General features: G+C 61.1%; 53 protein-coding genes and 1 pseudogene (1 of these 54 only partly in view). 36 read left to right on the top strand and 18 right to left on the bottom strand.

What is annotated here, in order from left to right:
* The 3 genes in view from NKI85_RS26860 to NKI85_RS26850 are tightly spaced (at most 10 nt apart) and all read right to left on the bottom strand, a layout consistent with a single transcriptional unit that may run on beyond the window.
* Positions 1-1,408, bottom strand: the 5' portion of a protein-coding gene (locus tag NKI85_RS26860) for a class I adenylate-forming enzyme family protein (protein WP_352778870.1). Its footprint begins 125 nt before the window's first position; the window shows 1,408 of its 1,533 coding nt (coding positions 1-1,408); the start codon lies at positions 1,406-1,408; its stop codon lies beyond the left edge, outside the window.
* Positions 1,409-1,418: 10 nt separating this feature from the next.
* The gene (locus NKI85_RS26855; protein ID WP_352527221.1) at positions 1,419-1,925 is read right to left on the bottom strand and encodes a MaoC family dehydratase; all 507 of its coding nucleotides are present in this window, start codon (positions 1,923-1,925) and stop codon (positions 1,419-1,421) included.
* Entirely contained in the window at positions 1,925-2,452 is a 528-nt protein-coding gene (locus tag NKI85_RS26850) for an FAS1-like dehydratase domain-containing protein (RefSeq protein WP_352527222.1), read from the bottom strand. Before NKI85_RS26850 ends, NKI85_RS26855 begins: the two co-directional genes overlap by 1 nt.
* 550 nt (positions 2,453-3,002) lie before the next feature.
* Here NKI85_RS26850 and NKI85_RS26845 point away from each other — a divergent pair.
* The 16 genes and pseudogenes from NKI85_RS26845 to NKI85_RS26775 all read left to right on the top strand — a co-directional run.
* Positions 3,003-3,908: an ABC transporter permease gene (locus tag NKI85_RS26845; RefSeq protein ID WP_352778868.1), complete on the top strand. Its 906-nt coding sequence runs from the start codon at positions 3,003-3,005 to the stop codon at positions 3,906-3,908.
* An 8-nt stretch (positions 3,909-3,916) separates the two neighbouring features.
* The gene (locus tag NKI85_RS26840; protein WP_352527224.1) at positions 3,917-4,987 is read left to right on the top strand and encodes an ABC transporter ATP-binding protein; all 1,071 of its coding nucleotides are present in this window, start codon (positions 3,917-3,919) and stop codon (positions 4,985-4,987) included.
* Positions 4,988-5,057: 70 nt separating this feature from the next.
* Complete coding sequence (locus tag NKI85_RS26835; protein WP_352527225.1) at positions 5,058-6,113, top strand: extracellular solute-binding protein; 1,056 nt, start codon at positions 5,058-5,060, stop codon at positions 6,111-6,113.
* Between the two features lie 67 nt (positions 6,114-6,180).
* Positions 6,181-7,071: an ABC transporter permease gene (locus NKI85_RS26830; protein WP_352778865.1), complete on the top strand. Its 891-nt coding sequence runs from the start codon at positions 6,181-6,183 to the stop codon at positions 7,069-7,071.
* 56 nt (positions 7,072-7,127) lie between these two features.
* Positions 7,128-8,114 (top strand): hydroxymethylglutaryl-CoA lyase, encoded by a 987-nt coding sequence (locus NKI85_RS26825; RefSeq protein WP_352527227.1) that lies wholly within the window; start codon positions 7,128-7,130, stop codon positions 8,112-8,114.
* A gap of 108 nt (positions 8,115-8,222) precedes the next feature.
* On the top strand, positions 8,223-9,053 hold the full coding sequence (locus NKI85_RS26820; protein WP_352527228.1) for an IclR family transcriptional regulator: 831 nt from the start codon (positions 8,223-8,225) through the stop codon (positions 9,051-9,053).
* 337 nt (positions 9,054-9,390) lie between these two features.
* Positions 9,391-10,146: an SDR family oxidoreductase gene (locus tag NKI85_RS26815; RefSeq protein WP_352527302.1), complete on the top strand. Its 756-nt coding sequence runs from the start codon at positions 9,391-9,393 to the stop codon at positions 10,144-10,146.
* 334 nt (positions 10,147-10,480) lie between these two features.
* Complete coding sequence (locus tag NKI85_RS26810) at positions 10,481-12,550, top strand: hydantoinase/oxoprolinase family protein (RefSeq protein WP_352527229.1); 2,070 nt, start codon at positions 10,481-10,483, stop codon at positions 12,548-12,550.
* 29 nt (positions 12,551-12,579) lie between these two features.
* On the top strand, positions 12,580-14,376 hold the full coding sequence (locus NKI85_RS26805) for a hydantoinase B/oxoprolinase family protein (protein WP_352527230.1): 1,797 nt from the start codon (positions 12,580-12,582) through the stop codon (positions 14,374-14,376).
* Between the two features lie 199 nt (positions 14,377-14,575).
* A complete protein-coding gene (locus tag NKI85_RS26800) occupies positions 14,576-15,364 on the top strand; it encodes an HpcH/HpaI aldolase family protein (protein WP_352527231.1) in 789 nt (262 codons plus the stop codon).
* A gap of 53 nt (positions 15,365-15,417) precedes the next feature.
* Positions 15,418-16,959, top strand: coding sequence for an acetolactate synthase large subunit (locus NKI85_RS26795; protein WP_352527232.1), 1,542 nt, complete (start codon positions 15,418-15,420; stop codon positions 16,957-16,959).
* 67 nt (positions 16,960-17,026) lie between these two features.
* The gene (denD, locus tag NKI85_RS26790; protein WP_352527233.1) at positions 17,027-18,007 is read left to right on the top strand and encodes a D-erythronate dehydrogenase; all 981 of its coding nucleotides are present in this window, start codon (positions 17,027-17,029) and stop codon (positions 18,005-18,007) included.
* A 64-nt stretch (positions 18,008-18,071) separates the two neighbouring features.
* Positions 18,072-19,949: an IlvD/Edd family dehydratase gene (locus tag NKI85_RS26785; protein ID WP_352527234.1), complete on the top strand. Its 1,878-nt coding sequence runs from the start codon at positions 18,072-18,074 to the stop codon at positions 19,947-19,949.
* A gap of 14 nt (positions 19,950-19,963) precedes the next feature.
* Complete coding sequence (locus NKI85_RS26780) at positions 19,964-20,314, top strand: hypothetical protein (protein WP_352527235.1); 351 nt, start codon at positions 19,964-19,966, stop codon at positions 20,312-20,314.
* 547 nt (positions 20,315-20,861) lie between these two features.
* Positions 20,862-21,089 carry an antitoxin Xre/MbcA/ParS-like domain-containing protein gene (locus NKI85_RS37965; RefSeq protein WP_502896110.1) on the top strand — a complete coding sequence of 76 codons (228 nt, stop codon included), beginning with the start codon at positions 20,862-20,864 and terminating at the stop codon, positions 21,087-21,089.
* A 116-nt stretch (positions 21,090-21,205) separates the two neighbouring features.
* A pseudogene (locus NKI85_RS26775) lies at positions 21,206-21,421 on the top strand (porin); the annotation flags it as partial.
* A gap of 70 nt (positions 21,422-21,491) precedes the next feature.
* Here NKI85_RS26775 and NKI85_RS26770 read toward each other — a convergent pair.
* A complete protein-coding gene (locus NKI85_RS26770) occupies positions 21,492-21,908 on the bottom strand; it encodes a hypothetical protein (RefSeq protein WP_352527303.1) in 417 nt (138 codons plus the stop codon).
* Between the two features lie 161 nt (positions 21,909-22,069).
* On the opposite strand from NKI85_RS26770, the gene NKI85_RS26765 reads away from it, so the two are divergent.
* The 3 genes from NKI85_RS26765 to NKI85_RS26755 all read left to right on the top strand — a co-directional run bounded on the left by NKI85_RS26765 (position 22,070) and on the right by NKI85_RS26755 (position 24,192).
* On the top strand, positions 22,070-22,870 hold the full coding sequence (locus tag NKI85_RS26765; RefSeq protein WP_352778861.1) for an AraC family transcriptional regulator: 801 nt from the start codon (positions 22,070-22,072) through the stop codon (positions 22,868-22,870).
* 323 nt (positions 22,871-23,193) lie between these two features.
* Positions 23,194-23,985, top strand: coding sequence for an SDR family NAD(P)-dependent oxidoreductase (locus NKI85_RS26760; RefSeq protein WP_352778859.1), 792 nt, complete (start codon positions 23,194-23,196; stop codon positions 23,983-23,985).
* Positions 23,986-24,000: 15 nt separating this feature from the next.
* Positions 24,001-24,192 (top strand): transposase, encoded by a 192-nt coding sequence (locus tag NKI85_RS26755; RefSeq protein ID WP_502896108.1) that lies wholly within the window; start codon positions 24,001-24,003, stop codon positions 24,190-24,192.
* 75 nt (positions 24,193-24,267) lie between these two features.
* On the opposite strand, the gene NKI85_RS26750 is transcribed toward NKI85_RS26755, so the two are convergent.
* Positions 24,268-25,320: a LacI family DNA-binding transcriptional regulator gene (locus tag NKI85_RS26750; protein WP_352527238.1), complete on the bottom strand. Its 1,053-nt coding sequence runs from the start codon at positions 25,318-25,320 to the stop codon at positions 24,268-24,270.
* 86 nt (positions 25,321-25,406) lie between these two features.
* Positions 25,407-25,679 (bottom strand): hypothetical protein, encoded by a 273-nt coding sequence (locus NKI85_RS26745; protein WP_352527239.1) that lies wholly within the window; start codon positions 25,677-25,679, stop codon positions 25,407-25,409.
* Between NKI85_RS26745 and purU the strand changes: the two genes are divergently transcribed.
* From purU to NKI85_RS26705, 8 genes are all read left to right on the top strand, one after another.
* Entirely contained in the window at positions 25,669-26,523 is an 855-nt protein-coding gene (purU, locus tag NKI85_RS26740) for a formyltetrahydrofolate deformylase (protein ID WP_352527240.1), read from the top strand. The genes NKI85_RS26745 and purU overlap by 11 nt on opposite strands.
* Before the next feature lie 686 nt (positions 26,524-27,209).
* The gene (locus tag NKI85_RS26735; protein WP_352778882.1) at positions 27,210-28,217 is read left to right on the top strand and encodes a LacI family DNA-binding transcriptional regulator; all 1,008 of its coding nucleotides are present in this window, start codon (positions 27,210-27,212) and stop codon (positions 28,215-28,217) included.
* 155 nt (positions 28,218-28,372) lie between these two features.
* Positions 28,373-29,389 (top strand): sterol desaturase family protein, encoded by a 1,017-nt coding sequence (locus NKI85_RS26730; RefSeq protein ID WP_352778880.1) that lies wholly within the window; start codon positions 28,373-28,375, stop codon positions 29,387-29,389.
* A gap of 472 nt (positions 29,390-29,861) precedes the next feature.
* The gene (locus tag NKI85_RS26725; RefSeq protein ID WP_352527241.1) at positions 29,862-30,923 is read left to right on the top strand and encodes a substrate-binding domain-containing protein; all 1,062 of its coding nucleotides are present in this window, start codon (positions 29,862-29,864) and stop codon (positions 30,921-30,923) included.
* Positions 30,924-31,078: 155 nt separating this feature from the next.
* Positions 31,079-31,984, top strand: a complete 906-nt coding sequence (locus NKI85_RS26720; RefSeq protein WP_502896109.1) for an ABC transporter permease — start codon at positions 31,079-31,081, stop codon at positions 31,982-31,984.
* A complete protein-coding gene (locus NKI85_RS26715) occupies positions 31,984-32,769 on the top strand; it encodes an ATP-binding cassette domain-containing protein (protein ID WP_352527243.1) in 786 nt (261 codons plus the stop codon). Before NKI85_RS26720 ends, NKI85_RS26715 begins: the two co-directional genes overlap by 1 nt.
* A gap of 64 nt (positions 32,770-32,833) precedes the next feature.
* Complete coding sequence (locus tag NKI85_RS26710; protein ID WP_352527244.1) at positions 32,834-33,619, top strand: 3-methyl-2-oxobutanoate hydroxymethyltransferase; 786 nt, start codon at positions 32,834-32,836, stop codon at positions 33,617-33,619.
* Positions 33,620-35,000: 1,381 nt separating this feature from the next.
* Entirely contained in the window at positions 35,001-35,387 is a 387-nt protein-coding gene (locus NKI85_RS26705) for a hypothetical protein (RefSeq protein ID WP_352778855.1), read from the top strand.
* Between the two features lie 15 nt (positions 35,388-35,402).
* Here NKI85_RS26705 and NKI85_RS26700 read toward each other — a convergent pair whose 3' ends face one another.
* On the bottom strand, positions 35,403-36,389 hold the full coding sequence (locus tag NKI85_RS26700) for an aldo/keto reductase (protein ID WP_352778853.1): 987 nt from the start codon (positions 36,387-36,389) through the stop codon (positions 35,403-35,405).
* Positions 36,390-36,553: 164 nt separating this feature from the next.
* On the opposite strand from NKI85_RS26700, the gene NKI85_RS26695 reads away from it, so the two are divergent.
* The 5 genes from NKI85_RS26695 to NKI85_RS26675 all read left to right on the top strand — a co-directional run bounded on the left by NKI85_RS26695 (position 36,554) and on the right by NKI85_RS26675 (position 41,261).
* Positions 36,554-37,774 (top strand): ABC transporter substrate-binding protein, encoded by a 1,221-nt coding sequence (locus NKI85_RS26695; protein ID WP_352778851.1) that lies wholly within the window; start codon positions 36,554-36,556, stop codon positions 37,772-37,774.
* A gap of 103 nt (positions 37,775-37,877) precedes the next feature.
* Entirely contained in the window at positions 37,878-38,759 is an 882-nt protein-coding gene (locus tag NKI85_RS26690) for a branched-chain amino acid ABC transporter permease (protein ID WP_352778849.1), read from the top strand.
* Positions 38,756-39,811: a branched-chain amino acid ABC transporter permease gene (locus NKI85_RS26685; RefSeq protein WP_352778847.1), complete on the top strand. Its 1,056-nt coding sequence runs from the start codon at positions 38,756-38,758 to the stop codon at positions 39,809-39,811. Before NKI85_RS26690 ends, NKI85_RS26685 begins: the two co-directional genes overlap by 4 nt.
* Complete coding sequence (locus tag NKI85_RS26680; RefSeq protein WP_352778845.1) at positions 39,808-40,533, top strand: ABC transporter ATP-binding protein; 726 nt, start codon at positions 39,808-39,810, stop codon at positions 40,531-40,533. The genes NKI85_RS26685 and NKI85_RS26680 overlap by 4 nt, the downstream gene beginning before the upstream one ends.
* The gene (locus tag NKI85_RS26675; protein WP_352778843.1) at positions 40,530-41,261 is read left to right on the top strand and encodes an ABC transporter ATP-binding protein; all 732 of its coding nucleotides are present in this window, start codon (positions 40,530-40,532) and stop codon (positions 41,259-41,261) included. The genes NKI85_RS26680 and NKI85_RS26675 overlap by 4 nt, the downstream gene beginning before the upstream one ends.
* Positions 41,262-41,269: 8 nt before the next feature.
* On the opposite strand, the gene NKI85_RS26670 is transcribed toward NKI85_RS26675, so the two are convergent.
* Positions 41,270-42,019: a FadR/GntR family transcriptional regulator gene (locus NKI85_RS26670; RefSeq protein ID WP_352778841.1), complete on the bottom strand. Its 750-nt coding sequence runs from the start codon at positions 42,017-42,019 to the stop codon at positions 41,270-41,272.
* Between the two features lie 114 nt (positions 42,020-42,133).
* Here NKI85_RS26670 and NKI85_RS26665 point away from each other — a divergent pair, with 114 nt between their 5' ends.
* Positions 42,134-43,039 carry an NAD(P)-dependent oxidoreductase gene (locus tag NKI85_RS26665; protein WP_352778839.1) on the top strand — a complete coding sequence of 302 codons (906 nt, stop codon included), beginning with the start codon at positions 42,134-42,136 and terminating at the stop codon, positions 43,037-43,039.
* Positions 43,040-43,078: 39 nt separating this feature from the next.
* Here the strand turns inward: NKI85_RS26665 and NKI85_RS26660 are convergent, their stop codons facing one another.
* Together NKI85_RS26660 and NKI85_RS26655 are read right to left on the bottom strand one after the other, a co-directional pair.
* The gene (locus NKI85_RS26660; protein WP_352778837.1) at positions 43,079-43,864 is read right to left on the bottom strand and encodes a FadR/GntR family transcriptional regulator; all 786 of its coding nucleotides are present in this window, start codon (positions 43,862-43,864) and stop codon (positions 43,079-43,081) included.
* Positions 43,865-43,867: 3 nt separating this feature from the next.
* A complete protein-coding gene (locus tag NKI85_RS26655) occupies positions 43,868-45,310 on the bottom strand; it encodes an FAD-binding oxidoreductase (RefSeq protein ID WP_352778834.1) in 1,443 nt (480 codons plus the stop codon).
* A 160-nt stretch (positions 45,311-45,470) separates the two neighbouring features.
* Here NKI85_RS26655 and gloA point away from each other — a divergent pair, with 160 nt between their 5' ends.
* On the top strand, positions 45,471-45,887 hold the full coding sequence (gloA, locus tag NKI85_RS26650; RefSeq protein WP_352778833.1) for a lactoylglutathione lyase: 417 nt from the start codon (positions 45,471-45,473) through the stop codon (positions 45,885-45,887).
* 86 nt (positions 45,888-45,973) lie between these two features.
* Here gloA and NKI85_RS26645 read toward each other — a convergent pair whose 3' ends face one another.
* The 4 genes from NKI85_RS26645 to NKI85_RS26630 form a co-directional block, all read right to left on the bottom strand.
* The gene (locus NKI85_RS26645; RefSeq protein ID WP_352778831.1) at positions 45,974-46,942 is read right to left on the bottom strand and encodes an ABC transporter permease; all 969 of its coding nucleotides are present in this window, start codon (positions 46,940-46,942) and stop codon (positions 45,974-45,976) included.
* Positions 46,943-46,950: 8 nt separating this feature from the next.
* Positions 46,951-48,453, bottom strand: a complete 1,503-nt coding sequence (locus tag NKI85_RS26640; protein ID WP_352778878.1) for a sugar ABC transporter ATP-binding protein — start codon at positions 48,451-48,453, stop codon at positions 46,951-46,953.
* Positions 48,454-48,458: 5 nt separating this feature from the next.
* Positions 48,459-49,499 carry an ABC transporter permease gene (locus tag NKI85_RS26635; protein WP_352778829.1) on the bottom strand — a complete coding sequence of 347 codons (1,041 nt, stop codon included), beginning with the start codon at positions 49,497-49,499 and terminating at the stop codon, positions 48,459-48,461.
* 106 nt (positions 49,500-49,605) lie between these two features.
* Positions 49,606-50,688 (bottom strand): sugar ABC transporter substrate-binding protein, encoded by a 1,083-nt coding sequence (locus NKI85_RS26630; protein WP_352778827.1) that lies wholly within the window; start codon positions 50,686-50,688, stop codon positions 49,606-49,608.
* Between the two features lie 205 nt (positions 50,689-50,893).
* Here NKI85_RS26630 and NKI85_RS26625 point away from each other — a divergent pair, with 205 nt between their 5' ends.
* Positions 50,894-52,486, top strand: a complete 1,593-nt coding sequence (locus NKI85_RS26625; protein ID WP_352527259.1) for a GMC family oxidoreductase — start codon at positions 50,894-50,896, stop codon at positions 52,484-52,486.
* Positions 52,487-52,491: 5 nt separating this feature from the next.
* On the opposite strand, the gene NKI85_RS26620 is transcribed toward NKI85_RS26625, so the two are convergent.
* Complete coding sequence (locus NKI85_RS26620) at positions 52,492-53,361, bottom strand: NAD-dependent epimerase/dehydratase family protein (RefSeq protein WP_352778825.1); 870 nt, start codon at positions 53,359-53,361, stop codon at positions 52,492-52,494.
* 115 nt (positions 53,362-53,476) lie between these two features.
* On the opposite strand from NKI85_RS26620, the gene NKI85_RS26615 reads away from it, so the two are divergent.
* Positions 53,477-54,202: a FadR/GntR family transcriptional regulator gene (locus tag NKI85_RS26615; RefSeq protein WP_352778823.1), complete on the top strand. Its 726-nt coding sequence runs from the start codon at positions 53,477-53,479 to the stop codon at positions 54,200-54,202.
* Between the two features lie 36 nt (positions 54,203-54,238).
* Here NKI85_RS26615 and kdgD read toward each other — a convergent pair whose 3' ends face one another.
* From kdgD to NKI85_RS26600, 3 genes are all read right to left on the bottom strand, one after another.
* Entirely contained in the window at positions 54,239-55,171 is a 933-nt protein-coding gene (gene kdgD, locus NKI85_RS26610; protein ID WP_352778821.1) for a 5-dehydro-4-deoxyglucarate dehydratase, read from the bottom strand.
* A 69-nt stretch (positions 55,172-55,240) separates the two neighbouring features.
* On the bottom strand, positions 55,241-56,068 hold the full coding sequence (locus tag NKI85_RS26605; RefSeq protein WP_352778818.1) for an ATP-binding cassette domain-containing protein: 828 nt from the start codon (positions 56,066-56,068) through the stop codon (positions 55,241-55,243).
* Positions 56,065-57,138 (bottom strand): ABC transporter permease, encoded by a 1,074-nt coding sequence (locus NKI85_RS26600; protein WP_352527264.1) that lies wholly within the window; start codon positions 57,136-57,138, stop codon positions 56,065-56,067. Before NKI85_RS26600 ends, NKI85_RS26605 begins: the two co-directional genes overlap by 4 nt.
* Positions 57,139-57,303 lie beyond the last annotated feature (165 nt).

Here is a 57,303-nt window from a genome sequence, read left to right as displayed (position 1 = left end):
CCAGGCGCCTGCGCATACCGGCCAGTACCTCGTCCCAGACCACCGGGCCGTTGGCCACGACGACTGCAACCGGAATCTCCTGCAATCTCTCGTCGGGCAAGCCGAGCACGCAGAGATTTTTCTGGCCGGACTCGCCGCGCAGCACATCCTCCACTTCGGCGGGCGCAAAGTTCTCGCCGCCGACGCGAATGATTTCCTTCAGGCGCGCCACGTAGCGCAATTCACCGTCCGGTGAGATGGAGCCGAGGTCGCCGGTGCGGAACCATCCGTCCTGCGTGAATGCCTGACGGTTGGCCTCGGGCTGGGCGAAGTAGCCTGGTGTGATGGTTGGTCCGCGGAGCTGAAGTTCTCCCAAGCAGTCGTTGGCCAGCGGCACGCCGCTTTCGGCGTCGACGATCCGAATCTCGTTGCCTGGCTGCGGTCGGCCATTCGCGGACATTCGCTTGATCAGCGGATCGTCCGGGAACCACATAGTGAACATCCCCGACGTTTCGGTCATGCCGTACAGGTTGGAGATTCCAGAGATTCCGATCTCATCATGAAGCTGTCGCATCTGGGCTCCGGCGTGATCATAGCCCACCTTGACCGTTGCGAGTTTGGTGCGGACCTTCTCGACGCCAAGGGCGAGCACATCGCGGAAGAAAACGCCGTGGGACACGTCGGCCCGGTGCCGCTCGGCCAGATCGAGCAGGCGTTCGGGGTCCCAGCTTGACATCGAGTGCAGGGTGCACCCTGCAATCAGACACGTGGTGATCGCATGCATGCTGCCGCTGCAATGGAAGAAGGGGGCAGGGCTGATGAAATGACTGGACGGTGTCAGGCGCTGACAGAATGCAGCATACTGCGCTGTTCGCAGATAGCTCTCGGCTGTGATCATCACACCCTTGGGTTTCGAAGTCGTCCCTGATGTGTAGAGGATGCTGAAGACGCCATCGGGCAGTTCCGAGGAATTTTCGTTCGCAATCTGGTATCGGAGACGCGCCTTCCAATCTCCCGCCAAACCATCGCCGGGGCCTTCGACAATCACCGATGCAAGCTGCGCGTCGATGGATGCGGCTTCCTCGAGATAGTTGCGTCCACGGTATTTGGGAACAACGGCAATCACCTTGGCGCCACTATCGTCAAGCAGCCCACTAACTTCGGCCGCGGTAAGCCGCGTGCTAATGGGTACGGCGATTGCGTTCAACTCCTGGACTGCAAGGAAACTGGCGATCCAGGCGAAGGAATTCGGCATCCATATCGCAACCCGATCTCCAGCCGAGACATGCGGACCGAGACAATTCCGCGCTTCGGCGACCAGGCGTGCGAGAGCCAGGAAACTCAGTTCATGATCGTCCATCGTAACCGCACATTTCTGCGCGAAATGACGAACATTGTGGTGCAGCACATCCGGTAGTGTCATGCCCATCGTTGCGCCCTCATCGATAGTTCGGGAGATTGAGATCGGCGTAGGCGGGATCGACAACGAAGGGGTAGGGGACCTCACGGCCGCCGCGCAGGGGTAATACGCCGATAGCCCACCCGTTTGTGTTCACGGTATCGTTCTGATCCGTCAGGAAGAGCCGGCACGTCACAAAACCCAGCCCGCCAAGAACCTGCTTTTCGGCAATCTTGGCTTCTGCGTAGATCGTGTCGCCCGCGACATTCATCTTGTCGTAGCGGAACTTTATCTTCCACAGCCATCCATTTGGCCCAAGACCATCCTTCATCACCTGCGCCAGAATGTGCTGCTTCCACGAACCGTTCACGAGCACGTCGGGCAGCTTGTCGTGGTCGATGGCAAATCGCTGGTCGTAGTGGATGCGATGCCAGTTCTCGATTGCGGAAGACCAGCGCATGATGTGCGTCGTGGTCATCGGCCCCTTCTTGACCCGCAGCAAGGTCTGATCGACCTCGACGTCGTCGAAATAGAGAGAGCCGCCCATTACCGCCACACCATTGTATGCCTGCTGATCATCAGCAATTCGCCTGCCTCTGTTGTGAATCGTGTTTCGATCGTGACGAGCAGAAAATCTCCGCTCGCTCCTTTCTTGGGTGTCACGCTGGAGTAGCGCGGGGTGGCCACAGCCTTTTCTCCCTTCCGTAAGCAGCGATACGTTTCAACCTCGATGCCGCCGTTCAGGATGCGGTTGAACGGCACCTTGATATGTTCCAGGCCATAGTAGGCGTCAGCACCGTCACCCGCGCCATCGGCGTCAGGGCGCTCAATGATCACTTCCAATGGATCCGGCGTTCCCGAAGCCCGACGAAATGCATGCAGCGGATAGAACGGCGGAGCGACAATTTCGCCGTATTTCGAGGCCCTTGCCGCCTCTTCGTTGTAATATATCGGGTCGTCGTCCATGATCGCCTGGACGAACCGGCGCAGCGTGTCCTGTTCGAGGGGGAGCGCGGCCGTTGTCGGAGGCGCTGTTAGCCCAACATATCTCGAATAGTCATACTCCGAAGACATCACTCGCTGCCCTTTCGTTTCCTCTAATATTCCACACTCAAGCGTCCGCCCAAAAATCGGCCAGCCCGATGTTGCCAAGGATTGCGGGCTTGGGTCATCAAAAATATCCGACTAGAACTGGGTCCTCCACCAAGGACGTTAGAAGCCGGCCATCCGTCTGACCTCAGGCGTCCAATGGGCGCGTCTTGCAACGTTCCGGTCGGCGGTTCACGTTTTGCGGAAATTATTTCTGCATATTTTTTTGAGAAGCACAATAGGCTTGGCGCACGTCCTTCCAGGTGCTGCCATTTATTTGCGCAAAGGGGCTTGTGCTTTAATTCAAAATATGCGGAAATTATTTCCGTTGAGCGTTATGAGGAGAATCCCGGCAGCTCGACAGGGGACTTTTGGAAGCCGGTCGGCCCGATTGGGGTGCCGGGCAGGAGGAAGAACACAACACTATGATTTTCGGCGTTTCCAGATCTTGTCGGGAGCCTTCGAGGCTAGCGTTTGTTGCGATGATGTGTGGTCAATTTCGCGACAACGGGTTCGATCGTGCGAGAATCTTGCCATGAGCGGACTCTCTGCCGCCAGCGCAACTGACAAGGGCCAAGGGCTGAACGGGGCCGCAAGAGACTTGGGATCGACACAGGTCCGAGCTTTCGACCGGCGAAAGCTGGGGCGCTGGCTGCTGAAGGCAGCTGCGGGTCTATGCCTGCTCTTTATCCTGACGCCGCTTATCTTCGTGACGTGGTTCTCTTTTTACCGCCAGGAAATCCCCTCCTTCCCGCCAGACGGATATTCACTGCGCTGGTATGCCGAGATTGCCAACAACCAGCAGTTCCTAGACGGCTTCTGGTTCAGTTTGCAGGTCGGCGTCGTTGCCACGGCGATCGGAATGGTGGTGGGCATACCGGCAGCCTTGTGCATCTCGCGCTTTCGCTTCTTCGGGCGTGAGTTCCTCAACAGCCTGCTGCTGTTTCCGCTGATGGTCCCTGGCGTCGTGCTCGGTACGGCCTTCTATGTTTTCGAAGTCGAGATCGAGATCAAAACCAACGGCAACATGCCGGTCCTCGGGTCGCTGACGGGCCTTGTCGCCGGTCACACGCTTTTGGTGATCCCATGGGTGGTGCGCCTGATCGTTGCGACGCTTGCCAATTTCGACCTCCGGTTGGAGGAAGCGGCGCAGAATCTCGGGGCCAATCGCTGGACGACGTTCCGCCGCGTGACCTTGCCCTCGATGCTGCCGGGCATCGTCGCCTCGGCCATGTTCGGCTTCGTTGCATCGTTCAGCAACCTCGAAATGAGCCTGTTTCTGGTCGGGCCTGGTAGCACGACCTTGCCGATCACGATCCTGCAGTACCTTGAATGGAAGATCGACCCCACGATCGCCGCGGTCTCGGTGCTGCAGATCCTTCTGGTCGGCGTTGCAATGCTGATCACCGACCGCTTCGTCAAGATCAGCCGGGTAGTTTGAGGTTAACGATGGCACAGCTCGACTTGAACGGCCTTTCCAAACGCTATGGCGAGTTCCACGCGGCCCGCGACATCACCCTTTCGGTTGCCGAGGGCGAGTTCGTGGCTCTCCTCGGGCCTTCCGGCTGCGGCAAGACGACGACGCTGCGGATGATCGCCGGCTTCGTCGAGCCGACCTCGGGGGCAATCCGTCTCGGTGGGCGCGACATTACCGGGCTGCCGCCGTGGAAGCGCGATACCGGATTGGTGTTCCAGAGCTACGCGTTGTTCCCGCATCTGACGGTCGCCCAGAATGTCGCCTTCGGGCTTGAGATGCGCAAGGTGAGCCCGGCCGAGATCGCGCCCAGAGTCGAAGAGGCGCTGCGGCTGGTGCGCCTTGCCGGCTTCGGCGAGCGGCTGCCGCGCCAACTCTCAGGCGGGCAGCAACAGCGGGTGGCGTTGGCCCGGGCCCTCGTGTTTCGGCCCGACGTCCTCCTCCTCGACGAGCCGCTTTCTAATCTTGACGCGAAGCTGCGTCACGAGGTGCGGGTCGAGATCCGCGAACTGCAGCGTGCCCTGGGCATTACCACCGTCATGGTCACGCACGATCAGGAAGAGGCGCTGACGATGGCGGATCGCCTTGTGGTGATGAGCGAAGGACGGGTGCGCCAGGTCGGCACCCAGCGCGATCTTTACGAGCGGCCCGCCGATCGCTTCGTTGCCGGCTTCGTCGGTCGCAGCACTTTTCTGGAGGGGATGATCGAGGCGCCGGGGCGGTTCCGGACGTCCGGCGGTCTCGAGATCCGTTGCGCCAACGGGGCCTCGGGTGTCACCGGCCTGGCTGTGATCGCCCTGCGGCCGGAGCGCATCACCGTTGCGCCGAATGCACCTGTCAATGCGGAAAACTGCCTGCCCGGGACGACGGAGTTCGTCTCCTACCTGGGCGGCCTCCTCGACGTTCATGTTCGCCTCGCGTCAGAGGAGCGGGTGATCGTCCAGATTCCCAATCGTGCGGAAAACAATCTCCCGCAGATCGGCGACGAGGTCTTCGTCAGCTGGCCGGCGGCCTCTGCCAACGTCTTCACGGCAGGCGATGACTAGAGGCGTCGCGGGCGGCCCCGCTCAACACCTTGGATTATTGAAGCAACCAATAAACAAACGGAGTGGAACAGTGGAGAAGACATTTTTGAGCTTTAACCCGTCCCGTCGCCAGGTCTTGCAGGGAGTGGCCGCCGCGGGCATCGCCGCCGGCCTGCCTTTCGCGGCACGGGCCGATTCCAAGGGCCGGATTGTGGTGGGGACCTCGGGGGGCGACTACCAGCATCTCGTCGACCAGTTCATCGTGGACGGGGTTCTCAAGCCCGCGGGATGGGATGTGGTCGACGCCGTGGCAAACGACCTCGACCGCCGCAACAAGATGATCGCCGAAGCCCGGCTGCCGCGTGGCACCACCGACGTGCAGGGCCTGTCGGCGCTTGCCTGGTTCCAGATGGGCCAGGCCGGTGTCCTCGCAGAGATCGACTACAGCCGCCTGAAGAACGCGGCAAATCTTCTGCCGTCGATGAAATATCCCTATGGTGTCGGTTCCGGCTATACGGCCGCTGTCGGTCTTTACAACCCGAAACTTATCGAGGCGCCGAAGAGCTACAAGGAGATCCTCGATCCCAAGCACGGCGACAAGCTCGGTCTCATCGACATCCAGTACCAGTATGTGATGACGGCGGCATCGCTGGCGATGGGGGGCACGGTGCATGACGTCGAACCAGGCAAGGCACTGCTGCTCGAATTGCGCAAGGCGGGTGTGCGCATCTACCCGACCAACGAGGCCTTTGCGCAGGGGCTGAAGACCGAGGAGTGCTCGCTTGGCATCATGTGGAAAGCGCGCGCCGTGCAGTGGAAGGATGCCGGGATCAATGTGGCCGGGGCGGTGCCGAGCGAGGGTGCTCTCAAGTTTGTCCTGGGCTGGTCAGTGCCGAAAAACGCGCCCAACGCGGACGGTGCCTATGCCTTCCTCGACGCAATGCTCGAAAAGCCGGCGCAGGAGGGCTTTGCCACCAAGCTGGGCTATCCACCGACTGTGACCAACGCCGAAATTGCCCCTGAACTCAACGAGCGCATGGGCTTTTCGAAGGAGCAACTCGCAGCACTCGTCGATCTCGACTACGCCTATCTGAGCGAGAACGACATCGCCCTGCGTGACTGGTGGAACAAGAGCTTCAAGGGCTGATCCGAACCGGCCCCTCCCTTCCATCCGACGGGAGGGGCTCCGGCCAGACAGGAACAGGGGAAACGGCATGGCCGTAGCGACGACGATCACGGCAAGTGGGACGGACGAAGGGCGCAATGTCACGCGCCTGTCCGCGAGCGCCCTTATGGGGCCGGCGACGGCCATCGTCGCGCTCGGGCTTCTGATCCCGATCCTCATCCTGTTTCGCTACAGCCTAAACCAGTACTCGGCGCGCGGTCTGATGATCGACGCGGTCACCGCCGAGAACTACGTCAAATTCTTCGTCGACCCGTACTATCGGACCGTTCTCTACACTACCGTGCGGGTCGCGTTCATCTGTACGGTCGCCTGTCTGGTTCTCGGCTTCCCACTCGCCTATGTGCTGGCGCGCACCCGGTCGCGCTTCAAGAACCTTATGATCATGCTGATCGTACTGCCGATGTTCGTCAACAATGCAGTCAGGGCGGCTGGCTGGATGACGCCTTTTGGCAGCAAGGGCATGATCAACACCGGACTGATGTCATTTGGCATCATCACCCAGCCGATCGAGATGATGTATACCGAGACCGCAGTTATCATCGGCCTCGTCGCCATCAACCTGCCGGTCATGGTCCTGACCCTGCAAAGCGTGATCGAAGGGATCGACCACTCGTTGGAAGAGGCTGCCCTGAGCCTCGGCGCCGGCCCTTGGATCATGTTTCGGCGGGTGCTTTGGCCGATGGCGCTTCCCGGCATCCTTGCCGGCACGATCCTCACCTTCATCCTGGCCGTGAACGCCTATGCGACGCCGGTGTTGCTGGGTGGGCCGAAGTTCATGATGATGGCGCCCTTGGTTTACGAGCAGTTCCAGCTCAACAACTGGCCGTTCGGCGCGGCCGTCGCTTTCGTCCTGATGGCGACGACGCTGATCCTGACCGCCATTACCAATTTCTGGATGCAGCGTCGCTATCGACGCTGATAGCCCTGCGGTGACCGCCGTCCGCCGACCGGGCCGCAAAGAATGATGAGGACATCATGTATGACCTGCCGAAATCAGTGAACATCGTCGAAGTCGGCCCGCGGGACGGCCTGCAGATCGAACCGAAAATCCTTTCGGTCGACGAAAGGGTGACGATGATCGACGATCTTCTGGCTTGCGGGTTTCATGACATCGAGGTCGGATCCTTCGTCAATCCGAAAGCGGTTCCGCAGATGGCGAACACCGACAAAGTGTTGGAAAAGCTGGGCCGGCGCCTGGATGTTGCCTATCGTGTGGTCCTGCTCAATCCGCGCGGGCTCAAGGATGCGCTGGCCACGGGGCGGGCGGATGTTTACGGCCAGATCTCCATCACCGCCAGCGAGACCTTCGTCAAGCGCAATACCAACCGCAGCATCGACCAGACCTTCGAGGAATTTCCGCAATGGATCGAATTGTTCCGGGAGGCAGGCATTGACGCGACGATGATCGCCGTTATGGCCGCCTTCGGCTGCAACTTCGAGGGCTACGTGCCGCTGGAGAAGGTGATCGGCCTTATCGACCGGGCGAGCCGAATCCTCGATGACAATGGTACCAAGCTGAAGCATGTGACGCTGGCCGACACGATGGGCTGGGCCAATCCGCTGCAGGTCAAGCGGACGATCTCGGCGGTGCGGGAGCGCTGGCCGCATATCGCCATCAAGCTTCACTTGCACGACACGCGCGGCGCTGCGATGGCGAATGCGGTGGCGGCGATGGAACTTGGCGTGGCGGAATTCGATTCCTCCGTCGGCGGGTTGGGTGGCTGCCCCTTCGCCGGCCACAAGGGCGCCGCCGGCAATATTTGCACGGAAGACCTGGTCTATGTGTGTGAGGAGATGGGTATCTCGACGGGCATCGATCTGGACCGACTCCGCGAGGTGTCACTTCGCGTCGAACAGCTCGTCGGGCATCCCCTTCCTGGCAAGATCATACGGGGCGGTACGCTGGCAGCGTATAAGAGCAATCAGAGGAGCAGGGCCGATGTCCTGGCGCCGACTTTATGATCCATCGTGGCCAGCTTGCTTCGCAACGTTGGAAGGCTATGAGAGAATGGAGGCTGGTTATCACCGAAAGGTGGCCTCCAATCCCTGGCGCGATCTAAGAGGACCCGAATGAGAAAAAGAGCGCAGACATTGCCGATAGCCGATTTCGAAGAAGATTCGGGCGATAGGCAGTTTGTGACGGCGCTTTCGAGAGGACTCGCGCTGCTTCGCTTCCTGGGTAACGGGGAGGTGCTGGGTACAACAGATCTGGCTCGACTTTCAGGTCTTTCGAACGCCACGGTTTCGCGGCTTTGCTACACCTTGGGAAATCTGAACTACGTCGAATATTTGCCCGAGGTCGGCAAATATCGGCTGGGCGACGCCTGTCTTGCGTTGGGTTACCTTTACATGGCCAACGACCTGGTAAGCCACGTTGCACGTCCACTCATGAAAGAGCTTGCGGGATTTTCGCATGTTCCGGTGTGCATTGCGCGTCGCTACGAAGACAAGATGCTCTACACCGCGAGGGAGAGCGTGGAGGACCAGTTCTCATTGAAGTTTGAAGTTGGCTCGCGTGTTCCGATCGAGCGCACTGCGATGGGCCATGCCTATCTGGCCGGCCTCGATGATGCCGAACGGCAGGAGGTGTTGGACTTGCTGAAGTCCAAGATTCCCGACCTGGATAGTTTTCGCAGACAGATCGACGACAACGTTGCCTTGTTTCGCGAGAAGGGATTTTGCATCGCCGACAGGATGTGGCTGTCGCATATTCGAGCGGTCGCCGTGCCTCTGCGAATGCGCGATACTGGCAACGTCGTCGCTTTCAACTGCGGTGGAATTGCCGACTATCTCGATCCTGGCTTCCTGATGAATGAAGTTGGACCTCGGCTTGCGGACCTTGTTCGCAAGGTCGAGAGCATTCTGGAAGCGCAATCGCCATCACCCAAGACCGAGGAGTGATATCAAGATACATCAGCGCCGTTTCAGGGTTGGGATAAAACCCTGTGGCTGATGGATCGACGGTCCGATGAGACAGGCAGGGTCCAAGCTGTTGTTGGCTGGATCAGGCCAATCCACAAATCGATCAATTGTCCCGTCAATCCCTGGCATTGCTTGAGCTGAACGGCGCACCGGCGCTCATATCCCCGATCCAATACGCAGCTCGCGCCTGCTTGAGGGCGCGCGAAGATTTGCGGGCTTCCGAGCCTGAACGGCTGGCGCAACTGGCGCTGCCGGAAGAGATTATCTGCACAGAGGCACAAAAAACATGACGAACAATCAGCAGGAAAGACCCAACATGAATGAGGGAAGAGTGGCGTTGATCACCGGGGCATCATCCGGTATCGGCCGGGCGACCGCGATCGCCTTTCTCGAAGCCGGGTACAATGTCATCGTCACCGCGCGTCGCGCCGACCGGCTGGCCGAGACAATTGCTGCGGCCGGCGCAACCGGGGAGAGGGCACTGTCGCACCCGGCCGACGTGACGGACGCTGCGGCGGTGGAAGCTTTGTTCGACCACGCTGTCCAGCGGTTCGGTCGCGTCGACGTCGTCTTCAACAATGCCGGAATCTCGGCTCCTGCTGTCGACATCGACCAACTTCCGCTGGAGGCCTGGACAGCAATCGTCAACACCAACCTCACGGGGCCGTTCCTGTGTGCTCGCCAGGCTTTCCGAGTCATGAAACAACAATCTCCCAAGGGCGGGCGGATCATCAACAATGGCTCCATCTCGGCTCATACGCCGCGGCCTATGTCGGCACCTTATTCAGCCACCAAGCACGCGATCACCGGCCTTACCAAAGCATGCGCCCTCGACGGGCGCCCTCATAACATCGCTTGTGGCCAAATCGACATCGGCAATGCCGCAAGCGAGATGACATCCAGAATGACAACTGGCGCGCGACAGGCAGACGGTCGCCTCATCCCTGAACCTGTGATGGATGTAGCCAATGTTGTCGCCGCCGTGTTGCACATGGCCTCATTGCCATTGTCGGCAAACATCCTGACCATGACCGTGATGGCTACCAACATGCCATTCGTAGGGCGTGGCTGATCCTTGTTGTCGGATTTGCCGGTCGCCGGAGTATACCCAAACCGCGCCGTTTCCGGAACTGAGCGATTCGGAGCCTTGGTGGATCCTCGGAGGGGCATCAATTTCCCAACCGCGTTCGATGCCGCACCGCCACTCGCGGCGGCTGTGAACGGGCCGGCCAGGGCCCAAGCGCATGGGCCGTATCACCGAGCAAATCGCAGAAAACGTCGGACCAACGCATTCGCCCTAATTTTCGCGCGAAAGGGTCTTGCGCTTTGGTTCGAAATATGCGGAAATAATTTCCGCTAAGCCCAACGATTGATTGGCGGGCAATTTTGGTTTTGCTGAGGGTGAGATGAGCTATCGAATAGGCGTAGATGTTGGCGGCACGTTCACAGACTTCGCGCTGTTCAACGATCTGGATCACGGAATTGAGTTTCTGAAACTTTTGACAACGCCGGCAGATCCATCGCTGGCTGTTCTCGACGGCATTGAACAAATAACGGCGGTGATGGGGATTTCGGTCGCCGATGTTTCGGATGTGCGTCACGCGACAACAATTGCCACGAACACAATCATCCAGAGAAACGGACCAAAGACGGCTTTGATCACAACCCAAGGCTTTCGCGATGTTCAGATCATTGGACGTCAGCGGCGCGCCGAGATCTACGACACGAGCGTTGATCGGCCGGTTCCGGTGGTTCGGCGCAAATACACCTGGGAAGTGCCGGAACGGATGCTGTTTGATGGTACGGTGCACAAGGTGCTGGACGAGGATGCCGTCCGGCGCGTTGCTGCCGAAATGCTGAGCGCAGACATCGAGTCGGTGGGCATCTGCTTCCTCCACAGCTACGCCAATCCTGCCCATGAGCAGCGCGTTGCGGAGATCCTGGGTGAGGTCGCACCGTCGATCGCGGTTACGCTTTCATCCGAAATCTCGCCGGTTCTTCGCGAGTATGAGCGCGGCAGCACGACGACTCTGAATGCCTATGTGGTCCCGCCCGTTCAGCGTTACGTCAAGCGGTTGGTCGATGGTCTGCGAGAGCGCGGATACAAGGGCGAGCTGCTGATCATGCAATCGAACGGCGGCATCGCGACCCCCGAGATCGTCAAGAAATTCCCGATACGAATCGTTGAATCAGGCCCCGCAGCGGGTGTGCTGACCGCCGCGCGCTACACCAAGGCTGCGGGCAATGACATCATCTCCTTCGACATGGGCGGAACCACCGCCAAAGTGTGCATGATCGAGGATGGCAAGCCCTTCCTTGCCGGCCAGTTCGAGGTCGACATGGTCAACCTAAAGCCCAACAGCGGTCTGCCCATCGATATCCCGGCGATCGATCTGGTCGAGATCGGATCCGGAGGCGGCAGCATCGCTCGGATCGAGATGGGCTCGATCAAGGTCGGGCCTGAAAGTGCCAGCAGTGTTCCTGGGCCGATCTGCTATGGCCGCGGTGGGACGCGCCCAACAGTGACCGACGCGGACGTAATCCTGGGCTACATCAACCCGGACTACTTCCTCGGCGGCAAGATGTCGCTTGATCGCGACGCGGCAAGCAAGGGCATTCAGACGCACGTCGGCGACGTCCTCGGAATCGATACAGCTGCCGCGGCATGGGGGATTTTCGAGGTCGTTACTGCTCAGATGGCAGAGGCTGCACGCGTCGTCTCGGTCGGCCGCGGCAAGGATCCGCGGGACTTCTCCTTCATCCCGTTTGGCGGAGCCGGCCCTGTTCACGGCGGGCGCATCGCCCGCATGCTGGGCTGCACGCGCATCGTCTTTCCGAGTGGTGCGGGCGTGCAGTCGGCTGTCGGCCTTCTGATGGGCGATGTCCGCTTCGACCTTGCCCGAACGCTGATCGTCGAGACGAATGACGCCAACGTGGATCAGGTCACGGACACGTTCGAGCTTCTGGTGGAGGAAGCGCGCCGCCAGATTGCAGCCGGATCTTTCGACGGTCGTGACGTTCATTTCACCTTCAGCGCCGACATGCGCTTCGTCGGTCAGGGTTATGAAATCAACGTCGAGCTTCCCTCCGACGATGCGGCTGCATCCGAAGTTCGTGATGCCTTCTTCAAGGTTTACGGCAAGACCTATGGAGAGCGCACATTCTCGCGTGACGACAGCGTCGAGTTTGTCAAACTGCACCTGAGCGCGCGTGTGGAACTGCCCAAGTTAACGTTCCCGGAGACGCCCGCACTGGGGGGCAGTGCCGACAAGGCGTTGAAAAACCACCGCAGCGTCTACTTCCCGGAGACGAACGGCTTTGCCGAGTGCCCGGTGTACGACCGGTACCTGCTCAAGTCAGGGGAACGCTTCAAGGGCCCTGCACTCGTCGAGGAACATGAATCCACGATCGTCATCCTGCCGAACAGCCTCGCGCAGGTCGATGGATCCGGCAACATCATCGTTGACCTTCACTAAAAGCAGACGCGGAGTTTGAGGGAAATCAAATGGGCAAACCGGCAAAGATCGACCCGGAAACTTTCTCCTACGAGGGAAATCAAATGGGCACACCGGAAAGAATCGACCCGGTAACCTTCTCCGTCGTCTGGGGAGGACTGCTTACCATCGCTGCTGAGATGGGCGTCACGCTGAGCCGTACGGCCTACTCCGTTGCGGTTCGGGAGGGCACGGACTTCTCGACGGCTGTCTTCGATCCCGACGGCAACCTTATCGCACAGGGCGATTACAGCCCTGGCCACCTGGGCTCCATGGCCTTCGCGGTTCGCAGAATGCTTGCAAACTTTCCTCTTGAGTCGCTTCGCGAAGGTGACGCGATCATCTGCAACGATCCGGCGATCGGGTCTGGGCATCTGCCGGACATCTACATGGTTTCTCCCGCCTTCCTGGACAACCAGCTTCTGGGGTATGCCGTGAATATCGCGCACCAGATCGACATCGGTGGGGCGGCCAGCGGATCGCAAAGCGTTGCGGGGCTGTTCGACAACTACCAGGAAGGGTTGCGCATCATGCCGACCCGCCTTTACACGGCGGGCGAGCCAAATGCCGACATCTTCAGGATGATCGAAGCAAACGTCCGGGTCTCCGATGTGCTCGGCGACATCCGCGCGCAATACGCCTCGAACATGGGTGCGTCGCGGCGGTTGCGTGAACTCGGTCAACGCTACGGGGCGCCGACGCTGCGTGGTTGCATGTCCGAAATCCTGTCGCGCAGCAAGGAAGCGATGCGCAATGCATTGCGCGAACTCAAACCAGGGACCTACTCCTACGAAGATTGCATGGACGATGTCGGGCCGGGCACGGACCCGGTTGTTTTCAAGGTGACGGTAACGGTCTCCGGAGACAGCATCAACGTCGACTGGACCGGGAGCGGCCCACAGCGCGACGCCGGCATGAACAGCTATCTCACTTACACGACCGCTTACTCCATTGCGGCGGTCAAGAGCGTGACCCTGCCGAACCTGCCGCAAAATCAGGGGATCATCGGCGCTATTACGGTCACGGCTCCGGAAGGCTGTTTTCTCAATCCGCGCCGGCCGGCACCCTGCGGCGGCCGTGCCGTGAACTCGCCGCGCATCTATGAGGTGGTGATGGCAGCCCTTTCGCAGGCGGTTCCTGGCCGAAGCCTGGCGGCTGGCTCGCATATGTTCAACCCGATCCTTGGTGGTCTCGATCCGAAGACGGGCCAGCCTTTCGTCTGCTGGGAGCTGACCATGGGTGGTGTCGGTGCGCGGTCGAACAAGGATGGCCTCGAGGCCACCTCCTTTCCCGCGAACGCAAGCAACGTGCCCATCGAGGTGCAGGAGAGCCGCAGGCCGGTGTTGTTCGAACATTTCGGCCTGATCCCCGACTCGGCTGGCGCCGGCACGTTCCGTGGCGGCTTCGGTGTGCGGCGCGATTTGCAGCTGACAGTCGGCAATGTGAAGATGTTCAACCTCGGCGATCGCGTGAAATTCGCGCCCTTTGGCCTGTTCGGAGGCCATAGCGGAACGAAAGGCGTCACGCTGCTCAATGCCGGCCAAAGCGGCGAGCGCGAGCTCAATTCGAAAGGCACCTATACGCTGGACGAAGGGGACGTGCTCAGCTGGAGAACATCCGGTGCCGGCGGGTATGGCGATCCTCATGCCCGCGATCCCGAACGTGTCGTTTTCGACGTCGAGGAAGGTCTGGTGAGTGCCGCTGCCGCTCGTAACATTTACGGCGTTGTCGTTGATCCCGTTACCTTCGAGCATGATCCTGTGGCAACCGCAGCTCTCCGGAAGACTGGCAAGGGGAGCGGCGCGTGAGCGCAGCATCCCAACCAGTCTGCTTGGCCTAGTGCAATAGCGCGAGACCAGCTGATGCTGACCGGGGTACCCGATGGGTGCGTCAGGTCGCAGCTGTTTTGGCCACGATAAGAGACAAGCAGCCCCCGAAACCGAAGCACCCTGCCTCGTGAAGAGGGTGATGAAAGTTGCCGGCGGCTACCCAGGAAGGAGTCTCAAGATGCGCGAGAATACCGTGAGATCGAAGTTGTCCGGTGGCGGCATGGTCGTCAATGGCTGGCTGCAGATACCTTCGAGCTTCTCTGCAGAGATCATGGCGCATCAGGGCTTCGATTCTCTGGTCATCGACATGCAGCATGGCCTCATCGACTACCAGATCGCTGTCACGATGCTTCAAGCAATCTCGACGACGACCACAATTCCGCTGGTCCGCGTACCTTGGAACGAGCCGGCATCGATCATGAAAATGCTGGATGCCGGGGCCTATGGGATCATCTGTCCAATGATCAATTCGCGCCAGGAAGCAGAGCAACTCGTGCGCGCTTGCAAGTATGCCCCGAAAGGCAATCGCAGCTTCGGTCCGATAAGGGCCTCCCTGTATGCCGGTTCAGACTACGCCCAGCACGCCAACGATACGGTCATCGTGATGCCGATGATCGAAACGAAGGAGGCGCTGGAGAATATTGACGAAATCCTGAGCACGCCCGGCGTTGATGGAGCCTACGTTGGCCCGGCGGATCTGTCGCTTACATTGGGATGCACCCCCCAGGTCGATCAGACCGAGGAGCCGGTCGTCAAGGCGCTCGAAACCATCCTGGCGGCGTGCAAGCGGCACAAGGTGATCCCAGGTCTTCATAACGCGAGCAGCAGTTACGCACTGAAGATGGCGGCCAAGGGCTGGCAATTCGTGACCCTCGCGAGCGACAGCAGATACCTTGCTGCGCGCGCCTCGGAAGAACTAAGCGCGATGGAAAGCGAAAATAGACCCCTTCCTTTGAAGAGCTATTAGAAATGCTGGACAGCCCTAAAATTAAGAATCGAAGTTCAGAAGGATCCCATTCAATGAATGGGGCCGAGAGCTTGGTGCATACTCTGCTGGATGGCGGAGTGGATGTATGCTTTACGAATCCTGGTACCTCCGAGATGCATTTCGTTTCGGCGCTTGATCGCATCGACGGGATGCGCTGCGTCCTGGGGCTGTTTGAGGGCGTCGTAACAGGAGCAGCTGACGGCTACGCCCGCATGACCGGAAAACCGGCTGCGACATTGCTGCATCTCGGGCCGGGGCTCGCGAATGGGAATGCAAACCTGCACAATGCCGGGCGTGCGCGGACACCTGTCGTCAATATCGTCGGGGATCATACGAGCTACCATCGCCAGCACGACGCACCTCTCACTTCCGACGTCGAGGGAACCGCTCGGCCATTCTCCAAATGGGTGCGCACGTCGCGCGATGCGAATGCAGTGTCGCGAGATGGCGCCGATGCCATCGTTGCCGCCCGAAGCCCGACGGCTGGTGTGGCGACGCTGATCCTTCCCGCAGATACTGCCTGGGGCGAGGCTGTCGGACCGACTGAAGTGCCGCCGCCGCCCGCGCGTGCGATCGTCGATGACAAGGTAATCACGCTCGCAGCCGAAGCGCTGCGCGGTCCTGGACCGAAGCTGCTGTTTCTGGGTAACGCCGCACTGCTTGGGGACGGGCTGAAATATGCGGCCCGTATCGCTGAGGCAACTGGTGCGCACCTTCTCGCGGAAACCTTCAATCCGAGATTCGAGCGCGGGGCGGGACGGCTGGCTGTCGAACGTCTCCAGTATTCAATTAGTCACGCTCTCGACACACTGGGGGAACTGAGCACCATCGTGCTGGCGGGTGCGAAAGTGCCGGTAGCGTTTTTCGCCCATCCTGGAAAGCCGAGTGTGTTGCTGCCGCAAAGCTGCGAAGTTGCGACGCTTGCGACTCCGGACGAAGACATCGTTCAGGCGCTGGCGGCCCTCGCGGATCTCATCGGCGCCCGCACCGATAGAAAAGTCGAAGCCCTTGAACCCCCGGCTTTACCCCACGGAGCAATCACACTACCCGGCTTGGCGGCTGTAATCGGTGCGCTTATTCCAGACCAGGGCATCGTCGTCGATGAATCGGTGACCTCCGGCCGCGGGCTGTTCCCGGCAACAAGAAATTCCCGACCGCATGACTGGCTTCAGAACGTCGGCGGCTCTATCGGCTTTGGCATGCCAGCGGCCACCGGGGCGGCAATTGCGTGTCCTGATCGCAAGGTGCTTTGTCTCGAGGCGGATGGTTGCGGGATGTTCACCCTTCAGTCGCTCTGGTCGCAAGCGCGCGAGGGCCTCGACATTACCACCGTGATTTTCGCCAATCGCGAATACGCGATCCTCAAGCAGGAACTTGCGAATGTCGGTGTGCCAAGTCCGGGACCGAAAGCCCTGGACTTGCTCAACATCGGGCGTCCGGACCTCGATTGGGTTGGCCTTGCTCGTTCCATGGGCGTGGAGGCAGGTCGGGCGACGACACTTGAAGAGTTGGCCGACCAACTCGGTCGCGGACTGGCAACGCCTGGGCCTTACCTCGTGGAATTGGTCATGTGAGCGCCAACGGTCGGTTCAGCGATCGGGACAATTTGGGCGACGAAATCAGCGTGAGGTAGAGCACCAAATGCATATTCTCATAATCGGCGCGGCCGGCATGATCGGTCGCAAACTCACCGAGCGGCTCCTGAATGACGGCGGGCTGAACGGCAAGCCGATCGGCAAGATGACCCTCATCGATATCGTGGCTCCTCCGGCACCTGTCGGATTTGGCGGCAGCGTCGAAGCCGTCGCAGCGGACATTTCGGCGCCGGGCGAGAGCGACAGGGCCATCCGCGAGCGTCCCGATATTATCTTCCATCTCGCAGCCGTCGTGTCCGGCGAGGCCGAAGCCGATTTCGAAAAGGGCTATCGGATCAATCTCGGCGGCACACACAATCTGCTGGAATCGATACGCAAGGCTGATCGCGACTATCATCCAAAGCTGATCTTCGCTTCGTCCGGCGCGGTCTTCGGCGCTCCATTCGGCGCTACCATTGCGGATGATTTCCACCTGACGCCGCGGACATCCTACGGGACGCAGAAGGCGATCTGCGAACTGCTGCTCGCGGACTATACACGCAGGGGCTTTGTCGACGCTGTCGGCATCCGGCTGCCGACCATCTGCGTGCGGCCAGGCAAGCCAAATGCCGCAGCCTCCGGCTTTTTTTCCGGCATCATTCGTGAGCCTCTGGCCGGGCAGGAAGCGATCCTGCCCGTGCCCGAGACCGTCACGCACACTCATGCATCGCCGCGCTCGGCAGTGGGCTTCCTGATTCATGCCGCCAGCCTTAACCGCGAGCAACTCGGCTCGAACGTCAGTCTTACCGTGCCCGGCATCAACTGCACCGTCGGCGAGCAGATCGCGGCGCTCAAGCGGATTGCCGGCGCGAGGGTCGCTGCACGCATCCGGTACGAACCCGACGAACGCATCCAACGCATCGTCGGCGTCAAGCCGCGCGTCGAGGCCAAGCGAGCGCGGGAACTGGGCTTCACCGTGGAGAACAACTTCGACGAGATCATCCTCGCCCACATCGAGGACGAACTCGGCGGAAAATTCGAAGGTTGAATGGTTTCCTCGTCCCTCTGAACGGGGATCGGGAAACAAAACGGACTGACACAGGAATCCGGAAATGGCCGACAACAACAAGAGCAGACCTCATGCCAACGGTGCCACGGCGAGGCCAGGCGAAAGCGTTGCATCCGCAGTGCAGAGTGCCGAACGAAAGAAGGCCAACCTGCGTTCCAAGCTCTGGTTCGACAATCCCGACAACCCCGGCATGACGGCGCTCTATCTGGAGCGCTATTTGAACTTCGGCCTCACGCGGGAGGAATTGCAGTCGGGCAAGCCGATCATCGGCATCGCGCAGACCGGATCCGATCTGTCGCCGTGCAATCGTCATCATCTCGAACTCGCCAAGCGTGTCCGCGACGGCATTACGGCCGCGGGTGGGCTGTGCCTCGAATTTCCGGTTCACCCGATCCAGGAAACGGGCAAGCGCCCGACAGCGTCGCTGGACCGAAACCTCGCCTATCTCGGCCTCGTCGAAGTGCTCTACGGCTATCCGCTGGATGGCGTTGTGCTGACCACGGGATGCGACAAGACCACTCCGGCCTGCATCATGGCGGCAGCCACCGTGAATATTCCCGCCATCGTCCTTTCCGGCGGACCGATGCTGAACGGCTGGTGGAAAGGCGAGCGCACCGGCTCCGGCACCATCATCTGGAAAAGCCGCGAGCGGTTCGCTGCAGGCGAGATCGGCTATGACGAGTTCATGGATATCGTTGCCTCATCCGCTCCCTCGGTGGGCCACTGCAACACGATGGGCACTGCCACCACCATGAACTCACTTGCCGAGGCGCTCGGCATGAGCCTCCCGGGTTGCGCTGCAATTCCCGCACCCTATCGCGAGCGCGGGCAGATCGCCTACGAGACGGGGAGGCGGGCGGTCGAGATGGTGTGGGCGGACCTGAAGCCCAGCGACATCCTGTCTCGGAAGGCGTTCGAAAACGCCATCGTTGTCAACTCCGCTATCGGCGGATCAACCAATGCACCCATCCACATCAATGCCATCGCCCGCCATATCGGCGTCGAGCTGAGCATCGAGGACTGGGAAAAGGTCGGCCGCAAGGTACCGTTGATCGTGAATGTGAAGCCAGCGGGGGAATATCTCAGCGAAGAATACCATCGCGCCGGTGGGGTTCCTGCTGTGGTCAACGAACTGATGAAGGGAAAGCTGGTTCACGAGGACGCGCTGACCGTCAACGGGCGCACGATAGGCGAGAATTGCGCGAACGCCAGCGTCCTGGATCACAGGGTGATTTTCCCGGTGACCAAGCCGATGCGCAAGGAAGCCGGCTTCGCAGTGCTGAAGGGCAATTTGTTCGAAAATGCGGTGATGAAGACGAGCGGAATTTCGGACGAATTTCGGTCACGTTATCTCTCGAACTCGAAGGACCCCGAAGCGTTCGAAGGCCGCGCCATCGTCTTCGAGGGTCCGGAAGACTACCACCACCGTATCGACGATCCAGAGCTGAAGATCGACGAAAACTGCATCTTGTTCATGCGGGGAACGGGACCGATCGGCTATCCGGGTGCGGCGGAGGTGGTGAACATGCAGCCGCCGGCGCTACTCATAAAAAAGGGCATACTGTCGCTGCCTTGCATCGGCGATGGCCGCCAGTCGGGTACTTCGGGCTCGCCCTCCATCCTCAATGCCTCTCCGGAAGCGGCCGCGGGTGGCGGGCTCGCCCTGCTTGAGACGAACGACCGGGTACGCATCGACCTCAAGCAGGGGACGGCGAACATCTTGATCTCGGATGAAGAGTTCGCACTGAGGCGCTCCAAGCTCGTTGAGTCCGGTGGCTTCAAGATTGCTGCAAGCCAGACGCCATGGCAGGAGATCCAGCGCGAGATGGTGGATCAGCTCGGCAGCGGCATGATTTTGAAGCCGGCGGTCAAGTACCAGAGGGTTGCCCAGTCCGGGAACGTGCCGCGCAACAATCACTGAATTGGAGAGGTCAATTGTTCGTTCGCATCGTACATCATTGGTGCAAACCAGAGCACATCGAAAACGGTCGCAGGCACATAGATGGCGTAGGGACGGCGGCAGCGTGTGCGCCTGGATTCCTGTTTCGCTTCCGGATGGAAAATCCGGAGGAGCCGTTGTTGCTCACCACATTCACCGCTTGGGCTGACCGCGGCGCCTTCGGCTCATTTCAGAATTCACAATTGCCGTCGAGCCCTTCAGCTTCCGCCGATTTCTTCGAGCGGACCCAGGACCAGGTATTCGACGTCGCCGCCACCGCCGGGCGTGTCCCGACGGCGATGGAGATTCGGGAACACGAAGCCACTGGAACGACGGCGAGGCGTTAGCTGCAAGGACGCCTGGTCAACAAGAACACACACCGGAGGACGAGATCAACAGAGCACGCGGGTGGTGGGGGCATGCACCGTTGCCAATGCATTTCAGGACTTGGGGGCCACGAAATGGCTAAGTCTGTGGACTTTGCAAATGGAATTCACAGGGATGAGTTTGAAAGCTTCATTGCAAAGGAAGTCGAACGCGTGCTGGCTCAGTACAATGAGGTCATAAAAACGCATGGTTTGATTTCGGCTGGCAACGTTGCCATCCACAATGACCTCGCCGGCCTGGCCTCGGAATTTGTTCACGTGCTCGCAGTTGAGGCTGCGCGTCGTTTCGGAACCAGTGTCGATAGCGATCAGGGGCCTCTCCCGGGGCACAAATCGAGAGCGCGCGCGAGACCCATGTTGTCGAAGCGCGCGATGGCTTTAGCGATCTCGGATCTGCGGGTATCGAAAACTGGGCGGGCCGGGTGGTCGGATCGACCTATCTGGAAAAACCCTCCGCATACCGCGATCGACATTGCATTGGTAGCAACGTCGCAACGACGTTGTTGCACTGCGAAAGGGCTCCCGGAAGCATGTCTTCCCGATGGCTCAATTCGTCGATGGCAGACCTGTTCCAGGAATACGGGACGTGCTTTCCTTGATCACCTGTCCCAGGGTGGCATGGCTTTGGTTGATCCGCCCTTCGCCCCTTCTCGATGGTCGCGTTCCCGTCGAAATGCTCAGGCAGGACTTGGTCGCGGATGTCATTTCAGCTGCACGAGGCTTCTCCACGCGCTGAAGCTGACCTGCCGAAAGTGCACTATTGCCGACAATTTGTTCGGCCGCGGAGCTGACTGCGATGTCAGTATTGATCGGCTCGCCATATGCCCTTCGATATTTTGTCGTAGCAGGCTATGGAATGGCAACTGGGCTGTCTAGGGCGGCGGCACCTACAACATCAATGAGAAGACGGATTTCAACGTCCAGCTGTCCTATGATGAGGGCAAGACCTTCGGGCTGGCGGCAAATGTCGCCTACACTGTTGTTCCGGGCCTCAAGGTTACGGCCGAGGTCGATTACCGCAACTTCGACATAGGCAACGACGCGATCGGAGGGATTCGTTCCTTCTGACAGATTGTACTCGGAGCCCGCGGCATATGCTGCGGGCACCGGATTCCTCACCCCGTTCTGCTCCTCGGCCTCAGCCGGCCGCCGGCCGCGACACCGATGCGTTGTCGTTGAGCAGTTTTCGTGCAATCGCCAGCGCCTCGTCCCGATTATTGGCCATCAACATCGGGTAACCCCAGAACTTCTCAAACATCATGGAAAAGGGCTTCATCGCAAGCCGCTTCGCGATGCTCGGCTCGATCATCACCATCGCCTTGACGAGTTTTAGCTCGCGCCGGTGCTTCTTCATCCAGAGCGATGTGCGTTTCTTTTCTTCTTGAGTGTGCTCGTGAGCAGGCGAATGGTCGCTCGGCTCGCTCATCAGAATGAAGGTTTCACCGCGACGCAACAGTTCTTCGAAGACAGTGAACACCGCGTCGGCGTCGGACGGACCCGTAGCAGCTACATTGCGCATCCACACCAGTGGAAATTCGGATGTGTCCAAGACCATGACGCAACTCCAATAGAAAAGACGAGCTCGATGGAAAATTGTGGCTCGAGCCCAGGCCATTTGCTGGACAGAGTAGATACCGAGGGCTGCGGCGTCATTGCGCAAGTTAGCCACAATATGTATCAATCCGGCCACGTTCGCGTACCCGAAAGAGGCTTTGCATGCATCTCGACGTCGGCATCGATTTGGCTGCGCATGTCGATACTGTTCCCCGTGATCTCATCGCGGTCAGCTTTGCCGGCAACATGGAGAGATGGGAGCGATCCCGACGGCATAGCCATCAGAAGGCACAACTGCTCTACACGGTCCGCGGGATCATCAATTGCGAAGTCGACGACGGCATCTGGATTGTGCCACCGCGGTGCGCGGTATGGATTCCCGGGGGGTTGCCGCATACCGCCTTCGGCGTGGGCGATATCGAGTGCTTCTGCATCTTTGTCGAGCCCAGGGCGACCGCGAACCTTCCGCTTGAATGCTGCACGATCGCCGTATCGAGTCTTCTGCGACAATTGCTGGTCCGGGTAGTGGACCTCCCGGAACTCTATGAGGTTGAGGGTCATGACGGCCGCCTCGTCTCCGTCGTCCTCGACGAGCTCGCAGCTGCACCGATCGAGAATCTCCGACTTCCGATCCCCGAGGATCCGCGACTGAAGAAGCTCGCGGAGCTATTGCTGGCTAACCCAGCGGATCGCGCGACGCTTGGCGTATGGGCCGCGCGCGTCGCGCTTAGTGAACGTAGCCTCAGCCGCATGTTGATGGAGGAGATCGGCATGAGTTTTGGCCGCTGGCGTCGGCAACTGCATGTGATCCTTGCCCTCCAGCGCCTGACGGCCGGCGAGAGCGTGCAAACTGTTGCTCACGATCTGGGCTACGAAAGCGCGAGCAGCTTTGTCGTGATGTTTCGTAAGGTGCTCGGCAAGCCTCCGGGTCGCTACCTGCTCGAGCAGCAGAAGCAGGTCTGAACCAGTCTGCGAGTAGCCATAGGGTTTCAACCTCGTGGCACGTAGGGATGACCATAATTTTAGATCAATGCCGGGCGCTTCGACCGGTGATCCTGAACTGTTTGGCGGGATTGAAACATCTGCTGGCCGTATGGCGCAGTGACGCCAAAGCCCATTTGGGTCTACCATCTCCCGCAAGTTTGACGCGAGCCGATGGGTTTGGCGATTTCCGCGCTGCTCTCCGATGCATCACAGATTGGGGCAGCGTATTTCTTCTCCTGTCCGTTGCGGCTCCGGCGTGGACTGAAACTCCGAAATGCCTCGGCGCAATGGAAGGATGAACAGTGATAATTAACCTATCGGGAAAGAAGGCCGTGGTCAGCGCATCGACCGCCGGTATCGGTTTGGCGATAGCGAAGGGGTTGGCGGCGAGTGAAGCCGAAGTTGTTCTCAACGGCAGAACCCGGGAGAGCGTTGACCGGGCGCTGAATGATATCCGACGGAGCTACGCGAATGCGAAGGTGACGGGCTTTGCTGGAGATCTAGCAATACCGCAGACGTGCGAGAAAATGCTGGCCGAACATCCAAACTGCGATATCCTTGTGAACTGCCTTGGCATCTACGCTCTTCAAGATTTCTTCGACATCGACGACACGGAATGGGAGCGCTTCTTCCAGTCGAATGTCATGTCCGGCGTGCGGTTGGCGCGTGGGTATTTGCCGAGAATGGTGGCAAAGGGTTGGGGAAGAGTGGTCTTCATCTCGTCCGAGTCGGCCTTGAACATTCCGCCGGAAATGATCCACTACGGCTTCACCAAAACCGCGCAGCTAGCCATTTCGCGCGGCCTTGCCAAACGGATGGCCGGCACTGGCGTGACCGTCAATTCCGTCCTGCCGGGACCTACCTTGTCGGACGGGGTCGCATCGATGCTCAAGGAGACAGCATCCGCGCAAGGCAAATCCCTTGAGGAGGTCGCAACCGAGTTTGTGTGGCAGCATCGTCCGAGCTCCGTGATCCAGCGCGCAGCGACCGTCGAGGAAGTCGCAAACATGGTCGTGTATGTTTGTTCGACGCAGGCATCTGCGACAACAGGCGCGGCGCTTCGTGTCGACGGCGGCGTCGTCGATACCATTTGATCATCTCGCGACGGCTTGGCGGTCTTACTGTACGGGCCTCCGAGCTCATCGCACGCCCAATGGGCGAAGATGGAACCGCATTGTCTGGGTAAGCCGGTAGACCCCGGACGAAGTGGAGGCGACAACCGGCGCTTCATTGAGGCGGTTCTATGGATCGCGCGCGCGGGAAGCCCGTGGCGTGACCTGCCGGCCTTTTTCTCTCGATGAATCTCAACAGGCCTTAGAAGACGATGCGAACAACCGGGCCTGTTCCCGGACAGAAACGCGTGCGTGGTGGGAATATCATACGTTTTCCGAGACATGCAGATCGAAAGGTAGCACTACCGGGACAGATGCCTCCTGACGAGATTGAGTTGCCGCTAGCGCCATCGCGGCAACGACCGTCTGCGACAGGTTTTGTATCGGATGAGAGATTACCAGCTTGAGCACGCCATCGATTAATCCCGTTCGCGTCTCTGCCGTCAGGTCGTGACCGACGGTGATGATGCGCTGGAAATCCGGCTGTTCCCGCAAAGCCTGCATGACGCCGCGAATGCCACCGCCAGCGACGTAGAGGCCGACGAGATCAGGGTTCCTCGCAAACAGCTCGCGAGTGATTTCTGCCGAGTAGCGCGAATCCTCAAGGCTGGCGAGTGGCTCGATCAACGAGAAATCTGATGCGTGCTCGCGGAAATACGAGCGAAAGCCCATCTCGTTCTGCTCCTGGCAGCGATAGCGATGGCTGCCGACCAGGATGCCGACCTTGCCGGGCTTGTTGCACAATCCCGAAATAGCCCAAGCGGCAGTCCTGCCGACCTTGAAATTGTCGAGGCCGACATAGCCAATCCGGTTTTGCGCGGACAGTTCCGAGATCAGGGCAAAGACCGGGACACCGCGTTCAGCGAAGCCGTCGACCGCCCGTGAGACATGCGGATGGTCGGCGGTAACCACCGCGAGCGCATCGACGCTTTTGGCCAACTGGTTCATCTGCTCGGCGATCGCGGCAGGATCAAGGTTGTCGACAAAGACGACGCGCGGCGTTCCCTGGATGAGTGGGTTGGCTCTGGTCTCCTCAGCCAACGCGTGGCCGAGATCCTGATAAAACAGCCGCCAAGGCTGCTGTAGCAGGAAGCCGAGGGTCTTGGCAGGGCGCTCCGGCCCGATTCGTTTGCGGATCAGGCCGGCTGCATGAAAGCCAATCTCTTCGGCAGCACTAAGTACGCGCTCGGCCTTGTCACGGCGCACAGGATCGCGGCCGTTGAGCACGCGATCGACGGTCGAGATGCTGACCCCGGCCTGCCGTGCCAGATCGGCAATGGTTGGACGCCGCGTAGAGAATTTGCCAGAATCTTTCAAATCGCAAGCCAGTGAATTTGAAGCATTTGAAAGAAAGTATTTCAGATAGCTGATATTGCAAGCGGCAATCGTGTATGCTCCTGGCATCAGATCCGATCGAAGCCTTTGACATAGGCGCATCCTCGAACGGCCAGCGAGAGGTAGCCCGGTAACCGCCACGATCCGGCCGGCAATCCGGGATCGGAACCGGCAATGCTGTCGCCAAGGACATTAGGCTGGCCAAGATGATGATCGAGAGGGACATAGCGCCCGACGTGAACCTGCTCACGGACCCAAATTTTGGTTTGAAGACCCTCCTCAAATGGCTGATCGATTGCACGTGGCTCCGCGAGCCCAAGAAAGGACGATATGGCAGACAAGAACTTCATCCTGACGCTCACTTGCGAGGACAGGCCTGGCATCGTGGCGGAGGTCACCCGCGAGCTGGCGTTGATCGGTGCGAACATCGCCGAGTCCGCCCAGTTCTGGGATCGTCAGACCAATCGTTTCTTCCTGAGAATAGCGTTCACGGTGACTGACCGCGTCGGCAACGAGGACATCAAGCGTGTGTTGCGCCCGGCCTCGGATCGCTTCGCCATGACTATGTCGATATCTGATATCGACAGGCGTCCTAAGGTGATCCTTATGGTATCGAAATTCGACCACGCAATGCTGCACCTGCTCTACCAGATCCGGGTCGGTTGGCTCGACGCCGAGGTCGTTGGGATAGTCTCAAATCATGAAAATGCGCGTCGTACAGCGGAGATCGAAAACATCCCGTTTCATCTGTGGAAAGTGACCAAGGAGAACAAACCGGACCAAGAGGCAAAACTGCTCCAGCTGACAAATGAGACCGGTGCAGAGTTGGTGGTATTGGCTCGATACATGCAGGTCTTTTCAAATGAGCTTTCAGGCCGCCTCTTTGGCAGGGCGATCAACATTCACCACTCATTCTTACCCAGCTTTAAAGGTGCCAGACCCTACCACCAAGCGCATGACCGCGGCGTGAAATTGATCGGCGCGACCGCCCACTATGTGACCCCGGATCTCGACGAAGGACCGATCATCGAGCAGGAAACCGAGCGGGTCACGCACTCTATGACGGCCGACGACTTTGTGGCGGCAGGTCGTGACATCGAGTCGCGCGTGCTCGCCCGCGCCGTGAAGATGCATCTGGAGCGCCGCGTAATGCTGAGCGGGCACAAGACCGTCGTATTTGCCTAGTGCGCGACGTGCCGAAATCGCGGTCCGAGCCGCTGGTCATAGCGAACGGAAACCAACCCGACCACCAAATGCGATAGACGTGGATTGGAACCGATGACGCCTTTCGAACATCTGCCTGCCCGGTCAGCGCTGCCGCCTGATAGGTCATCTGATTTCGTGGCTATAAGAATCGGTATTGCCCGAGGGATGTCAAACTCCCTGGCAAACTTCATGATCTGGCGCGGCTGGCATTTGAGAATCCTGACCTGCTGGCGTTTAGGAATGGCCGAAAACTTGCGTCGGCCGCAGGCATGAGCGCTTCGGCAGTGTCGCGCCTTGCCAAAGCCTTCGGATTTGCGCGTACGGCCGACCTGCGCACTGTGTTTGTCGCGCATATCGTTTCGCGCCGAGGGCAGGCAAGCTGACACAAAATTCGTGGCCCTCGTTGGAAATGGAATGGATGATAATGGTGTAAGCAACGGTTTTTGCGTAATCATATATCTGACAGACCGGCTGCGTAATGCAGCTCAAGCTTTCCGGCCCCTAGAGAAAGGGACCCATCGATTGATTCAGTCTTTGGCCAAGCCAAGGGGATCAGGTCCGGCTTGACCTGGCTTCCCCGCAGCGCCGCTCCATAGAGTCTGCGACTTTTGGAATGGAGGAGACTTGGCTCTAGGCTAGTCGAGCTCAGATCACCGGAGGGTTTCATCTCCAACCCGACCTTTTTCGATATCGCCAGCCGGGCCGGCGTCGGCACCGCTACAGTTGAACGCGTGCTGAACGGCAGGGGAGGGGTTCGGCCCGAAACAGTCGAAAAGGTGGTCGCCGCGGCGCGAGCTCTCGACTACCAGCGCCGGCTGCCCGAAGCCCACCGCGGCATCTTGCGCATTGAGGTGCTGCTGGTCCGACCTGAGACCACCTTCTTTGCCCGTCTGTCGGCAGCATTCGAACGGATTGCGGCATCGCTCGACAAATCCATCATGGTTCAGCGGACGTTTTTGCCGGAAGACCGGCCCGAGGCTATCGCGCAGCGGATCCTCGAGCCCGGTATTCGGCGATCTGGTCTCATCCTGGCGGTCCCGGACCATCCGTCCATTGGCGAAGCGCTGGCGCAGGTCGAATCGCGCGGAATGCCTGCAGTGCAGATTGTCACGCGCATAGCGGGCTCCAGGGCAGAGTATATCGGCATCGATAATTATGCTGCGGGACGCATGGCGGCGCATCTTCTGAGCCACATGCAGAGACGCGGCGGCACTGTCGTGGGTATCTGCCACAGCCACATTTACCAGGTTCATCGCGACCGTATTCGCGGCTTCTCCGATTATCTTGGAGAACACCCGCGGGGAGATTTTCTGTTCGCTGAAGTGCTGTTCGGTGGCGATGAAGACACGCGCAGCGCGATGATGCTCCGGGAAACCTTGCAGCAGCGTCCGGATCTTGTCGGCCTTTACAATGCGGGCGGCGCCAATGGCGCTCTCAACGACGTGTTGCGCCGCCATGCCCGTGATCGCGACATCTTTTTTGTCGGGCACGAGCTCACCGAAAAGAGCTCTCAAGCCCTTCGCGACGGAACTATGGACGTGGTGTTTGACCAGGCGCCGGAGGCACAGGCTCGGCGCTCTATCGACCTTGTTCTGTCCAGGCTTGGGATTCACGACCTTCCGATCGAGAACCCGCCGATTCGATTCATAACCTTCACCGCCGAGAACATTTGATCTGATCTGATCAAAGAACTGACGGCCTTCCTTTCGGAGCGATGTTACTCTGAATGAACAAGGGCATTTAGTTCTGGCCGTGGGAAGGATATGGCCGAGATTGTAAACAGGGATGCCCGGTGACAGAGGTGATTTCCTACCTGCGAGGCCCCGCCATGGACGATCTCAAATACGGCACGCGCAACAAGAGGGGCGACTGGGCTCCGAGCGAACCGGCAGGCACCGCGCCGCTGTTCGCCTTTCCGCCGCGTCCGCTGGCGCTGCTGAAATGGCTGCCGCACTATTTCCTGCCCTACAATCTGCTGTTCGCGCTCTCGGCGGTCGCGTGGTGGCACTACGTGCTGCCCGACGTCGAGGTCATGAAGACGCTGAGCGTCGGATGGATCCTCAGGCTCTTCCTCGTCAACTGCGCGGCGCTGCTTGTCTTCTTCGGCGTCTTCGAGCTCCGGCTCTACATTTTGAGAGCCCAGGGCAATCGCTTCAAATACAACGGCAAATGGCCCTCGGAGCAGAAGAGCAAGGCTTTCTTCTTCGAGAACCAGAACCTCGACAACATGCTGCGTACCTTCGGCACCGGCATGCCGATCTGGACGGCGATCGAGGTCGCGATCCTCTACGCCTATGCCAATGGCTACGTGCCGTGGCTGACAGTCGCCGAGCACCCCGTCTACCTGTTTTGCCTGGCGCTGGTGGTGCCAATCATCCACGAGACGCATTTCTTCCTGCTGCACCGGGCAATCCACTGGCCGCCGCTCTACAAATGGGTGCATTCGGTGCACCACAATTCGGTGAACCCGTCGCCGTGGTCGTCACTGTCGATGCATCCGGTCGAGCAGCTCGGCTATCTCGGCGTTGCACTCTGGCACCTGGTCATCCCGTCCAACCCCATCCTTGCGCTCTACCAGCTCCACTACGCCGGCTTCGGCGCCATTCCCGGTCATGTCGGCTTCGACAAGGTCGAACTCGGCGAGGACACCAGCATCGATAGCCACGCCTACATCCATTACCTCCATCACAAATATTTCGAGGTGAACTACGGCGACGGCCTCATCCCGTTCGACCGATGGTTGGGCACTTTCCACGACGGCAGCAAGGAAGGCGAGGCCCGCATGCAGGCCCGCTACGAGAAGATGAAGGCGCGCGCAAACGCAGCCGCCACAGGGAAGGGCTGAGTCGCCTCTGGTGGTTAAACCGCTCCCGTATCGTATAGGGCTCCAGGAAGGCCAAAGATCTTCGTTGGAGGATGGACTGCAGCCTCGATGATCGAGCAGGAGGGCGCACGCCGCTTCGACCAATGCCGAAGCTTCCGGCGCCTTCGACTGCCGTGTCGGTGAGGCTCGCCCCCTGGACTAACCAGAAAACGTCGAAGACAGTGACGTCTCGTCGGAGTGGCCCACTAAATTGCCTTGGCAACGGCAATTCGCCGGTTTTGATCAAATCTAATCAAGATCTAAGTTGCCGCTGCCCGGCCGCCCGTTCATCATTGCGCGGGTAATGCCCATAGCGCGCCACAGAGGAGATGCACGGAAATGCATCGGCGACGCGCCCGAAGCGACCTGGAGGAGACTCGCAGTCAATCCGCGGCGTGCGCGGAGGATATTGATACCCCTCCTGATTCAACGCCGGTCCAGGGAGGCTTGGGCGGTGACCGTCGGCTCCATTAGCGTCGGCACAACCCAACAGGGGAGGAAGTTCAATATGTCATTTAATAAGCAAGCGCGCCGGCCTGGCGCTTTCAAGCCTCGCACGGCAGCCGTAACCGCTCTGTCGGCGGCATTCATCGCAATCGCATTGCCGGCCGCTGCCAGCGAGTATCGCTTCAATTACGTTATGCATTCCAACACCGGGCAGCCGTTCTGGGGCGCGGTCAATCGCGGCATGCAGGACGCCTGCAAGCAGCTGAACGTCGACTGCCAGATGCTCTTCCTCGACAAGGACGGCGACATCGCCCAAGAAAAAACCAACCTCGACGCCTCAATCGCCCAGCACGTCGACGGCATTGTCACGACCATCATCAACGACGACGTCATGGACGAGTCGGTCGCTGATGCGATCAAGCAGGGCATTCCGGTTATCGCCGCCAACGTCGACGACAGCAAACACGGCGCAGGCAATGCGCGGCTCTCGTTCATCGGCCAGGACCTCGAACAGGCCGGCTACGACCTCGCCGCCGAGATGGCGAAGTCCTTTCCGGATGACGATGTCCAAGTCGTGGTAAACGGCGTCGATCTAGCCCAAGCCTGGGCCGCCCAGCGTACTCATGGTATTGAGCGCTTTCTCCAGGACTACAAGAAGATCCATAAGGGCAATGTGACTTGGGAAGTGATCGAGGCGACCTACGACACGCCGACCGAGCAGAGCCGAATTTCGGCATATGCTCAGTCCAATCCGAACCTTACGGCGGTCATCGATGTTGCCAATGCCTTCCCGGCGGCTCTGGCCATGCAGGACCTTGGTTACGCGGCAGGAAAGGTGAAAGTAGGTGGCTTCGACCTGGTTCCGCCGGTCATGGACGCCATCAAGTCCGGTTATCAGCAGGTGGCCGTTGACCAGCAGCCCTATCTGCAGGGCTATCTGCCGATCGTCCAGCTTTTCATGATGAAAAAATACAATCTCGGTCCGTGGGATGTGAACACAGGCAAAGCGATGGTGACCAAGGACAATATCGACGCCATTGAGGCCCTCTCCAAGGAAGGCATCCGGTGAACACCGCGCCGGGCGTCCCCGGACGCAGGAAAGACGCTGGCGGCCAGGCCGCCAGCATTCTTCATGCATCGCAGCTTTCATCGGGTTTGAAGCCCACTTCTCGGAAGTCGCTTTGGTCAAAGGCGATCTCAAAGCCCGAGTTTAGCGCCTTTTTGATGCTGGTCGCGGTGTTCGCAGCCTTTCAGCTCTACACCGGGTTTTTCCTGTCCTATGCGAACACTCGGCTTTTGCTGACGATCCTTCCCGAGCTGGGCATCGTGGTGCTTGGCGTAACGATCTTGATGATTGCAGGCGAATTCGATCTGTCGGTCGGCTCCGTTTTCGCCCTGGTGCCGATGACCCTGCATGCGCTGACGGCGCGGTATGGCGTTGATCCGTATTTGGCCCTCGTCCTGGTCCTCGGGCTGGCGCTGCTGGTCGGCTATATCAACGGGGCGGTGACGCTGTCACTAGGCATCCCCTCTTTCATCACCACGCTTGGCATGCTGTTCGTTGCCCGTTCCATGTCGATTGTGGCGGTTGGTGGAAACCCCCTTGCGTTGGCAGATTATCCATTCGGCGACGTGCTCGTCGTTAATTTCGGATACATTCGCGCTTCGCTCATCTGGTACGTAGGGCTGGCGGTGGTTCTTGGCGTCTGGCTCCATGCCAGCGATTTCGGCAACTGGATTTTCGCGACCGGTGGCCAAGCCCAAGCGGCGAAGGATCTCGGCATCAACACGCGCCGCGTGAAGATCACCGCTTTCATGCTCTGCTCGCTGCTTGCTGGACTGGCCGGCATCATTCAGATGCTCCGCACCAAGGCTCCGCTGCCTTCGATGGGCACAGGCCTCGAGCTTGAAGTCATCGCTGGTGCGGTGATTGGCGGCACAGCCCTCACTGGCGGCGTTGGCTCGATTATCGGGGCGATCATTGGCGCGATCCTGATCCGATCGATCGACAACGGGCTGGTCATGTCGCGCGTCAATGCCGAGTGGTTCCGAACCGCCCTGGGTGTCCTGATTGTTGTGTCGGTGGTGCTCAACGTCAAAGCAGGGCAATTCTTCAGCAGGAGGCGGTAATGAGCGTCAACGTACTTTCGACGGCCGCCGCGGCTGTCGCCGCTCGCGGCACTCCACTCATCGCCGCGCGCGGCATTTCCAAATGGTACGGTGCCGTCAATGCCCTTAAGCCAACCGACTTTCACGTCGGGCGAAACGAGATTGTTGGCCTGGTTGGAGACAACGGTGCCGGCAAATCGACCCTTATCAAGATCTTAGCGGGCGCACACAAGCCTACCGAGGGTCATATTGAGGTCGACGGTAAGCCCGTTGTCTTGAACTCGACCCGGGATGCCATGCGACTCGGGATCGAGACCATCTATCAATACAACGCGATGATTCCGCAGATGAGCATTGCGCGGAACATCTTTATCGGCCGTGAGCCAATCCGTTTCAGCCTTGGCCCATTGCGGATCATGGATTTCGACCGGATGAGCCGGGAGGCGATGAAATCCGTTGAAACGCTGGATCTTGGCCTGCGTGACGCTGATACCCCGGTGAGCGACCTCTCAGGTGGCCAGCGGCAGGCTGTGGTTATCGCCCGAGCGATGCACTTCAAGTCCAAGGTGCTGATCCTGGACGAGCCGACCAACCACCTGTCAGTCAAGGAGACCAACAAGGTTCTGGACCAGACCGCCCGCCTTAAGGAGCAAAATATCTCGGCCGTGTTCATTTCGCACAACATGCATCACGTGCATGCCATGTCGGACCGCATCGTCGCGATGGCGCGCGGCCATAAGATTGCTGAGATGGCCAAAGACGAGGTCACGGTCGAAGACCTGCATCGGATCCTCGGCGAGAGCTGAGCAGTTAGGGTACGGCGGAAGCGCCGCACCCTCAGATATTTCTCGCATATTCGGGAGAAGAGTGGTGAAGCGTCCATCGGTCTACGATCTGCTGCAGCAAAAGGGCACGCGCAAGTTCCTCGAAATGCATATCGACGACGAACTCGAGGCAGCGGCCGCGGAAGAGGCTGGCATCGACATCTTCACCTGTGAGGTCGGCGACATGCTGTCCCGGATCAGGGCTGCAGCACCGGGGGTATTCATCCAGGCGGGTTCGGTTCAGGGGTCGATCTGCGGTCCTTCCGACGGAATCCGAGAGGGTTTTAAGGCCTTGGAGATGGGGGCGGACGCGGTCTATTTCGCTGGCAGCCTGCCAATCGTCGAAGCCATGGCCAAGGAAGGAATCCCTGTGACGGGCCACATCGGGTTGGTGCCCCGTTGGTCGACATGGACAAATTATCGGGCGATCGGCAAGACGCCGGAGGAGGCGGCAGCCGTTTACCACAAGATGAAGGCGCTTGAGAGCGCCGGGGCCTGGGCTGTGGAGGTCGAGGTCGTGCCGGTCAAGCTTGCCGATTTCCTGACGCGCAACACCCATATGATCACCGAGGGCATGGGCTGTGGCGACGTCTGCGATACCCAATACCTCTTTTCGTCGGATGTCCTAGGCACCAACAAAGGCCACTATCCTCGTCACTCAAAAAAATACGCGGACATTCCGGCCGCACTCGAAGCGGTCCAGCGACTGCGCGTGGATGCGTTCAGGGCGTTCGCGGATGACGTGGCTCAACTTCGGTATCCTGAGCGCAAGCACGAAGTGGATATCGACGATACGAGCTTCGCGCAGTTCCAGGAGCTAATAGGCGAGTAAGCTGTGCCCCAGCTTTCACAGAGGCTTATGCCGCCCGAATGCCCCGTTAGGGCTACCAGTCAACCGGTAGAGCAGGGGAGACCTCGATGGCGTGCCGATCTGAAGGTAGCGATTGGCAGACGTGACATTGTATATCCTCCGGCCCACCATACTCAAAAATATCAAAAGGAACATCAAAGGCTTATTCGAAGGCCTGACGGGCGAATTCATTTTTCTCGGCTAAGCTCCCGGCCTTCGAAAGAAAACATTTTGGGCCTTTGCGCTACAAATCTCCTTCTCATCGGAGACACACGTCGCCACCTAATACAGGAATTCTGGTGTCAAAAGGTCGCTCAGCGATTCTTGCACGAACCACCCGCTAACTGATTGTTTTTGTCGAAAAGTCGACGTCGCTCCGGGCCTACCATTATCGTTATTTTTCAATAACTTGGAGGTGTTTAATGGCTCGGTTAGCCAAACCAAAACTGGCTAACCTCCGTGGATCCCATTGAATTCATTGATTTATGATGGGCCCCGATGGAGCAACCGATCCACTCGCTGGCAAGTCACCAAATTGTGAAATCGAGCGAATGTCGGCATCGGTGGTTTCTGTAATCGAGCATTTTTCATCAATCACTATTTCATGCTGTCCTGCCACGGGGCTCTGGCTTCTGTATCTGTTGCGGGGGCATCGGTGATTATCGCCACAGCCCACAAAGCGGCGAGAATTTGATGGTGTCGGGCGCCACCTTTGGCTGTGCGTGCCTGCAGGTTTGCGCCTGTCGGGCCAAGGGTTGGTATGGGGGCGATGTTCGCGCGCCTTTGCCTCGCGGTATCGTTCGTGTCACGGAATCCACCAATGTCGCCGCCGCAAAGCATCGTAGCCATACCAAACGTCACGGTAGATGCTTGATAGCGCAATGACGGTACATCAGATTGCTCTATGGCAACCGAACTACCATTACAGAAGATGGATCAGGTATTTATTCTTCGCAGTGTCGCTGTTGCTTTGCACTGCGGCCACGGCAGAGCAGGCCTCTCGGCAACGGGCAGAAAGCTGCCCGACTAACCAATTGATAGATGACAAAGAAATCTGGGGGAAATTCGCCTCCAATGACGAGGCGACAGAATTTGCCAGACGTAAATTCCTGGCCCTTGGCGCGGAAGGGTTCACAAAGTGGCTATCGTGTCAGAGTTTTGATGTACGCGTTAGTCCAGGCCTCGGCGCGACAACGAATATTCATGCAACTTTCATACCGCGCCGCGGAGATGAAGGTCTTTGGGTTCCTAGGGGGTTTACTACTGGCTTATGCCGCCAGCGTATCACTACATCGAAGTACATATCGAAAATGGACGATTGATAGACATTACTACGACCGCCATCAGCGAATAGAGGGTAAAAATGCCGATCCCGAAGATCAGTAAGTTGTACCTCTCGGTCACTCAGATATCGGGGTTACCGGTAGATTTTTTTGGGCATTCACAAATTGTCGCACAGGGCTCTGCGTCTCATTTTTATGAAACAGAGGTACAGCCGTCGAATGGATTTTTTAGCGACTGGCGTGTGTACATGGACGGGATTAGGGAATTTGGATCATCAACCAACCCGATGATCTTGCACGATGCGGCCGTCGACAAACGCCCCTGGGCAAGTGCTCCAACCTGGCCAATGCGGCTGGATCGAATGCGCCGCCGCCCGGTGGCGCTGTCAGCAACAGAATTCCGTCAGCCTCGCGGAGCAGCGGAGAAATCTGCGTCGCGGTTGCCGGTACTCTTGCTCAATCGATAGCGTCATGGCGTTTAATCACCAGCGCTGATGCACGTAGGGCTTGATGTCCTGCTCGTAGATATCCCGGATCTTGCCCATGATGTCGGCGGACAAGGGCGCAAGATTTGCGGCTTCGGCATTGGAGCGGGCCTGCGCCGGATTGCGCGCGCCTGGGATGACCACCGTGACCGCGTCGAACATCAGGATCCAGCGCAGGGCAAATTTTGCCATCGTCGTGTCGCCCGAAACAAGCGGCCGGATGCGCTCGACCGCCGCCAGCCCGACTTCATAGGGCACGCCGGAGAAGGTCTCGCCAACGTCGAAGGCCTCGCCTTTGCGGTTGAATTTGCGGTGGTCATTGTCCTCGAATGTGGTGTCGGCCTTGAATTTGCCTGACAGCAGCCCGCTCGCCAGCGGCACGCGGGCGATGATCGCCACATCGTTCTTCTTGGCCAGGTCGAAGAACAATTCCGAGGGCCGCTGCCGGAAGGCGTTGAAGATGATCTGCACGCTGACGACGCCGGGATATTCCATCGCCTTCAGCGCCTCTTCCACGCGCTCGACGCTGACGCCGTAGTTGCGGATCTTGCCTTGCTCGACGAGCCGGCCGAGCCGCTCGATCACTTCCGGATGATAGTAGAGGTCGGTCAGCGGGCAATGCAGCTGCACGAGATCGAGCGTGTCGGCCTCGAGATATCTGAGGCTGCGGTCGACCCAGTCAGTCAGGTTCTTCTGGCTGAAACCCTCGACAGTCTGCGCCGGCAGACGTTTTCCGGCCTTGGTGGCGATGAACGGCCGCTCGCCGCCGCGCTCCTTCATCACCCTTGCAATAAGTTTTTCGGAATGGCCGTCACCATAGACGTCGGCGGTATCGATGAAGGTGACGCCGGCATCGAGTGCAGCATGCAGGGCGGCCACGGCATCGTCGTCATTGACCTCGCCCCAGGCAGCGCCGATCGCCCATGAGCCAAAGCCGATCTCGCTGACGTCGCGGCCGGTGCGGCCGAATTTCCGTGACTGCATGTCCTGTTCCTCGCTCCGGCCCGTGTGCCGATTCGCATCCTGCCCGCGGCACTTGATCAAAATCATAACGCGATTGACATCCGCGGCCGTTGGATTTACCAGATAACAGGGTTGTATGACAACCCGGTAAGACTGCAATGATTTGGAGTCGGGAGGATCTCAAGTTGAAAACCGTTCTGAAAATGGGCGCGTCGGCAGCACTTTGCCTTGGCGCGCTTGCCTATCCTGCGTTCGCGCAGGACGCGGACAATATCGTCAAGATCGGTGTGGTCGCGGCTGAATCGGGTTCATTTGTTTCGGCCGGCCATACCTTGCCGGCAGGCGTCGGGCTTGCCGTCAAACAGATCAATGACACCGGCGGCATCAAGGTCGGCGGCAAGACCTACAAGCTGGAAATGGTCAAGCGCGACGACCGCACCGACATTGCGACCGCCATCGCCGCCATCCAGGAACTGGTGCGTGACGTGAAGGTGCAGGCGATCTTCGGATCGGAGACGCATGACTTCACGCTGGCTATGGCCAAGATCACGCAGCCGGCCAAGATCATCCATTTCGCCGGCAATTCGACGCTGGCGAAAATCCTCAACCCGGACTCGGTCAAGTCGGGTGGTGAGGATCACTATCTCTTCCAGTCCGAGCCGCAGGAGTTCCAGCGGTCCGGATCGACGGCGCGTGGCGTGCTCACGCTGCTCGAGCCGCTGCTCGGCTATAAGCCGAAGAAGTCGGTGATGATCGTCGGCAATGACGCCACCGGCCAGTTCCTGTCATCCTATTATTTCAAGGCGCTGAAGGCGGAAGGGCAGGACGTTCCCGACATCATCTTTTATCCGCCCGATACGACCGACTTCTCGCCGTTCCTGACCCGCGCCAAGAGCCTCAATCCGGATATCATCCACTTCTGGTACAATGGCGATTCAACGTTGACGGCGCTGCCGCAGGCGCTCGAACTGGGTGCCGCCAAGAGCTATTTCCTGTTCGGCGTCGACCCCGGCATCTGGAAGGAGAAGGCGCTGACGGCCGACGTACCGGTGGCCATGAGCTGCGTGCCCGTCTGCTGGGGCGAGTCGTCCAACCCGAAAGCCAAGGCCTATTTCGACGCCTATTTCGCGGCCGGCGCTCCGCACGGCGTGACCTCGTCGGTGTCGCTGCTCTACCACGACTATGTCCACTTCCTCGCCGAAGCATGGGAAAAGGCCGGCAGCTTCGACCCGGACAAGACGGTCGAAGCGCTGCTGACGCTGCACCATCAGGGCGTGGTCTCGGATGACCTGACTTTCAATCCAACCCATCAGGTCACCCATGCCACCGAGGTCTGCGCCGCGGCACCAGGCGGCGACATCTCCTGCTCCATGCAGCAGCCGCCGGCTGAGGCACCGAAGAGCTGATCTCCGGAACTGATCCTTGTATTGGCGGCGCCATTCGCGCCGCCAATACCATCCTTCTTGAACACAGACAGGTCCGGATCGCCGGCCATCACGTCAACAGCGGATGCAAGCCGTGGACATTTTCATCCAGCAGATCCTCAACGGGCTGTCGATCGCCAGCGTCATTACGCTGATCGCCGTTGGTGTGACGCTGATCTTTGGCCTGACCGGCATCATCAACTTCGCCCATGGCGAATTCCTGATGATCGGCGGCATCGTCACCTGGCTTGCCGTCAGCGCCGGCCTCGGCTTCCCGCTGGCGGTCGTGCTGGCGATACTGGCGGTCGGGCTGATGGGTTACGTGCTGGAGCGCGGCATTTTCCGCTTCACGCTGGAACGGCCGACCAACGGCTTCATCGTTTCGCTAGGCCTCATCGTCGTCCTGCAGCATGTCGTCGTGCTGTTCTGGAACCCGAACCAGAAAAGCATCCCGCGTCCGCTGACCACGGTCTGGGATGTTGGCGGCGTGCGCATCGCTTCGGTTCGCGTCATGGTCGTCATGATCACCATCGTGGTGGTGGCGTTGAGTTTCCGGATGATAACAGCCAGCCGCTACGGCCGGGCGTTGCGGGCCAGCGTCGAGGACCGCGATACCGCGGCATTGATGGGCATTCCGGTGCGCCGCTATATCACGGGGGTCTTTGTGCTTGGCAGTGCGCTGGCCGGGCTCGGCGGCGCCTTGCTGATCGCGCTGTTTCCGATCACGCCTTTCATTGGCGGCACCATGGTGATGAAGGGCTTCGCCGTGGCGCTGATCGGCGGGCTCGGCAACATTTACGGCGCCGTTGCCGCCGGCCTTATCCTCGGCATCGTCGAAGGATTCAGCGCCGGTTACGGCTTCTCGCAATGGACCGATGCCTACCCCTTCGTGCTGATGATCCTGGTGCTGCTCTTTTGTCCGCACGGCCTCTTCGGCGGCACCAGCGGGCCCAGGATGGCATCATGAATAACGGCGCTGAGCCGCAAGGCAGACATTCCACGAATTCCGCCGTCCCGGCCTTGCGATCCCTGCTGCCGGTGCTGGTTGTCCTGACATTGATCGCCCTTGTGCCGCTGCTCTCGCCGAGCAACCGCTTCCTGTCGCTAGCGATCTCGGCCGGCATAAATGTCATTGCGCTTTACGGGCTTTCGGTGCTGTTCGGCCAGACGGGCATCCTGTCGATGGGCCATGCCGCACTTGTCGGCGTCGGCGCCTACACAGCGGCGATCCTGGCGCGCGACTTCGGAATCGGCTTCTGGCTGGCGCTGCCGGCCGCCGCGCTCACCAGCGCCGTGTTCGCGATGATCGTCGGCATTCCGTCGCTGCGGGTCGGCGGCCATCACTTCGTCATCATGACCTTCGCCTTCGGGCAACTGCTCGCCATCGTGCTCACCAATGGCGGCGACTACACCGGCGCTGCAACAGGGCTCGATATCGTTGGCCCCGTCACCCTGTTTGGCGCCGATATGGGCGACCTGACACGCTACTACCTGATGGTGGTGGCTTTCGTCGCCATCGCGGCAGTGGCGAGCTGGGCGATCATCAACTCGCCCTACGGCCGCACGCTGCGCGCCATCAGAGAGAACGAAAAGCTTGCGGCCTCACTCGGCATCAATGTCGGCGGCCACAAGATCGGCGCCTTCGTCGTCAGCGGCATCTTTGCCGGCATCTCGGGCGTTTTGTTGGCCAATTTCCTTGGCCACATCTCGCCGACCCAGTTCGCGTCTTTCCCCAGCATCTATCTAGCGCTGATGGTGATGATCGGCGGCGCCCGGTTGATCGCGGGCCCGCTGGCCGGCGGCATTCTGGTCGCCTTTCTGCCGGAAGTACTCAATCTCGACCCGGTCCAGTCGCGCATCGTCTACGGTGTCTGCCTGATCGCCGTCATTCTGCTTCTGCCCGAGGGGCTGATCGCCGGCATAGTCGCGGCCGTGCGCAAAGTGTTCGTGGCGAAGCCGAATGAACGGCAGGAACTGGAACACAGCGCGGTATCCAAAGCCTCTGAGGCACGGCGATGAGCCCGATCCTGGAGATCCGCGGCTTGAGCAAGCAGTTCGGCGGCGTCACCGCGCTCGTCGGCGTCGACCTCGCCATCACGGAAGGCGAAATCCTCGGCGTCGTCGGCCCGAACGGCTCGGGCAAGACGACGTTGTTCAACGTCGTCACTGGCGTCCATAAGCCCAGCGCCGGCGGCGTGTCGTTTCGCGGGCGTGATATCACCGGTTTGGCGCCGCACGCCATTTCGAGGGCCGGCATCGGCTACACGTTCCAGCAGGCGATGGCATTCGCCGGCCTCAGCGTGCTGGAGAATGTGCAGATCGCCGGCGAGCATGTGCGAGCCGGAGCAAACGCCAACACCCCTTGGCCGAGGCCGCAGGCGCTGCTCGATTTCGTCGGCCTGACGACGCTCGCGGGCGAGAAGGCCGGCGTGCTGCCGTTCGGCAGCCTGCGCCTGCTCGGCCTTGCGCTGGCACTGGCGACCCAGCCGGCGCTGCTGCTGCTCGACGAGCCGGCCGCCGGTCTCAACGACCGCGAAACCACTGCCCTCGTCGGGCTTGTGCGCCAACTGCCCGGCCACGGCATCACCGTCTGCGTCATCGACCATGACATGAAGCTGATGCAGATGCTGTGCCGGCGCCTTGCCGTGCTCGACTTCGGTTCAAAGATCGCCGACGGGCCGACGGAGGTGGTGCTTGCCGATCCCAAGGTCCTGGAAGTTTATCTGGGAGGCGATTTGTGAGCCTGCTCGCCGTCTCCGATGTCGTCACCGGCTATGGCCCGACGGTCGTCAATCGGGGTGTCTCGCTGACTTTGGCCAAGGGCGAGATCGTCACCATCCTCGGGCCCAACGGCGCCGGCAAGTCGACATTGCTGAAGGCGATCGCCGGACTGGTCAAGCCGCGCGCCGGCAGCATCGTTTTCGACGGCGGCGACGTTACAGGGCTGCCTGCAGATATCATGGCAACGCGCGGCGTGGTGCTGGTGCCGGAGGGGCGCAAGATATTCGTCGACATGACGGTCGAGGAAAATCTCCGCCTCGGCGCCTATTCTCGAAGCGACGGCGACGCCGTCGAGGCCGATTTTTCGACCATGCTGGCCTTCTTCCCGATCCTCGCCACCAAGCGGTGCGACAAGGGCGGCTCGCTGAGCGGCGGCCAGCAGCAGATGCTGGCGATCGCGCGTGGGCTGATGGCGCGACCGCGCGTGCTTCTGCTCGACGAGCCGTCGCTCGGCCTGTCGCCGCTGCTGGTCAAGGAGATCAAGGCAATCATCCTCGACATCGGCGAGCGCTTCGGCGCTTCGGTGCTGCTGGTCGAGCAGAATGCCGGTCTCGCGCTGTCGGTCGCCTCGCGCGGCTACCTCATGCAGAACGGCCGCATCGTCGTCTCCGGACCGATCGCGGAACTGCGCGACATGGCGCTGATGCGGGACCTCTACCTCGGCGGCGTGGCGGAAGCCGCGTCATGAGCAAGGGATCAGTCGCCGCGCCCGGCCTTGTCGCGCAAGGTCTCGAAGCGGGCATAGCTTTTGGTCAGATGGCTGCGCATGGCGCGCCGCGCCGCATTGACGTCCCCGGCTTCGATGGCGGCGAGAATGGCGCGATGCTCGCGCTGCATGCGGGCCAGGTATTTTTCCCGTTCGGGAACTGTCATGCGATCGAGCCTGGTCCATTGGCGCGGGATCATGGCGCTGCCGAACGTGTCGAACAGCCGGGTGAAATTGGCGTTGCGCGTCGCGGCGAGAATGGCGCGGTGGAAGCCGAAATCCTCTTCCGAACCCGACTCGCCGGCGCGCACCGCGGCTTCGAGCGCGTCGAGCCGCGAGCTCATCTGTTCGAGTGCCGCGTCGCTGCGCCGTTTGGCGGCGAGGCCGGTCGCCTCCACCTCGATGCCCATGCGCAGTTCCAGCACACGCAGCACCTCGTCGATCGATTCGAGGTCGTCCGGCAGGATGGAAAAGGTCCGGGGCAGGGGATCCTTGGCGACGAAAGCACCCAGACCCTGGCGGGTGGTGATCAACCCGCGGGCGCGCAGCGCAGCCAATGCCTCGCGCACGACGGTGCGGCTGACACCGGTCGCAGCGACGATCTCCTGCTCGGTCGGCAGCCGCTGACCCGGCGCAAGATCGCCGGATTCGATCTGCGCGATCAGCGTATTGACGAGCCCGCTTCTCAGATTGGGCGCTTGCGGTATGGCGTCGAAAAGCATGGTCTCGTGATCCGCCATCGGGGGATGCAGCCTCCGGTCCGATTCTCCGGCAAAGGATTGCATCGACACGGGTTCGCCGCAAGGTGAGGCATTGCAACTGCTGCCGGGCAGGAGGCGCGATTGGAGAAAAGCATGAAAGAACGCATAGGCTTCATCGGACTGGGCAGCATGGGTGCCGGCATGGCCGCCAATCTCCTGGCCAAAGGCTGGCCGCTGACGGTCTGGGCGCATCGCAGCCGTGCTGCGGTGGAACGGCTGGTGGCGGCAGGCGCCACGGAGGCGGAGGACCTGCACAAGCTTGCCGCCGCGAGCGACGTCGTCATCCTTTGCGTCACCGGTTCGCGCGAGGTGGAGGCACTGGTGAAGGGGCCGGGCGGGCTGGCTTCTGCCGGCAAGCCGCTGCTGATCATCGACTGCTCGACCTCCAACCCATCATCGACGACGGCACTGGCGGCCGAACTCGCCACTCAGGGCCTGACGCTGATCGATGCGCCGCTGGCGCGTACGCCCAAGGAAGCCGCCGAAGGCGAGCTCGACGTCATGGTCGGCGGCCCGACCGAGACCGTCGCGCGGGCGCGGCCCGTGCTCGAAGCCTTCGCGGCGCGTGTCGTGCACACCGGACCGACTGGCAGCGGCCACACCATGAAGCTGCTCAACAATTTCATCTCGATGGGGTACTCGGCGATCTACTCGGAGGCGCTGACGCTTGGCGCGAAGGCAGGGCTGACGCCGCAGGTGTTCAACAGCGTCATCTCGGGCAGCCGCATGGACTGCGGCTTTTACCAGGCCTTCTTCGACTTCGTGCTGAACCGCAACGAGAACGCGCAGCGTTTTGCCATCGCCAATGCGCTCAAGGACATGACCTATCTTGCTTCCTTTGCGCAAGCGGCCGGCGTCGCCAATCCGATCGGGGCCGCGGTGCGCAATGGCTTCGCCACCGCCGTTACCACCGGCCATGGCGAAAAGTTCGTGCCGGCATTGTCGGATATCATCGCCGGCCTGAACGGCGTCTCGCTGGTTGAACCGCCAACGACGTGACGGGGCCGGGCCGACAAGGCGCAGGGCAGGTCGATACCGCTATCCGGCGGCTTGCTTGCGGATAGCCTTCCTCAACCTTGAGTGCCGCACCGGAGATGCTGCCTCTGCAACAGCGTCACTGTCGTGCAGTCCGACACGCAGAGCCGCGCCCGCCAGATGGTCGCGCATGGCCGTCTGCGCCGCCTCGACATCGCCGGCGCGGATGGCGGCGAAGATGCGTTCGTGCTCGCCGAGCGTGATGCGGGCCATGTCGTCGGATTTCTGCTGGTTGCCGGCGGCGAGAATGCTTTCGCGCACGCGCTCGGAAACGAAGACCAGGAACTGGCCCATGTAGGAATTGCGCGTCGCCTCGGCGACGGCGCGGTGGAATTCGAGATCGCTGCGCAGCCAGGCGACGCTGCCATAGGGTGCTGCACGCATGCCGGCAAGAGCATCGCCCATCGCGGTGAGATCGGCCTCGCTGCGCCGCCTTGCGGCAAGGGCAGCCGCCTGCACCTCGAGGATGCCGCGCAGTTCGAACAGATTGCGGAATGAGTCGGCCCGCTGCAGCGCCTCATAGTCGATGGTCAGCACCGTCGGGTTGTTGCTCTCCACCACGAAGGCGCCGCGTCCCTGCTGCGACCAGATGCGGCCTTCCGAGCGCAGCCGTGCGATCGCCTCGCGCACCACGTTGCGGCTGACCCCGAATGTGGTCGCGAGGGCCTGTTCGGTCGGCAGCTGATCGCCGGGCTTGAGGCGCCCTTGCGCGATCTCGCGCGAGATGGAACTCGCGACCAGAGTCGAGAGATGCGGACCGCGATTGACCTTGTCGAGCTTCAGCGTCATCGCTCACCTATAGTCGAGGGCGGATTTGGACGCCAGAATGCGGCCGTTGCTCAGGATGTGGCGCGGATCGAAGGCTTCCTTGATGCCCGCCGCCAGATCGAGGGCCACCGGGTCGATGCGCTCGAGGAACGCCTTCTGCTTGACCCGGCCGATGCCATGCTCGGCGCTGATCGAGCCGCCATGGCGGTCGACGACGGCAAAGATATGCCCTTCGGCCTCTTCGAACAGCTGTTCGATGGCCTCGGGTTCCATGCCTTCCGGCGGCACGACGTTGAGATGGATGTTGCCGTCGCCGACATGGCCGTAGGTGACGGCTAGCGCGTCCGGGCGTGCCCGCTCCAATTCGAAAAGCGTCTCAGCGACGAAATCGGCAAGTCTCGAGATCGGCACCGAAACGTCGGTGCGCAGATAGCGGCCGCCACGGCCCTGGCGCTCGACCATGATCTCTCGGTAGCGCCACAGCCGCTCGCCCTGCGCCCGCGTCGATGCCACGACCCCGTCCTCGACGATATCCGCGACGCCGCCGAGAAAACCCAGAAGCATGGCGGACAGGTCGATCAACCCACCAGAGGAAATCTCGATCAGCACATAGGCCGGGTAGGCCCTGGTCAGCGGTTCCGGAAAATCCGCGCGCTCGCGCATGGTGATCTCGATGCCGCCGCGCAGGATCAATTCAAAGGCGGTGAGCAGGTCGCTGCAGTCGCGCCGCGCCCGCGCATAGAGCGCCATGGCGTCCTCGACAGAGCGCAGCCCGACCAACGCCGTCTCGATCTGCGTCGGCTTGGGAAAGAGTTTCAGCGCCGCCGCGGTGACGATGCCGAGCGTGCCCTCTGAGCCGATGAAGACCTGCTTCAAATCATAGCCGCGATTGTCCTTGCGCAGCACCTTCAGCCCGTTCCAGATCCGCCCATCGGCCAGCACCACTTCCAGGCCAAGCACCAGATCGCGCGTCATGCCGTAGCGCAGCACGTTGAAACCGCCGGCATTGGTGGCGACGTTGCCGCCGATGCGGCAGCTTCCCTGCGCCCCGAAGGTGATCGGCAGCAGACAGTCATGCGCCTCGGCGGCGCGCTTGGCGTCCTCGAGGATGCAGCCGGCCTCGACCACCATGGCGAAATCGATCGGATTGACGGAACGGATTGTGTTCAGGCGCTCGAGCGAGATCACCACTTCGCCGCTGTCCGCGGCCACCGCCGCGCCGACCAGACCTGTCAGGCCGCCCTGCGGCACCACCGGAATGCGCTCCTCGTGGCAGCGCCGCATCAGCGCCGACATCTCCTCGACCGAAGCCGGACGCGCTACCGCCAGCGGACGACCGAAATGGTCGCCCGACCAGTCGCGGCTGTAGCGTGCCAGATCAGCCTCGGCCGTCAGCAGTCCACCACTCGGCAGCACGCCGGCGAGGGCTGCAATCAGCGATGCGGGGGTGGACGGCACGACATTCATGACCTGGCTCTGGACCCTCTGCGGAAACGACTGGACAACCACCGTTCTTGTCGTGTTATCATACAACCCTGATTTAGAACATCAAGCGGCGCGTTTCCCAACCAGCCGTTTGATGTGGATGGTCAGACCAGCAAATCACCGAATTCGGAGGACTTTCCCCATGAGCGACGCCCAAGGCCGCTTCCGCTACATGCACACCATGATCAGGGTGCTCGACCTCGACAGGTCGATTGCCTTTTACACCGAGGTTCTCGGCATGACATTGCTGCGCCGGGACGAGTATCCCGGCGGCAAGTTCACCAATGCCTTTGTCGGCTATGGTCCGGAGGACAAAGAGGCCGTCGTCGAGCTGACGCTGAACTGGGGCCGCGAGGAGCCCTACGAGATCGGCACCGGCTTCGGCCATCTGGCGCTCGGCGTCAACGACATCTACGCCGTCTGCGCCGAGCTCGAAAAGCGTGGCGCCAAGATTCCGCGCAAGCCCGGGCCGATGCAGCATGGCACCACCCACATCGCCTTCGTCGAAGACCCGGACGGCTACAAGATCGAGCTGATCGGCCTCGACACGATGCAGTAGTCTGATTGGGCGGGACCGCATGGAGTTTGTGCGTTTGCGGTCCCGCCCTGTCCGCGCTTGCTTGGGAGGCGGTGCGGGGAGCTCTGTCACTTGATGACCGCGATCTTGCTGCGGTCGATGGTGATGGCGACGGCGGCGATGAGCACCGCGCCGAACACCATGTTTTCCAGGAAAATGTTGACGCCGACGAAGGTCATGCCGATGCGCACGATCGAGATGATCAGCGCGCCGACCGCCGTGCGAGCAACGCCACCAAGGCCGCCGGTGATGGCGGTGCCGCCGACGATGACGGCGGCAATGGCCGGCAGCAGCAACTGGTTGGCCAGAACCGGCGAGCCGCTCGACAGCCGCGCCGCGAGCACGACGCCGGCGATGGCGGCCCGCATGCCGGAGGCGGCGAAGGCGATGCTCTTGGTGCGGTCGACATTGATGCCCGCGGCCCAGGCGGCGGGTTCGCCGGCGCCGACGGCGATGGCCTGGCGGCCGAAGCGTGTGTAGCGCAGGGCCAGAAAACCAGCGATGCCGATCACCGCCGAAATCAGCACCACCACCGGCAGGCCGGCGACCGTGGCGTTGATCCAGGCGGTGTTTTCACGGCCGCCCTCCTCGATGGTGATGGCGCGGCCGTCGGAAACCCAGAGCGCGATGCCGGTTACTACACCGCCTGTGGCCAGCGTCGCCACGAAAGACGGGACGCGCAGCTTGACGTGGACGATGCCGCTCAACATCCCGAAGGCGAGACCGGACAGGATTGCCACCGGAAAGGCAGCAAGCCCGAGCGACGGCAGCAACTGGGCCAGGATCACACTCGCCAGCGAGGCGACGGCCTGGATCGAAAGGTCGATGCCGCCGAGCAAGATGGCGAAGGTGACGCCGGTCGCCAGGATGAACAGCACCGCTGTGTTGGCGAACAGCAGAGCCACGGTTTCGCCGGTGAGAAAGCCGGGTGATGCGATCTCGATGATCAGCAGCAGCGCCACAAGCAGCACCAGCGGAACGGCGCCGTGCGTCCATTTGCTGTCGAGGAATTTTTGCAGTGAAAAGATCTCATTCATCGGCCGCCTCACACCATCGCCCGCAACAGCTCGACCTGGTCCGGCTTGTTGCCGGGACTGGCGTCGAAACGCGCGGTGATCTCGCCGTCGCGCATCACCAGCACCTGGTGCGACAGGCCGATCGTTTCCTCCAGCGTGTCGGAGATCAGCAGGATCGCCACGCCCTGTCCGGAAAGGTCGCGGATCAGCTCGTAGACCTCCTCCTTGGCGCCGACATCGAGGCCACGGGTCGGATGGTCGAGTACCAGGATGCGCGAGCCCGCCGTCATCCAGCGTGCCAGCACCACCTTCTGCTGATTGCCGCCGCTGAGCTTGCGGCAGGCCGCATCGGGGCCGGGCGCCTTGATGCGCAGCCGCTTGATCCAGTCGGCGGCGAGCCGACGCTCTTTACCATAGTCGATGGCGCCATGGCGCATGACGCTCGACAGGTCGCCCAGCGAGATGTTTTCGGCGATCGACAGGAACATCACCAGTCCTTCGAGCCGTCGTTCGCGCGGCACATAGCCGATGCCCTTACGCACGGCAGGCTCAGGCGAGCCGAAATGCACCGCGTTGCCGGCGATTTTCATTTCGCCTGCGCTGTGCTGAAGGAGCCCGCCGACCGTGCGGGTGACTTCCTCGCGGCCGGAACCGACGACACCGGCGATGCCGACGATCTCGCCGGCCCTGATCCTGAGGTCCACGCCATGGTAGGCGCCGGCGACGCCGAGCCCCCTGGTTTCGACCATCGTCTCTTTGCGCGGCGCCTGCTGGCGGGCCTCGCGATAGTATTCGGCCTGCAGCCCCCGTCCGACCATGATCTCGTGCAGCTCCGGCGCGGTGACATCGGCCGTGCGGTGTTCGGCGACCACCGCGCCATCCTTCATCGTGTAGACGCGGTCGGAGATCGCCAGCACCTCGTCGAGGCGGTGCGAGACGAAGACGAAGCTGGCGCGGGATTTGAGCGAACGGACGCGCGCGAACAGCACCTCAATATCGGCGGCATTGAGCACCGAAGTCGGCTCGTCGAGCAGGATCAGCAGCGGCCGCTCGACCATTTCCTCCAGCGTCAGCGCCTTGGCCAGTTCGACCATCTGGCGGGCGGCGAAAGTGAGTTCGGAGGTGCGTGCGGTGACATCGATGTCGATGCCGATCTTGCCGAGTTGGCGGCGCGCAGCGTTGTTCAAGGCGCGCCAGTTGACGATGCCGAAGCGCGTAAAACGGTCTTCCTGACCGAGATAGATGTTTTCGGCGACCGTCAAATTGAGCACCAGCGACTGTTCCTGGAACACCATGCCGATGCCATGCCGTGCCGCGTCGCGCGGATTGCGCATGCGAAGCTGCTCGCCGTCGAGGGTCAGGCTGCCGCCGTCCGGCCGGTAGCTGCCGGCCAGCACCCGCATCAGCGTCGACTTGCCGGCGCCGTTCTCGCCGATCAGCCCGACCACCTCGTTCGGCCTGACCTCGATGCTGACATCGCGCAAGGCATGCACGCCGGGAAATGTCTTGGTGATGCCGGCAGCGCACAGCATGGCGCTCACTTCACTATTCTGAGGCGAACGCGGTCGAGCGACAGCGCCACCGCGGCGATAATCATCAGGCCCTGCACCGTCTGCTGGATATAGGGCGAGATGCCGAGCAGGATCATGCCGTTGGCAAGCACGGTGACGATGAGCACGCCGATCAGCGTGTTGACGACGCCGCCTTCGCCACCGGTCAGCGCCGTGCCGCCGACGACGACCGCGGTGACCGCGGCAAACAACCTGCCGTCGCCGATGACGGCATGCGACTGGCCGAGCTGGGCCGCGGCAAGGACGCCAGCGATGCCGAAGAAGAAACCGGCCAGTGCGAAAGCGGTGATGCGCACACGCACCACATTGACGCCGGAGAGCTTGGCGACATCCTCGTCGCCGCCGATGGCCAGGATGTGGCGCCCGAGCCTGGTGTGATACTGGATCACCGTGGCGAGCAGGAACGCCCCGGTGGCGACCCACACCGCCAGCGGCAGGCCAAGGAAGCGGGTCAATGCCAGGTCGCGGATCGTGGCGTCGTTGAGCCGGATCGCCGAGCCGCCGAGCATATAGACCGACAGGCCAAGGCCGATGAACCACATGCCCAGCGTGGCCATGAAGGAAGGGATGCGCAGCATGGTCTGGACGAGGCCGCTGACAAAACCCATGGCGGTACCGGCGATCACCGCGGCCAGCACCCCCCACCAGCCATAGTCGTTGCCATTGCTGTCATTGGCGGCGAGCAGCACCACCACCATCGCTGCCACCGACAGCGTGCCCTCGACGGAAAGGTCGATGCTGCCCATCAGGATGATGAAGGTCAGGCCCATCGCCAGCGTCAGCGGCACGGCGGCGGAGTTGGCGAGGCGCACCAGATTGCGCAATTCGATGAAATTGGGATTGGCAATGGCGATCAGCACGCACAGCACGATCAGCACCGCGAGCGGCGCCAGGCTGCGCCAGCGCCTGCCGCCGAACAGGCCGGCGATGCGGGCGGGGATCAGTGTCATAAGCGTCGTCCGCTCGATGTCCGAAACGGACTTCAGGGGTTCTGTATTGATTGTCAAGAAACCGCTTCCCGTCTGCGTCATGACAGTCGCCGATGCGGATGCAATGCACGACGCCTGCAAAGGGGAGCGGGCCGCCAGGGAGTTAGCAGGCCCGCTCGGGTGGTCAGGTACGGATGGCCCCGGTCACCCGACCCCACAGATCGTTCCAGTCGATCTCAGGCTTCGCGTCGACATTGGTCTTGTAATACTCCTCGACATTGTCGTGCGAAATCAGCACCGCCTTGCCGTAGAATTCGCGGTGCTCCGGCGGTTCTTTGGTCGGATCGAACTTGCCGATCTTGGCATTGTAGCCGATGGCCAGTCCCATGCCGCCCTGCCAGAACGGATCCGAGGTGACGGTGCAGGCGAACTCGCCGGTGCGCACCGCATCGACCGCCGTCTTGATGCCGTCGACACCGACGATCGGCACCTTGCCGGCAAGGTTCTCGGCGCGCAGCGCTTCGAGTGCACCGGAGCCCATGTCGTCATTGGCGGCCCAGATGCCCTTGATGTCGTCGCCGAAGCGGGTGAGCAGATTGCCCATCAGGTCGAAGGCCTCGGTCGATTTCCAATTGGCGACCTGGAAGTCGAGCAGCTTGATGTCGGGATTGGCGGCGAGCGCCGCGTCGAGGCCCTTCTTGCGCTCGATCGCCGCCGTGGTCGAGATCAGCCCGCCAAGCGCGACGATGCCGCCCTTGCCGCCGATCGTCTTGAACAGGATCTCGGCGATGGTCTTGCCGCTTGAGATGCCGTCGAACTCGATGTGGGAGACGTAGTTCGGGTTGAAGTCCTTCGGGTGCAGGTCCGGCGGCTTGTTCCACTGCGTCACGACATAGGCGCCGGCCTTGGCGCAGGCCTCGACGATCGGGCGCGCATCCGGCGTGTCGTTGGGGTCGGAATTGAGCACCATGTTGCCGCCGGTCTTGGCGAGCATGGCCTTGATGTCGGCGATGCCCTTCTCGCTGTTGCCTTCCGAAACCAGCGTGACATGCTCGAGCCCGGCCCATTTGGCATAGGCCTCGGCGCCGGTTTTCCACACCGCATGGTATGGGTTAGATAGCGAGCGGATTGATGTCACCAGCGTCGGCTTTTCCTGTGCGCGCAGGACCCTTGGCATGGCAAGTGCGGCCACTCCGGCCGTCGCGCCCAGCATCAGTGTCCGGCGACTGACTGTGCCGGAAAGTGTCAAACTCTTCCTGTCCTTCATTATCAAACCTCCCGATTGAAATCTGTTTCCCGCCCGGCTGCATGCGCGGGGACGCCTCCGAAAAGAGGAATTGTCAAGCTCCTCCACTTGTACGACAACCCTTCAACACGGCAACCATACCCGTTCTCTTGACGCGACACAAGAGACTTGAGATCGTCGGGGCATCAGGGCCGGGCATCAGGGCCGGGCAGCAACGGGAGGAAAAATGCCGGATTACGTCATAGTCGGTGGCGGCTCGGCCGGCTGCGTTCTTGCCGCAAGGCTGAGCGAGGATCCAGACCTATCGGTCGTCCTGCTGGAGGCCGGCCCGCCGGACACCGATCGCTACATCCACCTCCCGGTCGGCTTCTTCAAGATGACGTCCGGTCCGTTGATCTGGGGCTATCAAACCGCACCAGGCAAGATGATCGATGGGCGCACCATGGTCTATCCGCAGGCCCGGGTTCTCGGTGGCGGCTCCTCGATCAACGCCCAGGTGTTCACCCGCGGCTGCCCGCAAGACTACGACGGGTGGGCGGTCGAAGAGGGTTGCGTGGGCTGGAGCTATGCCGATGTACTGCCGTATTTCCGGCACTCCGAAGGCAACGACACTTTCGCCGGCCCGCATCACGGCACCGAAGGGCCGCTCGGCGTTTCCAGTGGCACGCCGCACCCGCTGACACGGGTCTTCGTCAGGGCGGCGCAGCAGGCCGGTCTTCCGTTCCGCGCCGACTTCAACGCCGGTCAGCAGGAAGGGGCGGGGTTTTACCAGACGACGACGCGCAACGGTCGCCGCAGCAGCACTGCCGTCGCATACCTCAAGCCCGCGATGAGCCGCAAGAACCTGAAGCTGCGCACTGACGCAATGGTCAGCCGCATCGTTGTCGAAAATGGGCACGCCATCGGCGTTGAGATCATTGTCAATGGCCGTGCGGAACTGCTGCGTGCCGAGCGCGAGGTGATCATCACCGCCGGCGCCATCGGCTCGCCCAAACTTCTGATGCTGTCCGGTATCGGCCCCGCTGCCCATCTTGGCGCGCATGGCATCAAGGTGATCCACGAATTGGAGGGCGTCGGCCAGAACCTGCATGACCACATGGATGTCGACGTCGTCGCCGAACTCAACGGGCCGCACGGTATCGATCGCTACAAGAAGAAGCGCTGGCAGGCCGTCGCCGGCCTCGAATATGCGCTGTTCGGCAAGGGGCCGGTGGCTTCGAACATTGTCGAAGCCGGCGCCTTCTGGTGGGGCGACCGCACCGAGAAAACCCCCGACATCCAGTTTCATTTCCTGCCCGGCGCCGGCGTCGAGGAAGGCATCGGCTCGGTCCCAGGCGGCAATGGTTGCACGCTGAATTCCTATCATGTGCGGCCTCGTTCGCGCGGCAGCGTCACGCTGCGATCGGCTGATCTGCGCGAGCCGCCGGTCATCGATCCGAACCCCTTCGCCGAGCGCTACGACCTCGACCGCGCCATCGACGGCATCGAGATCAGCCGCGAGATCCTGTCGCAACCGGCCTTCGCCAAATACATCAGCCGCGAGCATCTTCCGGGTGCAGCAACGAAGGGGCGCGCAGGACTGGAAGCCTTCGCGCGCGAGCACGGTCGCAGCGCCTACCACCCGGTCGGCACCTGCCGGATGGGCGGCGGTATGGACAGCGTCGTCGACCCCGAACTTCGCGTGCACGGCTTGCAGGGTCTGCGCGTTTGCGACAGTTCGGTAATGCCAAGCATCGTGTCGTCGAACACCAATGCCGCCGTCATCATGATCGCCGAGAAGGCTGCCGACCTGATCGCCGGGCGGAAGCTGCCGGCGTAAGTCGATCACTCCTCGGGGAACATGGAGCGCGGCGGAAAGTCGGAGCGGCTGTAGTCGACAACGATGAACTTGCCGCCCTGGTAACGCTCCACCACCGGGTTGTCCGTCACCTTGCCACGGACGCGCTCGGCCTGACTGTCGGAACTGTCGAGCGGCGCCCAGCCGAGCTTCTTGCGGGCATCGTTTCGCCAGAAGCCGCGGCTGTTGTCGGACTGACCCCAGATGACGGAGCAATCGACATGCTCTGCCGCGGCACAACGCTCGATCAGGCGCACGAAATCGTCGTGCGATATCCAGGTCGACAGGATCCGTTCGTCCGGCACCTCAGGCAGCACCGAGCCGATGCGGATCAGCACGCTTTCCACCGCGTGCTTGTCGAAGTAGAGCCGCGCCAGCATCTCGCCATAGGCCTTCGACAGACCGTAATAGCCGTCCGGACGCAGCAGGCAATCCTGGTCGAGGATCTCCGTCCGCTCGTAGAGGCCAACCGCATGCACGGAGGAAGGAAATGCGACCCGCGCTTTCTCTTTGCGCGCGGCTTCGTAAATGTGAAAGCTACCGCGCAGATTGGGACCGAGCACCGTCTCGAAGGATTGTTCGGTGGAGACGCCACCGAAATGCAGGATCAAGCCGCATCCCTTGGCGAGTTCATTCACCGCGCCTTGGTTCTCAAGATCGACGACATCGAATGTCGCGCCTTGCGGAAGCGCGATCGGCAAGGGCACGACATCGGTCAGGCGCAGCGTCCAGCCGAGAGCGGCGAGCCTGCTTGCCAGCAGGCGCCCGATCGTACCTGATGCTCCGGTCAACAGCACCGGTCTGTCGGAAAGAGCCAATCCTTGTCCTTTCGCGCTCAAGAGATCATCGTGAGCCATGCTCCGTTCCAGCCGGGCCATGGCAATCGCCGGCAATCAGCGTCGTGAATTTCATCATATCACCCTATAAATAAGCGGTTGCGAAGAACGGCGGTTCGTTTATTGCTTGGTGGTGATGAAACGTTCCTTTGGCCTTCCCCCTCAGATCAGCCGCACGGCGCAAGTCGCGGATTGGTTTGCCCGCGAGATACACGCCGGCCATCTGATCAGCGGCGAGAAACTGCCGACCGAGCAGGAACTGATTTCGCAGTTCGGGGTCAGCCGCACGGTCATACGCGAAGCGATGGCCTCGCTGCGCTCTGAAGGGCTGGTGGTCAGCCGTCAGGGGTCTGGTGTGTTCGTCGCCGACCAACAGGCCAACACCACGTTCCGCATTGTGTCCGACGAGCTTCACTCGCTGACGGAAGTCCAGAACGTGCTGCAGCTGCGGCTCGCCGTGGAACTGGAAGCGGCGGGCATCGCCGCCGAGAAGCGCAGCGACGACGACCTTGCCCGCATGCGCGATTGCCTTGACGCCATCGATCAATCGATCGCGGCGGGCGACAGCGCGATCGAGCCGGACTTTGCCTTTCACCGGGCGATCGCATCGGCGACCGGCAATCCCTATTTCGAGCGGTTCATGCATTTTCTCGGACCCGTCGTCATCCCGCGGCAGTCGATCCGTCCGCGATCGGAAACGCCGGAGCAGCGGCGGCTTTATCTCGAGCAAGTGCAGATGGAGCACCGGCGCATCTACCAGGCCATCGAGCGGCAAAACGTCGAGGCCGCCCGCTTTACCTTGCGCGAACATCTCGAGGCCGGCCGGGAGCGTTATCGCCGCATGGTCGACGCCAGATCGTAGCACGGCCTCAAACCCGATCGCCGATCGATCCCAATGTCACACCAGCTCTCCGACCGGCAGTCGGCAGGACTGCATGAGCGCCGAAAGCTGCCGCTCCTCATCCGCGGTCAGGTCGAGAAGCGGCGACCTGACCGGGCCACAGTCGATCCCGGCAATGCGCGCGCCCGCCTTGACGATCGAGACGGCATAGCCGGCGCGACGGTTGCGGATGGCGAGGTAGGGCAGGAAGAAGCTGCGGATGAGATCGCCGACTTCAGACATGCGCCCAGCACGCAAGGCATCGAAGAAGCGCAGCGCCATCTCGGGCGCGAAATTGTAGATCGCCGACGAATAGGTGGTCATGCCGATGGCGGCGGCGGCACTGGCATGGACCTCGGCCGTCGGCATGCCGCCGATGAAGATCAGGCGGTCGGCCATGCGGTAGCGCAATGCGGTCAAAAGCTCGATGTCGCCGACGCCGTCCTTGAGTCCGATCAGGTTCGGGCACTCGTCGGCGAGCTGGTCGAGGGTCTCAGGCGTCAGGATCGCATTGTCCCTGTTGTAGGCGATCACGCCGATGCCGACCGAACGGCAGATCGCCTTCAGGTGGCGGCGCAGGCCATCCTGCTCGGACTTGACCAGATAGGGTGGCAGCACCAGCAGCCCATCGGCACCATTGGCCTCGGCTGCCCTGGCAAACTCGACCGCCATATGGGTGCCGTAGCCGACACCGGCGAGCAGCGGCAGATGGTCGGGAACTTCGTCCGATGCCGCCCCCACGACGCGCTTGTAGTCATCGAGCGTCAGCGAGAAAAATTCGCCGGTGCCGCCGGCCGCGAACAGTCCGGCCGCACCTGCCGCACCTTGTTTTGCGACATGGGCGCGATAGCCCGCTTCGTTGAAGGCGCCGGCATCGTCAAAAAAGGTGAGGGGAAAGGACAGCAACCCGCGGCCGAGGGATCTGGTCAGTTCAGTAGGTGAGAATGTCAAAACGAATACTCCGTGTATGGGGCCGGCAAATTGGGTTGGAGGGTCGGGCCGGCAAGGTTTTTGCGGCCGTCATACGATGCCTGGCCGGATTTCGGCTGCCGCGGCGTCGATCGCCTTGCTGCCCAGTCCCGACTTGACGATGCGGATCAGTTCTTCCTCGCTCGTCTCGGATGTCGAGGCGTCCAGCGCGACCTCGCCCGAATGCAGGAAGTTGATGCGGTCGCAGACTTCAAAAATCTGGTTGTAGTTGTGAACGATCAGGATGACCGAGACCTGGCGCTGCTGGCGCAGGTTCTGGATCAGCCCCAGAACATGCGCAATCTCGCGCACGCCGAGTGCTGCAAGCGGTTCGTCCAGGACCAGGATCTTCGGCGACGAATAGATCGAGCGGGCAACGGCGATGCATTGGCGCTGTCCGCCCGACAGAAGGTCGACGGTGCTGTTGACGCTGGGGATCGAGATGCCGAGCGTGTCGAGGTAGAGCTGCGCCTGTTCGCGCATCTTCTTGTTGTCGAGCAGGTTCAGCCCAAGGATGCGCTTGTGGTATTCGCGGCCCAGGAACATGTTGTGGAAGACGCTGAGATCGCCGACCAGCGCCAGGTCCTGGTAGACGGTTTCGATGCCTTGGGCGCGCGCGTCGCGCGGCGACGCGAAACGCACTTCCTTGCCTTGCGAGGTAATCGTTCCGGTATCCGGCTGATGGAAGCCGGACAGGATCTTGATCAGCGTCGACTTGCCGGCGCCATTGTCGCCGACCAGCGCCAGAACCTCGCCCTGGCGCAATTTGATCGAGACGTCGACCAGCGCGGTGACGGCGCCGAAGCTTTTCGAAATGTGCGACATTTCGAGGATGACCGGCGCGTCGGGCGCCAGCGGCGGAATGGCCTGCGCGTTCATAGGCGCCTCCTCGTGCGCAGCCGGTCGACCTGGATGCTGAGCACCATGGCGGCTATGATTGCGGCACCCAGATAGATGTCGGAAACGGTGGCCTGGGCGCCGATCATCACCAGGCCGTTGTTGAGCGAGGCGACCACGAAGGCGCCGATCAAGGCGCCGATGACGGTGCCGGAGCCACCCATCAGCGACGTTCCGCCGATGACCGCCGCCGCGATGGCCTGCAAGGTGAGAAACGGGCTGCCGGCTTGCGGGTCGGCGGAGGTGAATTGGGCGGTGTTGATGATGCCGGCAAAGGCCGCGCAGCCGCCGGCGATCATGAAATTGTAGATCTTCATCCGGTCGGTGCGCACGCCGATCTCGCGGGCGCCGATGATGTTGCTGCCGGTGGCGATCGTGTGCAAACCGAAGGTGGTCCGGTTGAGCACCAGCGCCAGCACCAGCACGATCAGCACCGTCCACAGGAACGGCGTGAAGGCGGTCACGCCGTGCAACGACAACAGACCATCCGAAGGCTGGTAGAGGCTCTGGCCGAAGATCGCGTTGAACGGCTGTTCGACCGGCGCCACGATCGGCTGGCTGTTGTAGATCGAAACGACGATGCCTTGCAGGAAGAACAGCATGCCAACCGTGGTGATCAGCGACGGCACCTTGAAGCGTACGGTGATGATGCCGTTGATGGCGCCAACCAGCACGCCGATCAAAACGCCAATGAGCGCACCGACGGCAAGCGGCACGCCCCATGTGACCGACAACAGCGCCATGACATAGGGCGCGATCGAAAAGATGGCGCTCAGCGACAGGTCGATCTCGCCGGTGATCATCAGCATCACTTCGGCGGCGGCGATCAGGCCGAGGCGGCCGGTGTCGCGCAGCACCACGCTCATGAATTGCGGCGACAGGAATCCGCCGTCGCTGCCGACCTGGAAATAGATCACCAGAATGATGGCGACGACGGCGATGCTGGCTTCGCGATAGCGCGACAGCAGGATGAGCAGTCTCTCCGTCAGCGTATGCGGGATCCTGACGCCAACTGCGTTCTTCCTTGCCGGGCTGAGTTCAATTGACGGCACTCTTGTCTTCCTGATTTCGAATTCTGGGCGAAAGGCGGGTCAAACAGGCGAGCCCCCAGCCCGGGCCCGCAGAGCGCGGGCACCAGCAGACGACTAGCCCCCCAGCCCCCACAAAGGCAGAGGGAGGAGCGGGTGGAGGGGAGGGTGGGGACGGCCGGAGGGGGT

The organism is Mesorhizobium sp. M0571 (assembly GCF_040320985.1).
GTDB lineage: Bacteria > Pseudomonadota > Alphaproteobacteria > Rhizobiales > Rhizobiaceae > Mesorhizobium.
This window is presented reverse-complemented; position numbering and strand designations above follow the sequence as displayed.

What these genes read in the sequence shown, in the direction of transcription:
- NKI85_RS26855 (WP_352527221.1), bottom strand. Translation starts at nt 1,925, where the DNA reads ATGGGCGGCTCTCTCTATTTCGACGACGTCGAGGTCGATCAGACCTTG.
- NKI85_RS26850 (WP_352527222.1), bottom strand. Translation starts at nt 2,452, where the DNA reads ATGTCTTCGGAGTATGACTATTCGAGATATGTTGGGCTAACAGCGCCT.
- NKI85_RS26845 (WP_352778868.1), top strand. Translation starts at nt 3,003, where the DNA reads ATGAGCGGACTCTCTGCCGCCAGCGCAACTGACAAGGGCCAAGGGCTG.
- NKI85_RS26840 (WP_352527224.1), top strand. Translation starts at nt 3,917, where the DNA reads ATGGCACAGCTCGACTTGAACGGCCTTTCCAAACGCTATGGCGAGTTC.
- NKI85_RS26830 (WP_352778865.1), top strand. Translation starts at nt 6,181, where the DNA reads ATGGCCGTAGCGACGACGATCACGGCAAGTGGGACGGACGAAGGGCGC.
- NKI85_RS26825 (WP_352527227.1), top strand. Translation starts at nt 7,128, where the DNA reads ATGTATGACCTGCCGAAATCAGTGAACATCGTCGAAGTCGGCCCGCGG.
- NKI85_RS26820 (WP_352527228.1), top strand. Translation starts at nt 8,223, where the DNA reads ATGAGAAAAAGAGCGCAGACATTGCCGATAGCCGATTTCGAAGAAGAT.
- NKI85_RS26815 (WP_352527302.1), top strand. Translation starts at nt 9,391, where the DNA reads ATGAATGAGGGAAGAGTGGCGTTGATCACCGGGGCATCATCCGGTATC.
- NKI85_RS26810 (WP_352527229.1), top strand. Translation starts at nt 10,481, where the DNA reads ATGAGCTATCGAATAGGCGTAGATGTTGGCGGCACGTTCACAGACTTC.
- NKI85_RS26805 (WP_352527230.1), top strand. Translation starts at nt 12,580, where the DNA reads ATGGGCAAACCGGCAAAGATCGACCCGGAAACTTTCTCCTACGAGGGA.
- NKI85_RS26800 (WP_352527231.1), top strand. Translation starts at nt 14,576, where the DNA reads ATGCGCGAGAATACCGTGAGATCGAAGTTGTCCGGTGGCGGCATGGTC.
- NKI85_RS26795 (WP_352527232.1), top strand. Translation starts at nt 15,418, where the DNA reads ATGAATGGGGCCGAGAGCTTGGTGCATACTCTGCTGGATGGCGGAGTG.
- denD (WP_352527233.1), top strand. Translation starts at nt 17,027, where the DNA reads ATGCATATTCTCATAATCGGCGCGGCCGGCATGATCGGTCGCAAACTC.
- NKI85_RS26785 (WP_352527234.1), top strand. Translation starts at nt 18,072, where the DNA reads ATGGCCGACAACAACAAGAGCAGACCTCATGCCAACGGTGCCACGGCG.
- NKI85_RS26770 (WP_352527303.1), bottom strand. Translation starts at nt 21,908, where the DNA reads ATGGTCTTGGACACATCCGAATTTCCACTGGTGTGGATGCGCAATGTA.
- NKI85_RS26765 (WP_352778861.1), top strand. Translation starts at nt 22,070, where the DNA reads ATGCATCTCGACGTCGGCATCGATTTGGCTGCGCATGTCGATACTGTT.
- purU (WP_352527240.1), top strand. Translation starts at nt 25,669, where the DNA reads ATGGCAGACAAGAACTTCATCCTGACGCTCACTTGCGAGGACAGGCCT.
- NKI85_RS26730 (WP_352778880.1), top strand. Translation starts at nt 28,373, where the DNA reads ATGGACGATCTCAAATACGGCACGCGCAACAAGAGGGGCGACTGGGCT.
- NKI85_RS26720 (WP_502896109.1), top strand. Translation starts at nt 31,079, where the DNA reads ATGCTGGTCGCGGTGTTCGCAGCCTTTCAGCTCTACACCGGGTTTTTC.
- NKI85_RS26715 (WP_352527243.1), top strand. Translation starts at nt 31,984, where the DNA reads ATGAGCGTCAACGTACTTTCGACGGCCGCCGCGGCTGTCGCCGCTCGC.
- NKI85_RS26705 (WP_352778855.1), top strand. Translation starts at nt 35,001, where the DNA reads ATGCCGATCCCGAAGATCAGTAAGTTGTACCTCTCGGTCACTCAGATA.
- NKI85_RS26700 (WP_352778853.1), bottom strand. Translation starts at nt 36,389, where the DNA reads ATGCAGTCACGGAAATTCGGCCGCACCGGCCGCGACGTCAGCGAGATC.
- NKI85_RS26690 (WP_352778849.1), top strand. Translation starts at nt 37,878, where the DNA reads ATGCAAGCCGTGGACATTTTCATCCAGCAGATCCTCAACGGGCTGTCG.
- NKI85_RS26685 (WP_352778847.1), top strand. Translation starts at nt 38,756, where the DNA reads ATGAATAACGGCGCTGAGCCGCAAGGCAGACATTCCACGAATTCCGCC.
- NKI85_RS26680 (WP_352778845.1), top strand. Translation starts at nt 39,808, where the DNA reads ATGAGCCCGATCCTGGAGATCCGCGGCTTGAGCAAGCAGTTCGGCGGC.
- NKI85_RS26670 (WP_352778841.1), bottom strand. Translation starts at nt 42,019, where the DNA reads ATGGCGGATCACGAGACCATGCTTTTCGACGCCATACCGCAAGCGCCC.
- NKI85_RS26665 (WP_352778839.1), top strand. Translation starts at nt 42,134, where the DNA reads ATGAAAGAACGCATAGGCTTCATCGGACTGGGCAGCATGGGTGCCGGC.
- NKI85_RS26660 (WP_352778837.1), bottom strand. Translation starts at nt 43,864, where the DNA reads ATGACGCTGAAGCTCGACAAGGTCAATCGCGGTCCGCATCTCTCGACT.
- NKI85_RS26655 (WP_352778834.1), bottom strand. Translation starts at nt 45,310, where the DNA reads ATGAATGTCGTGCCGTCCACCCCCGCATCGCTGATTGCAGCCCTCGCC.
- gloA (WP_352778833.1), top strand. Translation starts at nt 45,471, where the DNA reads ATGAGCGACGCCCAAGGCCGCTTCCGCTACATGCACACCATGATCAGG.
- NKI85_RS26645 (WP_352778831.1), bottom strand. Translation starts at nt 46,942, where the DNA reads ATGAATGAGATCTTTTCACTGCAAAAATTCCTCGACAGCAAATGGACG.
- NKI85_RS26640 (WP_352778878.1), bottom strand. Translation starts at nt 48,453, where the DNA reads ATGCTGTGCGCTGCCGGCATCACCAAGACATTTCCCGGCGTGCATGCC.
- NKI85_RS26630 (WP_352778827.1), bottom strand. Translation starts at nt 50,688, where the DNA reads ATGAAGGACAGGAAGAGTTTGACACTTTCCGGCACAGTCAGTCGCCGG.
- NKI85_RS26625 (WP_352527259.1), top strand. Translation starts at nt 50,894, where the DNA reads ATGCCGGATTACGTCATAGTCGGTGGCGGCTCGGCCGGCTGCGTTCTT.
- NKI85_RS26620 (WP_352778825.1), bottom strand. Translation starts at nt 53,361, where the DNA reads ATGGCTCACGATGATCTCTTGAGCGCGAAAGGACAAGGATTGGCTCTT.
- NKI85_RS26615 (WP_352778823.1), top strand. Translation starts at nt 53,477, where the DNA reads ATGAAACGTTCCTTTGGCCTTCCCCCTCAGATCAGCCGCACGGCGCAA.
- NKI85_RS26605 (WP_352778818.1), bottom strand. Translation starts at nt 56,068, where the DNA reads ATGAACGCGCAGGCCATTCCGCCGCTGGCGCCCGACGCGCCGGTCATC.